Origin of the sequence: Mesorhizobium sp. Root102 (assembly GCF_001425625.1) — a bacterium.
Classification (GTDB): domain Bacteria; phylum Pseudomonadota; class Alphaproteobacteria; order Rhizobiales; family Rhizobiaceae; genus Mesorhizobium.
On the sequence record NZ_LMCP01000044.1, the window covers coordinates 168,002 to 224,657 of the forward strand.

56 protein-coding genes and 1 tRNA gene (2 of these 57 cut by a window edge) are annotated in these 56,656 nt (G+C 62.7%); 20 read left to right on the forward strand and 37 right to left on the reverse strand.

Features of this window, described 5'->3' with window-relative positions:
* The 7 genes from ASD12_RS25460 to gcvA (ASD12_RS25490) form a co-directional block, all read right to left on the reverse strand.
* Positions 1-106: the start of an ABC transporter ATP-binding protein gene (locus tag ASD12_RS25460; protein ID WP_056593433.1), read on the reverse strand. 620 nt of this gene lie to the left of the window's left edge; only the first 106 of its 726 coding nucleotides appear in the window; it begins with the start codon at positions 104-106; its stop codon lies off the left edge, out of view.
* Entirely contained in the window at positions 103-1,065 is a 963-nt protein-coding gene (locus tag ASD12_RS25465; RefSeq protein WP_056592935.1) for a branched-chain amino acid ABC transporter permease, read from the reverse strand. The genes ASD12_RS25460 and ASD12_RS25465 overlap by 4 nt, the downstream gene beginning before the upstream one ends.
* Entirely contained in the window at positions 1,062-1,943 is an 882-nt protein-coding gene (locus ASD12_RS25470) for a branched-chain amino acid ABC transporter permease (protein WP_056592938.1), read from the reverse strand. Before ASD12_RS25470 ends, ASD12_RS25465 begins: the two co-directional genes overlap by 4 nt.
* Positions 1,944-2,104: 161 nt before the next feature.
* Entirely contained in the window at positions 2,105-3,409 is a 1,305-nt protein-coding gene (locus ASD12_RS25475) for an ABC transporter substrate-binding protein (protein WP_056592940.1), read from the reverse strand.
* 152 nt (positions 3,410-3,561) lie between these two features.
* Positions 3,562-5,001 carry a hypothetical protein gene (locus ASD12_RS25480; RefSeq protein ID WP_056592943.1) on the reverse strand — a complete coding sequence of 480 codons (1,440 nt, stop codon included), beginning with the start codon at positions 4,999-5,001 and terminating at the stop codon, positions 3,562-3,564.
* 186 nt (positions 5,002-5,187) lie between these two features.
* The gene (gene pncB / locus ASD12_RS25485; protein ID WP_056592946.1) at positions 5,188-6,492 is read right to left on the reverse strand and encodes a nicotinate phosphoribosyltransferase; all 1,305 of its coding nucleotides are present in this window, start codon (positions 6,490-6,492) and stop codon (positions 5,188-5,190) included.
* A 160-nt stretch (positions 6,493-6,652) separates the two neighbouring features.
* Entirely contained in the window at positions 6,653-7,627 is a 975-nt protein-coding gene (gene gcvA, locus ASD12_RS25490; RefSeq protein WP_056593435.1) for a transcriptional regulator GcvA, read from the reverse strand.
* 264 nt (positions 7,628-7,891) lie between these two features.
* Between gcvA (ASD12_RS25490) and speB the strand changes: the two genes are divergently transcribed.
* From speB to ASD12_RS25515, 5 genes are all read left to right on the forward strand, one after another.
* Positions 7,892-8,953, forward strand: coding sequence for an agmatinase (gene speB / locus ASD12_RS25495; RefSeq protein ID WP_056592949.1), 1,062 nt, complete (start codon positions 7,892-7,894; stop codon positions 8,951-8,953).
* Positions 8,954-9,034: 81 nt separating this feature from the next.
* Positions 9,035-9,841: a transporter substrate-binding domain-containing protein gene (locus tag ASD12_RS25500; protein ID WP_056593437.1), complete on the forward strand. Its 807-nt coding sequence runs from the start codon at positions 9,035-9,037 to the stop codon at positions 9,839-9,841.
* A 6-nt stretch (positions 9,842-9,847) separates the two neighbouring features.
* Positions 9,848-10,504 (forward strand): amino acid ABC transporter permease, encoded by a 657-nt coding sequence (locus ASD12_RS25505; RefSeq protein ID WP_056592952.1) that lies wholly within the window; start codon positions 9,848-9,850, stop codon positions 10,502-10,504.
* Positions 10,501-11,148, forward strand: a complete 648-nt coding sequence (locus ASD12_RS25510; protein ID WP_056592955.1) for an amino acid ABC transporter permease — start codon at positions 10,501-10,503, stop codon at positions 11,146-11,148. The genes ASD12_RS25505 and ASD12_RS25510 overlap by 4 nt, the downstream gene beginning before the upstream one ends.
* 243 nt (positions 11,149-11,391) lie before the next feature.
* The gene (locus ASD12_RS25515) at positions 11,392-11,679 is read left to right on the forward strand and encodes a hypothetical protein (RefSeq protein ID WP_056592957.1); all 288 of its coding nucleotides are present in this window, start codon (positions 11,392-11,394) and stop codon (positions 11,677-11,679) included.
* A 143-nt stretch (positions 11,680-11,822) separates the two neighbouring features.
* Here ASD12_RS25515 and ASD12_RS25520 read toward each other — a convergent pair whose 3' ends face one another.
* Positions 11,823-13,226, reverse strand: a complete 1,404-nt coding sequence (locus tag ASD12_RS25520) for an MATE family efflux transporter (protein WP_056592960.1) — start codon at positions 13,224-13,226, stop codon at positions 11,823-11,825.
* A gap of 273 nt (positions 13,227-13,499) precedes the next feature.
* Between ASD12_RS25520 and ASD12_RS25525 the strand changes: the two genes are divergently transcribed.
* From ASD12_RS25525 to ugpC, 6 genes are all read left to right on the forward strand, one after another.
* Entirely contained in the window at positions 13,500-14,417 is a 918-nt protein-coding gene (locus ASD12_RS25525; protein ID WP_056592963.1) for an AraC family transcriptional regulator, read from the forward strand.
* 283 nt (positions 14,418-14,700) lie between these two features.
* Complete coding sequence (locus ASD12_RS25530) at positions 14,701-15,930, forward strand: sugar ABC transporter substrate-binding protein (RefSeq protein WP_244482970.1); 1,230 nt, start codon at positions 14,701-14,703, stop codon at positions 15,928-15,930.
* A 157-nt stretch (positions 15,931-16,087) separates the two neighbouring features.
* Positions 16,088-16,954 (forward strand): sugar ABC transporter permease, encoded by an 867-nt coding sequence (locus ASD12_RS25535; protein ID WP_027040055.1) that lies wholly within the window; start codon positions 16,088-16,090, stop codon positions 16,952-16,954.
* A gap of 11 nt (positions 16,955-16,965) precedes the next feature.
* The gene (locus ASD12_RS25540) at positions 16,966-17,778 is read left to right on the forward strand and encodes a carbohydrate ABC transporter permease (protein WP_056592969.1); all 813 of its coding nucleotides are present in this window, start codon (positions 16,966-16,968) and stop codon (positions 17,776-17,778) included.
* 15 nt (positions 17,779-17,793) lie between these two features.
* Entirely contained in the window at positions 17,794-18,840 is a 1,047-nt protein-coding gene (locus ASD12_RS25545) for an NAD(P)-dependent alcohol dehydrogenase (RefSeq protein WP_056592972.1), read from the forward strand.
* A 6-nt stretch (positions 18,841-18,846) separates the two neighbouring features.
* The gene (gene ugpC, locus ASD12_RS25550; RefSeq protein ID WP_056592976.1) at positions 18,847-19,935 is read left to right on the forward strand and encodes a sn-glycerol-3-phosphate ABC transporter ATP-binding protein UgpC; all 1,089 of its coding nucleotides are present in this window, start codon (positions 18,847-18,849) and stop codon (positions 19,933-19,935) included.
* A gap of 2 nt (positions 19,936-19,937) precedes the next feature.
* Here ugpC and ASD12_RS25555 read toward each other — a convergent pair whose 3' ends face one another.
* From ASD12_RS25555 to gcvA (ASD12_RS25595), 9 genes are all read right to left on the reverse strand, one after another.
* Positions 19,938-21,524, reverse strand: a complete 1,587-nt coding sequence (locus ASD12_RS25555; protein ID WP_056592980.1) for an FGGY-family carbohydrate kinase — start codon at positions 21,522-21,524, stop codon at positions 19,938-19,940.
* A complete protein-coding gene (locus tag ASD12_RS25560) occupies positions 21,521-22,204 on the reverse strand; it encodes an HAD family hydrolase (RefSeq protein ID WP_056592982.1) in 684 nt (227 codons plus the stop codon). The genes ASD12_RS25555 and ASD12_RS25560 overlap by 4 nt, the downstream gene beginning before the upstream one ends.
* Positions 22,205-22,219: 15 nt before the next feature.
* The gene (locus ASD12_RS25565) at positions 22,220-23,698 is read right to left on the reverse strand and encodes a mannitol dehydrogenase family protein (RefSeq protein WP_056592984.1); all 1,479 of its coding nucleotides are present in this window, start codon (positions 23,696-23,698) and stop codon (positions 22,220-22,222) included.
* Positions 23,699-23,855: 157 nt separating this feature from the next.
* Positions 23,856-24,626: an L-iditol 2-dehydrogenase gene (locus tag ASD12_RS25570; RefSeq protein ID WP_056592986.1), complete on the reverse strand. Its 771-nt coding sequence runs from the start codon at positions 24,624-24,626 to the stop codon at positions 23,856-23,858.
* A 2-nt stretch (positions 24,627-24,628) separates the two neighbouring features.
* Complete coding sequence (locus ASD12_RS25575; RefSeq protein WP_056592988.1) at positions 24,629-25,627, reverse strand: ABC transporter ATP-binding protein; 999 nt, start codon at positions 25,625-25,627, stop codon at positions 24,629-24,631.
* Positions 25,628-25,677: 50 nt separating this feature from the next.
* On the reverse strand, positions 25,678-26,502 hold the full coding sequence (locus tag ASD12_RS25580) for a carbohydrate ABC transporter permease (protein WP_056592990.1): 825 nt from the start codon (positions 26,500-26,502) through the stop codon (positions 25,678-25,680).
* An 11-nt stretch (positions 26,503-26,513) separates the two neighbouring features.
* Positions 26,514-27,386 carry a sugar ABC transporter permease gene (locus tag ASD12_RS25585; protein ID WP_013528414.1) on the reverse strand — a complete coding sequence of 291 codons (873 nt, stop codon included), beginning with the start codon at positions 27,384-27,386 and terminating at the stop codon, positions 26,514-26,516.
* A 124-nt stretch (positions 27,387-27,510) separates the two neighbouring features.
* Positions 27,511-28,821 carry a sugar ABC transporter substrate-binding protein gene (locus ASD12_RS25590; RefSeq protein WP_056592992.1) on the reverse strand — a complete coding sequence of 437 codons (1,311 nt, stop codon included), beginning with the start codon at positions 28,819-28,821 and terminating at the stop codon, positions 27,511-27,513.
* Positions 28,822-29,048: 227 nt separating this feature from the next.
* Positions 29,049-29,954, reverse strand: a complete 906-nt coding sequence (gene gcvA, locus ASD12_RS25595) for a transcriptional regulator GcvA (protein ID WP_056592995.1) — start codon at positions 29,952-29,954, stop codon at positions 29,049-29,051.
* 110 nt (positions 29,955-30,064) lie between these two features.
* Between gcvA (ASD12_RS25595) and ASD12_RS35585 the strand changes: the two genes are divergently transcribed.
* Positions 30,065-30,250, forward strand: a complete 186-nt coding sequence (locus ASD12_RS35585; protein WP_056592997.1) for a hypothetical protein — start codon at positions 30,065-30,067, stop codon at positions 30,248-30,250.
* A 54-nt stretch (positions 30,251-30,304) separates the two neighbouring features.
* Here ASD12_RS35585 and ASD12_RS25605 read toward each other — a convergent pair whose 3' ends face one another.
* Positions 30,305-31,264, reverse strand: coding sequence for a sugar-binding transcriptional regulator (locus ASD12_RS25605; RefSeq protein ID WP_056593000.1), 960 nt, complete (start codon positions 31,262-31,264; stop codon positions 30,305-30,307).
* Between the two features lie 255 nt (positions 31,265-31,519).
* Between ASD12_RS25605 and ASD12_RS25610 the strand changes: the two genes are divergently transcribed.
* Positions 31,520-32,152, forward strand: a complete 633-nt coding sequence (locus tag ASD12_RS25610) for an HAD family phosphatase (protein ID WP_056593005.1) — start codon at positions 31,520-31,522, stop codon at positions 32,150-32,152.
* Between the two features lie 4 nt (positions 32,153-32,156).
* Here the strand turns inward: ASD12_RS25610 and ASD12_RS25615 are convergent, their stop codons facing one another.
* The 9 genes from ASD12_RS25615 to ureC form a co-directional block, all read right to left on the reverse strand.
* Positions 32,157-32,924 (reverse strand): class II aldolase and adducin N-terminal domain-containing protein, encoded by a 768-nt coding sequence (locus ASD12_RS25615; RefSeq protein ID WP_056593008.1) that lies wholly within the window; start codon positions 32,922-32,924, stop codon positions 32,157-32,159.
* An 83-nt stretch (positions 32,925-33,007) separates the two neighbouring features.
* Complete coding sequence (ureG, locus tag ASD12_RS25620) at positions 33,008-33,649, reverse strand: urease accessory protein UreG (protein WP_056593011.1); 642 nt, start codon at positions 33,647-33,649, stop codon at positions 33,008-33,010.
* The gene (locus tag ASD12_RS25625; RefSeq protein ID WP_056593014.1) at positions 33,646-34,086 is read right to left on the reverse strand and encodes a DUF3995 domain-containing protein; all 441 of its coding nucleotides are present in this window, start codon (positions 34,084-34,086) and stop codon (positions 33,646-33,648) included. The genes ureG and ASD12_RS25625 overlap by 4 nt, the downstream gene beginning before the upstream one ends.
* Positions 34,083-34,754 carry an urease accessory protein UreF gene (locus ASD12_RS25630; RefSeq protein WP_056593016.1) on the reverse strand — a complete coding sequence of 224 codons (672 nt, stop codon included), beginning with the start codon at positions 34,752-34,754 and terminating at the stop codon, positions 34,083-34,085. The genes ASD12_RS25625 and ASD12_RS25630 overlap by 4 nt, the downstream gene beginning before the upstream one ends.
* Positions 34,747-35,322, reverse strand: coding sequence for an urease accessory protein UreE (gene ureE / locus ASD12_RS25635; RefSeq protein ID WP_056593019.1), 576 nt, complete (start codon positions 35,320-35,322; stop codon positions 34,747-34,749). The genes ASD12_RS25630 and ureE overlap by 8 nt, the downstream gene beginning before the upstream one ends.
* Complete coding sequence (locus ASD12_RS25640) at positions 35,319-35,924, reverse strand: glutathione S-transferase family protein (RefSeq protein WP_056593022.1); 606 nt, start codon at positions 35,922-35,924, stop codon at positions 35,319-35,321. The genes ureE and ASD12_RS25640 overlap by 4 nt, the downstream gene beginning before the upstream one ends.
* Positions 35,925-35,967: 43 nt before the next feature.
* Entirely contained in the window at positions 35,968-36,561 is a 594-nt protein-coding gene (locus ASD12_RS25645; RefSeq protein WP_056593025.1) for a hypothetical protein, read from the reverse strand.
* A 40-nt stretch (positions 36,562-36,601) separates the two neighbouring features.
* Positions 36,602-37,090: a DUF29 domain-containing protein gene (locus ASD12_RS25650; RefSeq protein ID WP_056593028.1), complete on the reverse strand. Its 489-nt coding sequence runs from the start codon at positions 37,088-37,090 to the stop codon at positions 36,602-36,604.
* Between the two features lie 70 nt (positions 37,091-37,160).
* On the reverse strand, positions 37,161-38,876 hold the full coding sequence (gene ureC / locus ASD12_RS25655; RefSeq protein WP_162252290.1) for an urease subunit alpha: 1,716 nt from the start codon (positions 38,874-38,876) through the stop codon (positions 37,161-37,163).
* 167 nt (positions 38,877-39,043) lie between these two features.
* Here ureC and ASD12_RS25660 point away from each other — a divergent pair, with 167 nt between their 5' ends.
* Positions 39,044-39,439 (forward strand): hypothetical protein, encoded by a 396-nt coding sequence (locus ASD12_RS25660; protein ID WP_082525678.1) that lies wholly within the window; start codon positions 39,044-39,046, stop codon positions 39,437-39,439.
* A 74-nt stretch (positions 39,440-39,513) separates the two neighbouring features.
* Here ASD12_RS25660 and ASD12_RS25665 read toward each other — a convergent pair whose 3' ends face one another.
* The 5 genes from ASD12_RS25665 to ASD12_RS25685 are packed head-to-tail and all read right to left on the reverse strand — an operon-like array spanning position 39,514 to position 41,879.
* Positions 39,514-39,819, reverse strand: coding sequence for an urease subunit beta (locus tag ASD12_RS25665; RefSeq protein ID WP_027040029.1), 306 nt, complete (start codon positions 39,817-39,819; stop codon positions 39,514-39,516).
* Positions 39,820-39,827: 8 nt separating this feature from the next.
* Complete coding sequence (locus ASD12_RS25670; RefSeq protein WP_056593033.1) at positions 39,828-40,415, reverse strand: HupE/UreJ family protein; 588 nt, start codon at positions 40,413-40,415, stop codon at positions 39,828-39,830.
* Positions 40,416-40,449: 34 nt separating this feature from the next.
* Positions 40,450-40,704 (reverse strand): DUF1272 domain-containing protein, encoded by a 255-nt coding sequence (locus ASD12_RS25675; RefSeq protein ID WP_056593036.1) that lies wholly within the window; start codon positions 40,702-40,704, stop codon positions 40,450-40,452.
* Between the two features lie 10 nt (positions 40,705-40,714).
* Positions 40,715-41,017 (reverse strand): urease subunit gamma, encoded by a 303-nt coding sequence (locus ASD12_RS25680; RefSeq protein ID WP_023693076.1) that lies wholly within the window; start codon positions 41,015-41,017, stop codon positions 40,715-40,717.
* Between the two features lie 28 nt (positions 41,018-41,045).
* Complete coding sequence (locus tag ASD12_RS25685; RefSeq protein ID WP_056593039.1) at positions 41,046-41,879, reverse strand: urease accessory protein UreD; 834 nt, start codon at positions 41,877-41,879, stop codon at positions 41,046-41,048.
* Between the two features lie 214 nt (positions 41,880-42,093).
* Between ASD12_RS25685 and ASD12_RS25690 the strand changes: the two genes are divergently transcribed.
* The 3 genes from ASD12_RS25690 (at position 42,094) to ASD12_RS25700 (ending at position 44,448) form a co-directional block, all read left to right on the forward strand.
* Entirely contained in the window at positions 42,094-42,348 is a 255-nt protein-coding gene (locus ASD12_RS25690) for an acyl carrier protein (RefSeq protein WP_013528393.1), read from the forward strand.
* Between the two features lie 5 nt (positions 42,349-42,353).
* Positions 42,354-43,562, forward strand: a complete 1,209-nt coding sequence (locus ASD12_RS25695) for a beta-ketoacyl-[acyl-carrier-protein] synthase family protein (RefSeq protein WP_056593042.1) — start codon at positions 42,354-42,356, stop codon at positions 43,560-43,562.
* 181 nt (positions 43,563-43,743) lie between these two features.
* The gene (locus ASD12_RS25700) at positions 43,744-44,448 is read left to right on the forward strand and encodes a glutathione S-transferase N-terminal domain-containing protein (protein WP_056593045.1); all 705 of its coding nucleotides are present in this window, start codon (positions 43,744-43,746) and stop codon (positions 44,446-44,448) included.
* 28 nt (positions 44,449-44,476) lie between these two features.
* On the opposite strand, the gene ASD12_RS25705 is transcribed toward ASD12_RS25700, so the two are convergent.
* From ASD12_RS25705 to ASD12_RS25715, 3 genes are all read right to left on the reverse strand, one after another.
* Positions 44,477-44,812, reverse strand: coding sequence for a hypothetical protein (locus ASD12_RS25705; protein ID WP_056593048.1), 336 nt, complete (start codon positions 44,810-44,812; stop codon positions 44,477-44,479).
* Positions 44,813-44,897: 85 nt separating this feature from the next.
* Entirely contained in the window at positions 44,898-45,518 is a 621-nt protein-coding gene (locus ASD12_RS25710) for a nucleoside triphosphate hydrolase (RefSeq protein ID WP_056593052.1), read from the reverse strand.
* A gap of 110 nt (positions 45,519-45,628) precedes the next feature.
* Entirely contained in the window at positions 45,629-46,729 is a 1,101-nt protein-coding gene (locus ASD12_RS25715; protein ID WP_056593055.1) for a hypothetical protein, read from the reverse strand.
* A 240-nt stretch (positions 46,730-46,969) separates the two neighbouring features.
* Between ASD12_RS25715 and ASD12_RS25725 the strand changes: the two genes are divergently transcribed.
* The 3 genes from ASD12_RS25725 to ASD12_RS25735 all read left to right on the forward strand — a co-directional run bounded on the left by ASD12_RS25725 (position 46,970) and on the right by ASD12_RS25735 (position 49,586).
* Entirely contained in the window at positions 46,970-47,860 is an 891-nt protein-coding gene (locus ASD12_RS25725) for a D-alanyl-D-alanine carboxypeptidase family protein (protein WP_056593062.1), read from the forward strand.
* A gap of 588 nt (positions 47,861-48,448) precedes the next feature.
* A complete protein-coding gene (locus ASD12_RS25730) occupies positions 48,449-49,375 on the forward strand; it encodes a DUF1003 domain-containing protein (RefSeq protein ID WP_056593065.1) in 927 nt (308 codons plus the stop codon).
* Between the two features lie 134 nt (positions 49,376-49,509).
* Positions 49,510-49,586 (forward strand) — tRNA-Arg (locus ASD12_RS25735).
* A 598-nt stretch (positions 49,587-50,184) separates the two neighbouring features.
* Here ASD12_RS25735 and ASD12_RS25740 read toward each other — a convergent pair.
* Together ASD12_RS25740 and ASD12_RS25745 are read right to left on the reverse strand one after the other, a co-directional pair.
* Positions 50,185-56,313, reverse strand: coding sequence for a DEAD/DEAH box helicase (locus tag ASD12_RS25740; protein ID WP_056593067.1), 6,129 nt, complete (start codon positions 56,311-56,313; stop codon positions 50,185-50,187).
* Position 56,314: 1 nt separating this feature from the next.
* Positions 56,315-56,656: the end of an STY4851/ECs_5259 family protein gene (locus ASD12_RS25745; RefSeq protein ID WP_162252285.1), read on the reverse strand. Its footprint extends 4,989 nt past the window's final position; only the last 342 of its 5,331 coding nucleotides appear in the window; the start codon falls outside the window, past its right edge; the stop codon is at positions 56,315-56,317.

Below are 56,656 nucleotides of genomic sequence, written 5' to 3' on the forward strand. Positions count from 1 at the left end.
TGACGGCGCGAATCTCGCCCGGCATCAGCGCGAAATTGACGTCGTCGACGGCGCGCAGACCGCCAAAGCTGCGCGACAGGCCCTTGGTGGTCAAAAGCGGCATCACGGCAGCCACTCGAGCCAGCGCTGCCTGATGCTGCCCAGAATGCCCTTGGGGAAAAACAGCACCAGAAGGATCAGCGCGATGCCGACAATCAGCAGATAGGCGGAGGTGTAGCCGCTGGTGACGTCGATGACATAGTACATGAACAGCGTGCCGATCAGCGGCCCAAGCGTTGTGGCGGCACCCCCGAGCAGCACCCACAGCAGCGGCAGGATCGAATACTGTACCGAAGCGAAGCTCGATCCGACATAGCCGAACAGCAGCGCATAGGCAGCGCCCGAAGCAGCGCAGATGGTGCCGGAGATCACGACGGCGGCGAGTTTGTTGGAGAAGGTGTCGTAGCCGAGCATTTTCGTCCGCTCCTCGTTCTCGCGGATGGCGACCAGCACGCGGCCATATCTGGAGCGCACGATAGCCAGCGTGACGAGCAACACGATCGAAAATAGCCCCAGCGCTGTCATGTAGCGCACGGTCGGATTGGTGAGCTCAAGCGACGTCGCGCCGAGGCTGAGCACCCGCGCCGGCTGCGGCACGACCATGCCCTGGTCGCCGCCGGTCCATGTCGCGAAATAGAGGATGAGGAGGTAGAATACCTGGGCGAACATCATGGTGACAATCATGAAAGCGACGCCCGTGGTGCGCAGCGCCAGCAGGCCGATCACCATCGCCAGCACAGCGCCGCAGGCAATTCCGCCGAGGAAGGCCAGCGGCACGCTCCAGTCGAACTGGATGATGGCAAGGCCGGCGCCGTAGAGTCCGGCGGCAAAGAACATCGCATGGCCGAGGCTGAGCAGGCCGACATAGCCGAACAGCATGTTGTAGCCCATGGCGAACACCGCCAGCACCATGATGCGGGCGAGCAGGCCATGATAATACTCCGGCAGCAGTAAGCTCAGCACGAAGAGCAGGGCGATGACGCCGAGATGCAGTGCATAGGCCTTTGCCGGCGAAGCTTCGCTCATCGCGATGCCGTCCCGAACAGGCCTTGCGGCCGAAACACCAGCACCATGGCGACGAGCAGCGTGGCGATGATCTTGGCCAAAGTCGGCGAGAAGAACATCGAGATGATGCCATCGGAGAGGCCGATCAGCACGGCGGCGACGACCGTGCCGCGCAGCGAGCCGAGGCCGCCGATGATGACGACGATGAAGGAGAGCAGCAGCGGATCCTGCCCCATCAAATAATGCGCCTGGCTGATCGGCACGATCAGCACCGCGGCAATGGCCGCCAGCATGGCGCCAAGCGCGAAGACGCCGCCATAGACTCGGCCGACGGGGATGCCGAAGGCTTGTGCCGTCTCGCTGTCATACTGCGTGGCACGCATGGTGAGGCCGATCCTGGTGCGCGTCAGCACCAGCCATGTCGCAAGCAGCAGCAGCGCCGAAGCGGCGATAACAGACAATTTGTAGCCGGAGTAACCGAACCACGGCAAAAGGATGCGGTAGCTGAACGGCGGCTCGACGGGCCGTGCCTCCGGACCGTAAAAGGTCAGCGCCAGCTGCTGGATGATGTAGAGCATGCCGATGGTGGCGACGATGGTGGCTTCCGGATTGTAGTTGAGCCGGCGCAGCACCAGCCTTTCGGCGACCAGCGCAATGGCGCCGACGATCAGCGGCGCAATCACCAGCGCCGCCAGGAAGCCGAGCGCCGGATCGCCGCCGATGGCTGTTGTGATCGCCCAGGCGAGCACGGCGCCCAGCATGAAGAACTCGCCATGAGCGACATTGACCACCCGCATGACGCCGAACACCAGCGACAGCCCAAGCGCCGTCAGCGCCAGCACCGCCGAGGTGACGAGGCCTTCGAGGGCAGCGAGGAGGAGGTGGGGTCCGAAGTGCATTCAGGGCGCCCTTACCCTCCCCCTCGTGGGGAGGGTGACCGCGAAGCGGTCGGGTGGGGGGTGGGGCATGGGCCGTCGCGACCCCCACCCCGTCTCATAGGCTTCGCAAAAATGCGAAGCCTATTCGCCGACCCTCCCCACAAGGGGGAGGGTAAGGCGCCTCACAGCGCTTGCGTCGTATAATCTCCTTCGGCCTCGTAAAGCCCGTCCTCGATCTTGGTCTTGTGCACGACCTTCAGCTTGCCGCCTTCGACCTTGGAGATGTTCTGGATGCCAAAACACTGGTGGATCTTGCCGTTGAAGGTTTTCGGTCCCTGCGGATGCTCCGGACCTTCGGCGAATTCGGTCAGCGCCTCGGTCGCCTCGACCAGCTTGGCGCGGTCTTCCGGTCCCTTGTAGCCGGCATCCTCCATCGCCTTCTTGACGACATAGAGCGTCTCCCAGCAGCCGAACATGTGGGCGGCGGTGGAGACGTCCTTGGGGTCGCCGACGGCGGCGCCATTGTCGTCGATGCCGACGGCGGCGCGATAGGCTTTCTGCGCCTCGGAATCATTGGCCTGCGCATAACGCGGCGAGCCTTCCCAGAAATGGCTGCCGTCGAGGAATTCGAGGCCGGGGCTGTTGATGTCGGTGGCCTCGAGCGAATCGATGAAGCCGAACAGTTGCGGCCGGTTGGAGCCGTAGAACTCGCCGAGCTCCTTGACGAAGGTCAGCACGGCCGGGCCGACCATGACGTGGTAGATCACCTCGGTCTCGGCCGGGATCTGCGGGAAATACTTGGTGAAGGACGATTCCGTCGGCGGGATGGCGATCTGCGCGATGACCTCGGCGCCTTGCGCCTTCAATGCCGGCGGCAGGTAGTCGCGATGGTCGTAGCCGAAGGCGAAATCCGGGAAAATCTGCGTCACCTTCTTGCCGGCATTGGCCGCGATCCAAGGCGCCATCGACTGGATCTGGCTCTTCACGTCGGTGATGCCGGGCTGGAAGACATAACGGTTCAGTTTGGTCGAGGCGACGTGGTGGCCTTCGCTGACGACGAAATAGGGCATCTTGTTTTCGCCGGCGGCGGGCGCCGAGCCGATGACGACATGCGAGAACAGCGTGCCGAAGACAATGTCGGTCTTGTGCTGGGTGGCGAACTTGCCGACCACCTCGGCGCCGCGGCCGGGATCGGTGCCGTCATCCTCGATGATCACCTCGACCTGGCGGCCATTGATGCCGCCGGCGGCGTTGATCGCCTTGACCGCGGCAGCGGTGGTCTTCTCGTACCAGCGGCCATAGGCGGCGCCGATGCCGGTGCGGTGCGACTGGAAGCCGATCTTGATCGGCGCCGAACTCTGCGCCTGGGAATAGCGGACGAAGCCGGGGGCAACGGCGAGCCCGGCGCCCGCGGCCAGACCCTTCAGCGCCGTGCGGCGGGTGAGGGTAGTCTTGGAGAGGTCAAAAAATCCGTTCTTGTCAGCCATGTTCGTTCCCCTGTTTTCAGTCTTGACCAACGATAAGGCGGCTTCGGCATCCTCGCTCAGAGGGATGCAAAAATTGCATGTGTACAAACTAAATCACCAAAGCCTTGGTATGGCAAGCGAGCTTCCCCGACGATATCGCGGCCGCCGTTTTCTCATCCGGCGGTCGGCGTGGCAAGCAACCAGAGGCCGAAGACGGTGTAGGCGATCATCAGCAGGGTAAGCGGGAACTGGCTGAGTGCCGCGCGGGAGGGCTGCGGGTGCGGGCGCCAGGCGAAGCCGTGGGCGACGAGGACTGCGAGCACATGGCCAAGGATGATGGCGCCAGCCTGGACATTCCACAGCCACCACGCCGAGTCCGCCCCGGCAACGATGCCGGCCTCGATCTGCATGTCGGCGGTGCCGAACAGGTTCCAGCCCAGCGCGAACGGATCGGAAAGTGCTGCAAGCGCATACTGGCCGTCGATGAGCAGCGCCGTCAGATAATGCGCGACATGATAGGCGAGCGCGATCGGTACGATCGACCACACCAGCAGGCCTGCGGCCTGGCCGAGGGTGTGATCGCTCCTTGCGAGACACTGGCCGAGCCAGACGGCAAGCAGGAACACCGCCGCCAGCAGCACGAATGTCAGCACGAGCCCGAAAGTGCCGCTGCCGACCACCGCGGTGCGACCGGGAAATTCGAGCGGATTGATGCCGAACAGGCCGAGCCAGAAGAAGGTTTTCGACAGACCGTCGAACGAGACCGACGAGAGGGCCAGCAGCAGGAAGGCGATGCCGCTGGTCGGCAGCGGCTCTGCGGCGAACAGTTTGGCGCCCGGCCAGCACAGGCCAAGCCGGCCGTCTTCGTTGCGCTCGACGATGGCGAAACGCGCCACCATTGAGAAGAAGACCGTCAGGAATTCGCCGCTACGGCTCCAGGCGCGATAGCCGAACGCCAGCATGGCAAGAAAGCTGAACAGCCAGTAGAGGCCGGCGGCCAAGGCCAGTCGCGCCGGATCGTCGGGCGCCGGATCGATGAGTTCGAACCAGGCAAAGGCGAAGAACAAGATGACAGCCGGCCAGCAACCGAGCCATTGGGGGAGATGCCATCTTCCTTCATTGTTTCCGCCCCACAGGCGCAAGACGAGACGCCACGGGCCAATCCAGGGGTTCAGCCATGACCAGAGATCGCCGAAGACACCTTGCAGCAGCGTGACGCCGGCCCATAGCAGGGTCCAGATCACCAAAGGCAGTGGGTTGGAAAGTGGGTCGCGGCTGCCGAACAAGCCGGCGATGATGAGGATTGCAAAGCCGGCAAAGGATATCAGGCTGAGGATGGTGCGGAATACGTCGCCAAAAGCGAAGAGCGGCAGGCGCCGGCGCCAGAAACGATCGAGAGACTCCGCCGGCAGCAGCGCCAGGACGAGGAAGCTGACGGCAACGGCAAAGGCGCCGCCGACCAGATAGTAGCCGGTCGGCAGGAGCAGGACGTGGCCGCGATCGGAGGCGTGGGCGAGGGCGGGAGTGGGCAATATGAGCGATGCGGCCGTAAGCAACAAAGCTAACGATAGATGACGGCACTCTACGGCGCCCCCCTCTGTCCTGCCAGACATCTCCCCCACAGGAGGGGAGATTGGCAGTTCGCCAGATCGGCGCTTTTCTTGCAATGTCGAAAATTGGCGAAAGCGGAGATGACATCCAATCTCCCCCCAAGTGGGGGAGATTGCCGGCAGGATAGAGGGGGGCGCGAAGGAACTCATCCTATCCAAGATTGCCATCTTGGCTGGCGTGGCCACCCCTCACACCTTGACCAGTTGCTCCACGCGATCCTTCTCCCCGAAAATCCTGATATACCGCTCGATCTCGTTCTCGTCGCCGGTTGCCTTGGCGGGATTGTCGGAAAGCTTGACCGCCGGCCTTCCATTGGCCTCGGTGACCTTGCAGACCAGCGATATGGCGTCGAGGCTGTTGGTTTCCGTCGGCGCGCAGCCTTCGAAATCATTGGTCAGATTGGTGCCCCAGCCGAACGACATGCGCACCTTGCCCTTGAAGTGGCGGTAGGTTTCCTCGATCGTTTCGACCTCGAGCCCGTCCGAGAAGATCAGCAATTTCTGCTTGGGATCCTTGCCCTTGTCGCGCCACCACGACAGGATTTTTTCGCCGCCTTCGATCGGCGGCGCGCTGTCGGGACGAAAGCCCGTCCAGTCGGCCACCCAGTCCGGCGCGTCGCGCAGGAACGAGGCGGTGCCGAAGGCGTCGGGCAGCACGATAAGCAGATTGCCGCCATAGTAGCGCTGCCAGTCCTGCAGCACCTTGTAGGGCGACTGTTTCAGCTCTTTTTCCGAATTGGCGAGGGCGGCGAACACCATCGGCAGTTCATGCGCGTTGGTGCCGAGCGCTTCGAGGTCGTTGTCCATGGCCAGAAGCACGTTGGAGGTGCCGGTGAACGCCTCGCCGATGCCTTCCTTCAACGCCTCGACGCACCAGCGCTGCCACAGGAAGGAATGGCGCCGGCGCGTGCCGAAGTCCGAGATGCGGATGCCGGGCAATGCCTTCAGCCGCTCGGTCTTGGCCCACATCTTGGCCTTGGCGCGGGCATAGAGCACATCGAGCGCGAAGGGGCCGAAGGCTCGCATGGCCGCGCGGGAGCGCAGCTCATTGATGATCGCCAGCGCCGGGATCTCCCACAGCGTGGTGTACATCCACGGCCCGCTGAAGGTCAGCTCGTACTGGCCGTCGCGCTTCGACAGCTCGTATTCGGGCAGCCTGAAATTCTCCAGCCAGGCGAGGAACTCCGGCTCGAAGATCTGCTTGCGGCCGTAGAAATTGTTACCGCCGAGCCAGATCATCTCCTTCTTGGAGAAGCGCAGGGTACGAGCATGGTCGAGCTGCTCGCGCAGTTCGCCCTCATCGATCTCGTTGGCAAGGCGCACCGAAGTTGTACGGTTGATGAGCGAGAAGGTGGTGTCGACCTTGGGATACATGCCCCAGATCATCTGCAGCATCAAAAGCTTGTAGAAATCCGTATCGAGCAGGCTGCGCACGATCGGATCGAGCTTCCAGGTGTGGTTGTAGACCCGCCGCGCAATATCGGTCTTAGCCATGTTTCAACACCGCCTTCGCTGCCTACGATCCACAACCGCGACAGGCCTCATAGCATCGAATTGGCCAAAGCGCTGCCCGGTTTGAGGCTGGCCCGACAAAAAGAAAACCGTGCATGGGGCCGAAAGACCACTGACGGTCGCCGCGAGCCGCAGGCTGGTGTCAGCTCCCGGTTTTGGCGCCGATGACCCTGAGCGCCGGACGCTTGCGGCGGCTGACGATGCGGCCCGCCACCGGGGCGTCGGCGCGGCCGTCGTCCTGAGCCTTCTCGGCAAACAGCCAGTCGACGAACACCTGCACGATCGGCGTCGCTCTCATCTCGTTGCGGCAGACGACATAGAAATCGTCGACCGCCGGCACCGACAGGCTGAACGGCGCGACCAGCATGCCCCTGGCCAGCAGCGCGCTTGCCGTCACCGAGTCGCCCAGCGCCACGCCATGGCCGTGCACCGCGGCCTCGGTCGCCATGCGCGCATCGCCAAGGTGATGGCGGCGGCCCCGCTCAAGGTCCAGCGCATCGGCGGCCGCCAGCCAGGTGTGCCATTCGCGGCCGTCGTCGCCATGCAGGAAGACATGGTCGGCAAGGTCCCTGACGCTGCGGATCGGGCGGTTGTTGATCAATGTCGGGCTGACCACGGGAAACAGTTCGAGGCCAGACCATTTGCGCATCCAGCAATCGGCCCAGCTGCCGTCGCCATAATGCACGCAGACGTCGATATGCGGCGCCCGCAGATCCTTGGGATCGTTGGAGGGGACAAGCGTCAGCCTGATATCCGGATATTGCGCCATGAAACTGCCGAGCCGTGGTGTCATCCACAGCAACAGTAGTGCCGGCACGCAGGAGACTGAAAGTGTGCCGCTGCTCGCCGGCCTTGTCATGCGCTGTGTGGCGGCGGCGATGCCGTCGAAGGCGGTCGATACCGCCGGCAGCAGCTCGGCGCCGTGCGGTGTCAGTTTGACCCGCTGGCCGACCCGCTCGAACAGCTTGACGCCGAGCGACTGCTCGAGCGCCTTGATCTGGTGGCTGATGGCGCCGTGCGTGACATTCAGTTCGCTCGCCGCCTTGGTCAGCGAGCCATGGCGGGCCGTTGCCTCGAAGGCGCGCAGCGGATTGAGGGGCGGCAGGCGTTTGGCCATGAGCATCCATTGAAGCACGATCCCGAAAAGTGGAGGCCGGTTTTCGGATGAGATCGTGCTCAGAGTTGATTGTGAGATTTTCTCACAGAAAACACCCTAACAATATCAATTGATTTTTCAATGCCGCTGCCAGACACTTTGCCCCGGGAACAGCATCAAGACGTCAGGTCAACAGGCAGCCGTTGCAGCCACGGCAGGGTTCGAAACGATCGAGCCAAGCGTCGCCGAAGACCGGACTGCTCCAGTCAAGCAGGGAGAACCGGCATGGGTTACGATCGCGGCAAGCTCGATGCGTTGCGTCGCAAATATGGTGAAAGCCATGGTGGCGAAATGTTCGACCCGAAGTTCCGCAAGGTCGCCGACAAGATTTTCTCCAAGACCGGCACGCGGCTCGCGCCCTATTCCGGCATCCCGACCTTCCTTGCCGCACCCTACCGCGAAATATCGGCCGACAATCCGGATTTCGGCGATTTGCAGGTGGCGATGATCGGCGTACCGATGGATCTAGGCGTCACCAACCGGCCGGGCTCGCGCTTCGGGCCAAGGGCACTGCGCGCCATCGAGCGCATCGGTCCCTACAATCACGTGCTGGAATGCGCGCCGACGCATGAACTCAGGGTCGCCGACATCGGTGACACGCCGTTCCGCAGCCGCTACCGGCTGGAGATCAGCCATGAGGACATCGAGCGCCGCACCAACCAGATCGTCGATGCCGGCGTCATCCCGCTTTCGATCGGCGGCGACCATTCGATCAGCCATCCGATCCTGAAGGCCGTCGGCAAGAAGGCGCCGGTCGGGCTGATCCACATCGACGCCCATTGCGACACCAGTGGCCTGTTCGACATGACCAAGTTCCACCATGGCGGACCATTCCGCAACGCGGTGCTCGACGGCGTGCTCGATCCGACGCGTACGATCCAGATCGGCATCCGCGGCTCGGCCGAATATCTGTGGGAATTCACCTACGAGTCCGGCATGACCGTGGTGCATGCCGAAGAGGTCACCGGCCTCGGCATTCCTGCCATCATCGAGAAGGCGCGCAAGATTGTCGGCGACGGCCCGACCTATGTCTCTTTCGACATCGACAGCGTCGATCCGGCCTTCGCGCCCGGCACCGGCACGCCGGAAGTCGGCGGGCTGACGACGCGCGAAGTGCTCGAACTGCTGCGTGGCCTGAAGGGCCTCAACATCGTCGGCGGCGACGTCGTCGAGGTGGCGCCGCAATATGACGCCACCACCAACACGGCGCATGCCGCCGCACAGGTGCTGTTCGAGATACTGAGCCTGATGGTGTTCAGCCCGGCGATAACAGGCAAGGGAGCCTGACGTTCAGAAAGCGAAGGCGGCCGCCGCGCTGGAGCCGGCGGCCGTATCAAACAAACAATGCTTCCAGACAGGGGAATGACAATGACAATCCGCAAGACATTTACATCCATGGCTGCCGTGCTGATGCTTGGCACTGCCGGTTTCGGCCTCGCGATCCAGGCCGCCAGCGCTGATGCGCTGGCGGACATCACCAAGGCCGGCGCCATCAATGTCGGCGTCTTCGCCGATTTCCCGCCCTTCTCCTCGGCCAGCGCCGACATGAGCCTGAAGGGCTACGACATGGACGTCGCGCAATACATTGCCGACACGCTCAAGGTAAAGCTCAATCCCGTCGCCGTCACCGGCCAGAACCGCATCCCGTACCTCAACGACCACCGCGTCGATATCCTGATGAGCGTCGGCTATTCGAAGGAACGTGAGCAGGTCATCGACTTCGCTGCCGCCTACGCGCCTTACTACATCGCCGTGATCGGTCCGGCCGCGATGGCGGTCAAGGGCAAGGAAGACCTTGCCGACAAGTCGATCGCCGTTAACCGCGGCACGCTCGAAGACACCTCGCTTACCGAGGCGGCACCCGCGTCGGCCGACATCAAGCGCTTCGACAACTACAATTCGGTGATCCAGGCCTTTATCTCCGGCCAGACCCAGCTGATGGTCGTCGGCAACGATGTCGGCGCCCAGGTGTTGGCCAAGCAGGACGCGCTGAAGCCGGAGCAGAAATTCCAGCTGCTGACCTCGCCCTCGCATATCGGCCTCAACAAGAATGAGGACGCCCTCAAGAAGGCGGTCAACGATGCCGTCGCCAAGATGCTGGCCGACGGCAAGCTCGACGAAAGCTCCAAGGCCTGGCTGAAGACCCCGCTCAACCCCGACAACCTCAAGGATTGAGTTTCCGTGGCCTTTGCCTGGCTTCCAGGTGCCTTGGGCGACATCGCGCGCGGAGCACTCACGACGATCCTGTTGATCGCCGTGACCACGCTCGCGGGAACGTTCCTTAGCATCCTGGGTGCCGCCGGACGCCGAAACGGCCCGGTGCTCCTCAAGCGGGCAATCGCCTGGTATGTCGAAATCATCCGCAATACGCCGTTCCTGGTGCAGCTGTTCTTCATCTTCTTCGGGCTGCCCAGCCTCGGCATCAGGCTCGATCCGATGCTGGCCGCCATGCTGGCGATGACGCTCAACATGGCGGCCTACACCATCGAGATCGTCGGCGCCGGGCTTGATGCCGTGCCCGGCGGACAGACGGAAGCAGCGCTGGCGCTGGGCCTGAGGTCACGCCAGGTCTTCATCAAGATCGTGCTGCCGCAGGCGCTCAAAGTGATCTTTCCGGCGCTGACCAGCCAGATCGTCATCATGATGCTGGAGTCCGCCGTGGTGTCGCAGATCGCGGTGCGTGAGCTGACCTACGAGGCCGACATGCTGCAGGCGCGCACCTTCCGCTCCTTCGAGACCTATTTTGTCGTGACGATGGTCTATCTCGTCCTGTCGATGGCGCTGCGCCGGCTGCTGGTGTCAGGCGGACGTCGCGTCCTGGGGGCTGGCGTGTCATGATCGAATTCACCTTCTGGGACATCGTGCGCAACCTTCTGCTCGCCGCCCGCTGGACGGTGCTTTTGTCGCTGGCCGCCTTCATCGGCGGCGGCATCGTCGGCCTGATCGTGTTGTTCTTCAGGATCGCCAAAAACAAATGGAGCCGGCGCGTCGCCTCCGGCTATATCGCCCTGTTCCAGGGGACGCCGCTGTTGATGCAGCTGTTCCTGATGTTCTTCGGCCTGCCGATGCTCGGCCTGCGCATCGAGCCGTGGACGGCGGCGGCGCTCGGCCTCACCTTCTTCGCCAGCGCCTATCTCGCCGAAATCTGGCGCTCCGGCGTCGCGGCGCTGCCATTGGGCCAATGGGACGCCGGCGCCAGCCTCGGCCTGCACTATCTGCAGGAACTGCGGCTGATCATCCTGCCGCAGGCCTTTTCGATCACCCGCGCGCCGACCGTCGGCTTCCTGGTGCAACTGATCAAGTCGACCGCGCTGACCTCGATCATCGGCTTCGAAGAGTTGGTGCGGACCTCCAACGCCATCAACAACGCGACCTTCGAACCGTTCAAGGTCTATGGGCTGGTGGCGCTGATCTTCTTCGTCATGTGTTTTCCGCTGACGCAATATGCGCGGAGGCTGGAGAAGCGGGCGGCGGTGCGCTGAGGCGAAGGCATGGTGTGTTGCCGAACATCGACGGTGACGGCAAGCCGTCCCTGCGGCTAGCGCTCCCCAAGCCAATTTCCGCCTGCCGAGCGCTCGACGTTATTGCAAAACGTTCAAATTTGAGCTTCCGCGCTCATGCTTTCTCGAGAGTATCTCCTGTAATCGATAAACCGTCTGCGCCGTAAGTTTTAGCCGTTCTGAATCGCCGTCGGCGACGATGAACGACGAAGATAGGAGAACGCAATGACTCGCAATCACGTTGAACGTCTTGGAGAGTTTAGGGAAATCCTGGTCGCGACTCGACGCGAAGGAGTCCGCAACGTGCACCATACTCGCGACGCAATGCGGGCAAGTGGCTTTCAGATCGGGGAAAGCGATGGCTCCAGCTACGGAGCCGAGCTGAAGGCGCTCCAAGAGGAAATTGAGGCAGTCGATCGCGCCATCGAAGACGAGAAGCGGTTGGCCTTGGCGCTCGAGCGCGAGGCCCAATCCCGCCGACCGGCTAAACCGAGAATCGTGAAGGGAACATAGTTCCTCTCGCCCTATTGCGAGACGTTAATTGCCTCTGTGCTAAGCGTCGGCCTACGGCGCTTAGCCAACGTGTCTGCAGGCGCCGCCTAATCAGTCACAATGTTGGGACATAACGGCCGCCGATTTCGGCGGCCGCTTTGCCTTCAATGCCCAAACACATACGGCGGCGCCAATCGATCCCGCCTCAGCCAGCGCGCCAGAAGCAAGGCCGCCACCACGGCCAGCCCCGACGACAGGCCGATCCAGATGCCGACGCCATGCAGGCCGAAATGGAAGGCGAGCAGCACGCCGAGCGGCAGGCCGACGCCCCAATAGCCGATCGCGGCGTAGATCATCGGCACCTTGGTGTCGTGCAGGCCGCGCAGCATGCCGGCGGCCACCGCCTGCGCGCCGTCGAACACCTGGAACAGCGCGGCGAAGGCCAGGAACGACACGGCAAGCGCGATCACCCTGGCATTGGCCGGATTGCTCATGTCGATGAAGGCGCTGATCAGCGGATGCGGCCACAGGATCATCACCAGTCCCATCAGCCCCATGAACGAGACGCCGATGACAAAGGCGGTCCAGCCGGCGCGCGAAACGCCTTGCGGATTGCCTGCACCATGCGCAAGGCCGACGCGTACCGTCACCGACTGGTTGAGGCCGAGCGGCACCATGAAACTGATCGAGGCGATCTGGATGGCGATCGCGTGCGCGGCCAGCGAATCCGCGTCGATCAGGCCCATCAGGAGGGCCGCCGCATTGAAGATCGTGACCTCGAAGGCGAGGAGGCCGGCAATCGGCAGGCCGAGCCGCAACAGGCCCCTGAAGCGCGGCCAGTCGGCGCGCCAGAAGCGCCCGAACAGACGGTAGCGACGGAACTTCTTCTCCAGCATCACCACGACGGCCATGCCGACGAACATCAGTGTGCTGGACAGCGAGGTGGCAAGGCCCGACCCGGCAATGCCCATCGGGGCGACGCCGAGATTGCCGAACATGAACACCCAGTTGAAGAAGACGTTGCAGGCGACGGCGACGAAGACGATGACCAGCGCCCAGCCCGGCCGTTCCAGCGCCGAGATGAACGAGCGCAGCACGATATAGCCGTAGAAGGGCAGCACCGCCCATTCGAGCCAGCGCAGATAGATGCCGGCCTGATGGGCCAGCACCGGATCCTGACCCATGGCCAGCAGAATGGCCTCACCGTGCCAAAGCACGAGCCAGATCGGGATCGAGATCAGGATCGCCAGCCACAGGCCCTGGCGAACGGTGCGGCGCAGGTCGCGCACCGAATAGCGGCGGCGGCCGAGCTCGGTGGCGATCATCGGCGAGGTCGCCAGCATCAGGCCGAGGCCGAAGATCAGCGGCATGAAATAGAGGTTGGCGCCAAGCGCGCCGCTGGCCAGCGTATCGGACCCCAGACGGCCCATCATCATGACGTCGGTGGCTGTCATCGCGGTCTGGCCGAGGTTGGTCAGCACCATCGGCCAGGCGAGCGCCAGTGTCGCCCTGATTTCCTGACGCCAAAGATTTTCCGGCGCGCGAGCGCCGGCTTCGATCGCAGACATTGTTCCGCTCTTTCCAGGTACGGCACGTCGGCAAAGAGCCGGAAGCCGCATGTCAAACGGCAAAACCTTCAGCTTCGCGGCGTTTGCGCCAGCTTTTGTACGAAACGCGACATGAAGGCAAGAGAGGACGGGCGGGAACGGATTGAGCCAGCCGGAACACTCGGACCACCAATACTCGTCGCTGAGGTCCATTTCACATGCGGGCGATGGGCTGCTACGGATTGCATGGACGACGAGGTGCGACGACAGATCCCGGATTCTCCAGGAGGCAGGATGCAGTTCAAGCGCAGGAAGAATCCAGCCGCGATCCCACGGACGGCGCCGTCCTTCGAGCACATCGTCACGGAAGCGAGCGACAGTTTCCTGTGGCGGCTCGACGACTACCCCTGGGAACGCAATGTCTGGAACTTCCATCCGGAATACGAGATCCATTTGCTGCGGAAATCCTCCGGCGTGGTTCTGGTCGGCGATCACATCGGCGAGTTCGGACCGGGCTACCTGACCATCGTCGGTGGCGGGCTGCCGCATGATTGGGTGACCGCGGTGCAGCCGGGAGAGCTGATCGAAGGCCGCGACATTGTCCTGCAGTTCGATGCGCAGCGGCTGCGGGGGTCGGCGGGCCTGTTGCCGGAATTGCGCGAACTGGAACCGTTCCTCGAACGCTCGCTGCGCGGGATGGTCTTTCACGGCCAGACCGCACGGGAAGGCGCCGAGCTGATGGAGCGGATGGGCGAAGTTAGCGGGCTAAGCAGGTTCTGTCTGTTCCTGAACCTCGTCGATCTTCTCGCCAGGACCGACGAATATGAATTGTTGTCGTCCCCGGATTTCTCGCCGGTTCTCGATGCCGCCTCGCTGGACATCATCCAGCGCACGCTGACCTATCTGTTCCAGCATTTCGCCGAGGACCTGAAGCTGCCGGAAGTGGCGGAACTGGCCGGAATGACGGAGAGCACGTTTTCGCGGTTCTTCCAGAAGAACACCGGCAACAGCTTCAGCGACCACCTTGCCAAGCTCAGGCTCTGGCAGGCCTGCAAGCTGCTGGCGGACACCGATATTCCGATCACCGACATCTGTTTCCAGGTCGGCTACATGAACATCTCGAACTTCAACCGAGCGTTCATGCGCAAGCATCGGATGACGCCATCGTCCTATCGACGGCTGTCGCGGCAGCGGCTGACATTGCGCGCATAAGCGTGTCCTAAACCACCGTTTCAAGCGTGATCGATACTCACGTGACAGGCGCTGTATTCGAGTGCCGGCTTTTGCGCTGCACAATGCATAAAAGTACAGGTCTGCTGCAACGGGGCTTCTAGCGTGACCCGCTGCAACACCGCATCTTGGCGATGGGTGGCATGTCACTCGGGCGATGGTGAGGATCGCGCAACCCGAGGACTTCCGCTTTCTGCGAAATGTTCCTGGAGGAGAAAAGATCATGAAACCAGTTCGGCTTGCTGCCTGCCTTGGCGCAGCTTTTATGCTTTCCACTACCGTTTCCACCATCGCTTTGGCGCAGGCGCCGGTCTGCTCGGCGCCGGTCAAGGTGCTGGCGCAGCCACGCGACGGCCTGACGCTTCTGGAGGACTCCAAGGACGAGTTCCAGAAGTTGAGCGGCGCCAGCTTTCAGATCGATTATCTCAATGAGAATGACCGCCGGGCGAAATCGCGCGCCGATGCGTCCACCGTCGGCAACTACAACGTCTACTATGTCGACGAAGCCAACGTGGCGCTGTTTGCATCGTCGAAATGGATCGTGCCGCTCACCGACTACTATCCGGCGGACTACGACTACGCCGACTTCGACCCGGGTCGCCAGAAGGTCGCCACCTATGACGGCAAGGTCTGGTTCGCGCCGCTGACCGGTGGCGGCGACCTGATGGTCTACCGCAAGGATATTCTGGAGGCGGCCGGAATCCAGCCGCCGAAGACGCTGGACGAACTGATCGCCGATGTGCCGAAGCTGACCAATCCGGACAAGGGCATATATGGCATCGCGCTGCGCGGCGCACGCGGTTCGGGCGCCAATGTCTGGCGCTGGATGCCGTTCTTCAAGGCCTATGGCGGCCAGTGGTTCGACGGCGACAAGCCGGCCTTCAACTCGGATGCCGCCGTCAAGGCGACCGAGACCTATCTGAAACTGTTCAAGGATTCGGCGCCCGGCACGCAGACCGGCAGCTGGGACGAATCGACCGGCGCCTTCCTGTCGGGCCAGGTCGCCATCCTCGTTGAATCGACGCCGCTGTCGGGCATGGCGGTCGATCCGAAGACCTCGCAGGTGGTCGGCAAGATCGGCTTCCTGCCGCCGCCGGCGCCGCTCACCGGTGGTGGCTACGGCCATGGCCTCGCCATCGCGGCAAAGGCCAATGCCGACGATGCCTCGAAGAAATGCGCCGGCCTGTTCATCGCCTGGGCGACATCGAAGGAAAACGAGAAGCGCCGGCTCGACGCCCACCAGTTCGGCGAGCTGAACCGCACCAGCATCCTGTCCAGCAAGGAATTTGCCGACATCTACGGCGCCGATCTCGGTCAGGCGCTGGCCGAGACAGGCAAGGTCACGGCGGTCAATTTCTGGCAGGATCCGCGCTGGCCGGATCTTGGCGACCGCTGGGGCATCATCCTCGAGGAACTGGTCACCGGCACCCGCACCGACATCAAGGGCGGCCTCACCGAGCTTGAAGCGTATGCCAACGAGCTGATGAAGAAATAAGCCGTCCTCCGCCTGCGGCGCGCGGTCCGCGGCATTCGGGCGAATGCCGGGGCTTGTACGCCGCAGGCCTCCCTTTCTCACCACCGCTGTTGAGCCAGACATCGCGCAAAAGGCCCAGCCATGTTCAATCGCTCGAGACGCAGCCAGGGATAGACAGATGCCCCGACGCTCATCCTTGCCGGTCACCTTCGTCGTGCCGACGCTTGTCATTCTCTTGATCCTGTCGATGGTGCCGACGCTCTATGCGATCGTCATCGCCCTGCAGAACCGCGAGCTCTCCTCGACTGCCTATTCCTATGTCTGGTTCTCGAATTTCGTCGACCTGTTCTTCGACCGTCGCTTTCTCAATGCCGTCTGGGTGTCGGTGAAGTGGGAGGTCGTCACCGTCGTCGCGACGATGGCCGTGGCGATCGGACTGGGCGTTTTGATGTTCGAAGTCGCGTCGCCGCGCCTGCGCAACATCTACTGCCTGCTGTTCATCATCCCGGTTCTGCTGCCGCGCGTCTCGGCGGCCTTTGTCTGGAAGTTCGCCTACCATCCGCTCTACGGCATCGCCACCTACCCCTATCGGCTGCTGACCGGCGGGCTGATCTTCGACCCGCTGTCCAAGCCGGCGACGGCATTGTTTGCTGTCGCGTCTGTCGACGTCTGGCAATGGGGGCTGTTCTTCGCCGTCATCGTGTTGAAGCTGCTGGAGACCTTGCCGCCGCAGCCGATCGAGGCGGCGCGGCTCGATCACGCCAGGCGCTGGCAGATCCATGCCTACGTCACCTTGCCGATGCTGAAGGCGCCGCTCATCAGCCTGATGTTCGTCAAGATGATCGAGTCGCTGCGCTCCTTCGACCTGATCTATGTGATGACCCGCGGCGGACCGGGCGTGGCGACCGAAACGCTCGACATGTACGCATTCTCGCAAGGCTTCATCGAGTCCGGCAAGGTGTCCTATGCCTCGGCGATGGCCGTGCTGATGATGATCGCCACCGTCATCACCTTCACCATGCTGTGGAAGCGGGTGCAGGCATGAGACCATATCGCATGAGACTGGGCCGCCTGATCGGCAAGACCGTGCTGGCATTTGCCGGCTTCATGGCCGTGTTTCCGCTGCTGTGGACGGCGCTCAATTCGCTGAAGAACAATGTCGACATCATCACCCGCGTTCCGCGTGTGGTGTTCACGCCGACGCTGGCCAACATCAGCTACATCATCGGCCGCGACAGCGTCATGACCGGCCTCTACAACTCGGTGATCGCCTGTGGCGTCGCGGTGCTGATCGGCGTGGTTCTTGGCCTGCCTGCCGCTTATGCGGTGGCGCGCTATCCCAACCGCTGGGCCGGCGACATCCAGTTCTTCGTGCTCTCGCTGCGCTTCCTGCCGCCGGTGGCGGTGGCCATCCCGCTGATGGTGATCTGGCTGCAGCTCGGGCTCTATGACACGCTCACCGCGCTGATCGTCACCTATTCGCTGCTCACCATCTCGGTGATCATGTGGCTGGCCATACCCGCCTTCCAGGCCGTGCCGAAGGAGGTTGAGGAAGCCGCCTTCGTCGATGGCTATGGCGCCTATTCGGTGTTCTGGCGGATCGCACTGCCGGTCGCCGCTCGCTCGCTGATCGGTGCGGTCGCCTTCAGTTTCGTGCTGGTCTGGAACGAGTTCCTGATCGCGCTGATGCTGTCCAGCTCCAACGCCAAGACCTTGCCGATCGTCGCCTCGGAACTGTCCCAGCAAGGCATGAACGTGCCGTGGGGCATCCTGAACGCCTCGGTCGTGCTTTTGTCGCTGCCACCCCTTTTGTTTCTCGGCGTGCTCAGCGGTTTCCTGAATTCCGTTTTCCGGCAGAAAAAGACTTGAGGTGAGGACGACACGATGCGGGCTTTGGTTCTTGAGAAAAAGGGCGAGCTGGCCCTGCGCGAGATTGCGTTGCCGCTCGACGTCGGGCCGGACGACGTCAGGATCGCCATCCACACGGTCGGTGTCTGCGGCAGCGACGTGCACTATTACACCCATGGCGCCATCGGCAGTTACGTCGTGCGCGCGCCGATGGTGCTTGGCCACGAAGCGTCCGGAACGATCGTCGAAATTGGCGCCAATGTCAGGACGCTGAAGGTCGGGGATCGCGTCTGCATGGAGCCGGGCGTGCCGAACCTGTCGTCGCGGGCAACAAAACTCGGCATCTACAATGTCGACCCCGACGTGAGCTTCTGGGCGACGCCGCCGGTTCATGGCATTCTTGCGCCGCAAGCCGTGCATCCGGCGGCGTTCACCTACCGGCTGCCGGACAACGTCTCCTTTGCCGAAGGGGCGATGGTCGAACCGTTTGCCATCGGCATGCAGGCGGCGGCCCGCGCACGCATCGTTCCGGGCGACGTGGCGGTCGTCGTCGGCTGCGGCCCGATCGGCATCATGATCGCGCTGGCAGCCCTTGCCGGCGGCTGTTCGAAGGTGCTGATCTCCGATTTCTCCGCGCCGAAGCTCGAAATTGCGGCGCGCTATCCGGGCATCGTCCCGGTCAACATCGGCGAGCAGTCGCTGGTCGATGCGGTGGCGGAGGCGACCGACAATTGGGGGGCCGATATCGTCTTCGAGGCCAGCGGCAGCCCGAAGGCATTCGCCAACCTGTTCGATGTCGTACGCCCCGGCGGTGCGGTGGTCCTCGTTGGCTTGCCGGTCGAACCGGTGGCGCTCAACGTGCCGGCGGCCATATCGAAGGAAGTGCGCATCGAGACGGTGTTCCGCTACGCCAACATCTTCGACCGCGCACTGCAACTGATCGCGTCAGGCAAGGTTGACCTCAATCCGCTGATCACCGGCACCTATCCCTTCAACGACAGCATCAAGGCGTTTGAGCGGGCGGCCTCGGGCAAGCCGGAAGATGTCAAGCTGCAGATCCTGATTTCGAGCGAGAAGGGCTGACTGATCATGTCCGCGATTACCTGCTCCAATGTCGAAAAATCGTATGGCGCCACGACCGTCATCCGCGACCTGAACCTCGCCATCGAGGAACATGAATTCGTCGTCTTTCTCGGTCCTTCCGGGTGCGGCAAGTCGACCTTGTTGCGCATGCTGGCGGGGCTGGAAGACATCAGCGGCGGTGAGGTCTCGATCGGTGGCAAGGTCGTGAATGACCTCGATCCGGGCGACCGCGGCATTGCCATGGTGTTCCAGAACTACGCGCTCTACCCGCATATGACGATCTTCGACAACATTGCCTTCGGCCTGAAGCGGCAGAAGGTGGCGAAGGCCGAGATACAAAAACGCGTCGAGGCGGTTTCGAAGACGCTGGGGCTCGATCCCTATCTCGGCCGCAAGCCGGCGGAACTGTCCGGCGGCCAGCAGCAGCGCGTGGCTATTGCCCGCGCCATGATCAAGACGCCGAAGGTGTTCCTGTTCGACGAGCCGCTGTCCAATCTGGATGCCAAGCTGCGCAATCACATGCGTATCGAGATCGCCCGGCTGCACCAGTCGTTGAAGACCACCACCGTCTATGTCACCCACGATCAGTTGGAGGCGATGACGCTTGCCGATCGCATAGTGCTGCTGCGCGACGGCAGGATCGAGCAGATCGGCTCACCGGCGGAAATCTACGAGCGGCCGGGCAATCTGTTCGTCGCCGGGTTCATCGGGACGCCGAACATGAATTTCATCGACGTGGCCGTCGGGCGCAAGGAAAGCCGCTGGACCCTGACGAGCGCCGGCGCGGTCTTTTCGATCGACGGCTCGCGCTTTAATCTTCAACACGTCGATCGGGCGGTGCTTGGCATCAGGCCTCCGGATCTGAAGACCGCTGGCACCGATGCTGGCCAGAGCGTTCTGGAGGGCACGGCCGATCTCATCGAGTTTCATGGCAACGATGCGCTGGTGATCTTCGGTTCCGGCGGCAAGGAGATCAGCGCGCTGGTGCCAACGCGCGAATGCCCCGCCGTCAACACCCATGTCCGCTATGCGGTCGACGAACAAAGCCTTCATCTGTTCGATGCCAAGTCGGGCGTATCCTTGCTGAGGCAGTAGCTCTACTTTATCGCGTCCAGCATCTGTCGCTGGCGGTGCATCTCGAGGAAGATCTTGTAATCGCGGTCGAAACGCCCTGTCGACTTCGGGTTCGACGCGCGCGTCCTGCCGCCTTGCTGCATGGCAAGGCAGGCTGCATTGAGGTCGGGAAACAGCCCGGCCGCGGTGGCGGCAATCATGCCGGTGCCGAGCAGCACCGCCTCGTCGGCCAGCGGCTCGATCACCGTGCAGCCGGTGGCGTCGGCGTAGAGCTCCATCAACAGCGGGTTCTTGGTGTGGCCGCCGGTGACATGCAGCGTGTCGATCAGGTAGCCATTCTCGTTCAGCGCCTCCAGCACATGGCGCACGCCGAGGGCGATGCCGACGGCGGTGCGCCAATAGAGCTTGCACAGGCTGTCGAAGGAGGAGTCCAGCGTCAGCCCGCTGACGACGCCGACGGCATGCGGATCGGCGAGCGGCGAACGGTTGCCGTGGAAATCCGGCAGCACATGCAGCCTTGCGGCAAGATTCTCACCCTCGATAGCGCGCAGTTCGGCGACACGCCTGGCGATCTTCGCATGCATGGCGGCATCCGGCTCGCCGCCGGCGCCGTGCCAGCGGATGATGTGGTCGAGCAGGGCGCCGGTTGCCGACTGGCCGCCTTCCGACAGCCATAGCTTCGGCAGCGCCGCGCCGTAATAAGGGCCCCAGACGCCCGCGAAAGGCTGCGGATCGGGCGACATCGCCATGACGCAGCTCGACGTGCCGGCGATCAGCGCCAGGTGGCGGCCGATATCCTTCTCGTCGCCGGCAAAGCCGCCGAGAACGCCAAGCGCGCCGGCATAGGCATCGATAACGCCGGCGCCGACGCGGCATTTTTCGCTCAGCCCAAGCTCGATCGCCGCTTGCGCTGTCAGGCGGCCGATATCGGCGCCAACCGGGCTGGCCCTTTCGGGGAGATTGCCATGCGCGAAAAGATCGTCGAGGCCGACGAGATCGAAGAAGTCACGCCGCCAGCCGGTTTCTTCATGCGCCAGATAGGTCCATTTGGCGGTCAGCGTGCATTGCGAACGAGCCAGCGAGCCTGTCGCTTGCCAGGTCAGGAAATCGGTCAGGTCAAATAGATAGCCGGCTTCATTCCAGATCTTGGGCAGGTTGCGCTTCAACCACATGAGCTTCGGCGTGACCATTTCCGGCGACATGACGCCGCCGATGTAATTCAGCACGGCGTGGCCGCTTGCCGTGCATTCATCAGCCTCGGTAATGGCGCGATGGTCGAGCCAGACGATGGTGTCCCAGCGCCTGTCGCCGGTGACCGAGATGCTGAGCTGGCCGCCTTGCCGGTCGCGCACCACCAGCGAACAGGTGGCGTCGAAGGAGATGCCGACGACATCCTCGGCGGCGACGCCGGCCTTTTCGCGGGCAGTGCGCACGGCGGCGCAGACAGCCGACCAGATATCGCGCGAATCATGCTCGGCGTGATCGGGCTTCGGCTGGTGCATGACGATCGGCCGCTCGGCGCGACCGAGCAAGGTGCCACTGGTGTCGAGAATGCCCGCGCGAGCGCTCCCGGTGCCGACATCGACCGCGCAAACGAACTGTTTCGTCAAGATGCTCTAACTCTCGCTCCCAGGCTTGCAATCAGATCGGGCAATTGCAGCATGTCGGCGAATATAAAGTCCGGTTCACTCGACGCAAGCCGCGCTTTCAAGGTCGGGTTGCCGGCATGCGAGCCGCCGGTGAAGGCTAGCACGCGCATGCCCGCGGCTCGCGCAGCCGTGATGCCGGCCGGGCTGTCCTCGACGACGAGGCATTTGCGCGGATGGGCTCGCATGCTGGCGGCGGCATGCAGGAACAGATCGGGCGCCGGCTTGCCGCGCGGCACCATGGCGGCGCTGAACAGATGCGGCTCCATCAGCCCAAGCAATCCGGTGACATCGAGCGCATAACGGATGCGGTCGAGCGTGCCCGAGGACGCGACGCAGAACGGCAGCCCAAGCCTTGGCAGCATCTCCTTGACGCCTGGGATTGGCTTCAGCTCTTCGCGAAACCTGCGCATCAGCTCGACCCGCATGTCGGTCAGATGGCTGTCGGTGATATCAAGCCCGAAGTCGCGGCCGAGGATCTCGCGCACGCTTTTCATGCTCTTGCCGAGGAAGTGCTCGTAGGCGGCGTCCTCACTGACGCTGCCGCCGGCCAGCATGATCATGCCGAGCAGCGCCGAGACGGAGATTGCCTCGCTGTCGACCAGCACGCCATCGCAGTCGAAGATGACCAGTTCAGGCGTCATGGCGGCGAATGGCTCTCAGAGCTTGCCGGCGAGGTAGCGCGTCAGCGTGGCGCGCGTGCCGTTCGCCCACAGCACGTCGAGCGTATGGGCGAAGGCCTCGACGAACGCCGTCGCTCGGCCGACATCGCCATAGATGTCCTCCATGGCAAGCCAGGCGGCCGGCGCATCCTTTGCCGCTTCTGCCGTTACCTGCAACCGGTCCCAGCTCGGGTCGTTGGGCTCGATGACGGCGCCGCTGTCCGTCGTGCCGAAGCAGTAGCGGCACCAGAGTGCCGATTCCAGCGCCAGGCCGGCGACGCCCTTTCCGGCTTTCAGGCGATCGGCGATGGTCGGAATGATGAACTTCGGCTGGCGGTTGGAACCGTCGAGGCAGAGCCGGCGCACCGTGTCGCCGATCTTAGGATTGGAAAAGCGGCTCTCGATGAGCTGGTAATAGTCTTCCAGAACCGTGTCCGGCACCGGCGGCACAGTCGGAATGATCTCGTCTTGTTCGAGCTTGGCCAGAAAGCCGCTCACCAACGGCTCCTGCATCGCCTCGTGGACGAAATGGATGTCCATCAGGCCGGCCGGATAGGCGATTGCTGCATGGCCGCCATTGAGGATACGGATCTTCATCAGTTCGTAGGGGGCAACGTCCTTGACGAACTGCACCCCGACCTTTTCCAGTGGCGGACGGCCATCGGTGAAATGGTCTTCCAGCACCCATTGCCGGAACGGCTCGCAGAACACCGGCCAATTGTCCTCGAGGCCAAAATCCTTGGCCAGGATGCCGCGTTCGCGGTCGGTGGTGGCCGGCGTGATGCGGTCGACCATGCCGTTCGGAAAGGCGACATGCTCGCTGACCCAGTTTGCCAGATCCTCGTCGATCAGACGCGCCAGCCCAATGACGCCGTCGGAGGTGACATGGCCATTGTGAGGAATGTTGTCGCACGACATCACCGTGAACGGCACGGTGCCCTCGTCACGACGGCGCACGAGCCCGGCAAGGATGATGCCGAACACGGTCTTCGGTGTGGCGCCCGGTTGGGCGTCGGCGACGATGTCGGGATGGGTCGGATTGAACACGCCGGAGGCCGGGTCGATGAAATAACCGCCTTCGGTGATGGTCAACGAAACGATCTTGATCGCCGGGTCGGCAAGCCGTTCGATGATGCCGGCCGCGTCGCCCGGCATCAGGAAGTCAATCATGGCGCCGGTCACGCGGGCGCTCATATGGCCGCTGTCCTGCTCGACCACGGTGGTCAGCCAGTCCTGCTCTTCCAGCTTGGCGCGGCCGATCTTCTCACCCTCGAACACGCCGGCGCCCACCAGCGCCCAGTCGTGGCCGATGCCCGCATTGAACAAATCGTCGAGATAGACGGCCTGGTGCGAGCGATGGAAATTGCCGACTCCGAAATGCACGATCCCGGCCTTGAGCGTCGAGCGGTCATACTTCGGACCTGCGACCTCAGTGGGTAGCCTGGAGAGGTTTGAGGACGAGAGTTTCACGGTCATCTGTTTTACCCTTTGGCCGGGCTTCGGCCTTCGTTGCGCCCTCTCCCCGTCTTTGCGCGGAGAGGCTAAGGGGTGGCACTTCTTGAGGTCGATAAGGCCTCTGATGTCGACCTCTGCTCCCCGCGGAGGGACGAGGAGCAGAGGCCGTTCCCCGCCCTCAACTCATCCACTGGCCGCCATCGACATTGTAGGTCTGGGCGACGATGTATTCGGCGTCGCTGCTGGCGAGAAAAACCGCCATGCCGGCGAGATCCTCCGGCTTGCCCATACGGCCATAGGGCACCGCCTCGCCAACCAGTCGCTTCTTCTCGCCCTTCGGTCGGTTCTCATATTTGGCGAACAGCGCGTCGACTTGATCCCACATGTCGCTGTCGACGACTCCGGGCGCGATACCGTTGACGTTGATGCGATGCTTGATCAGATCGAGCCCCGCCGACTGGGTCAGCGAGATGACGGCGGCCTTGGTGGCGCAATAGACACCAACCAGTGGCTCGCCGCGCCGACCGGCCTGGCTCGCCATGTTGATGATCCTGCCGCCCTTGCCGCGCGCGATCATTGAGCGGGCCGCCGCCTGCAGCATGAACAGCGTGCCGGCGACATTGACGGAAAACAATTTGTCGTAGCTTGCCTTGGTGATCTCGACGATCGGTGCCAGATCGAACAGAGCGGCGTTGTTGATCAGGATATCGAGGCCACCGGTCTTCGTCTCCACCGCTTTCACCGCCGCCTCGATCGAGGCGAGGTCGGTGACGTCGAGCTTGACCGCATAGGCCTTGCCACCGATCTCGGCGGCCGTCTTCTGCGCCGCCTCGAGATTGATGTCGGCGATGGCGACGGTGGCGCCTTCTCCGGCATAAGCCTCGGCGAAAGCTCTGCCGATGCCTCGGGCCGAACCCGTGATCAGCGCGGATTTGCCAGCCAGTCGCATGCTCAGATTGCCTTTCCGTCGGCACCGAAGCGATGCAGCTTGGCCTTGTCGGGCGTCAGATAGATGGTGTCGCCATGATGGACGGCGAGTTCGCCGTCAGCGCGCACCGTCAACGGACCGACGCCATCGGCCTGGACATGCAGGAAGGTGTCGGAGCCGAGGTGTTCGGCGACGCCGACGGTGGCTTTCCATTCGCCCGCCGTGGTCGAGATTTCGAGATGCTCGGGGCGGATGCCGATCGTCTTGGCGCTGTATTTGGCAGCCGGCGCGCCTTCGATCAGGTTCATCTTCGGCGAGCCGATGAAGCCGGCGACGAACAGGTTCTTCGGCGTCTTGTAGAGTTCCATCGGCGAGCCGACCTGCTCGATGTTGCCGGCGTTCAGCACGACGATCTTGTCGGCCATGGTCATGGCTTCGACCTGATCGTGGGTGACATAGATCATGGTCGTCTTGAGCTGATGATGCAGCTCGCTGATCTCCAGCCTCATCGTGCCGCGAAGTGCTGCGTCGAGGTTGGACAGCGGTTCATCGAACAGGAAGGCGGTCGGCTGGCGCACAATGGCACGGCCGATGGCAACGCGCTGGCGCTGGCCGCCGGAAAGCTGGCCGGGCCGGCGTTCGAGATAGTTGGTCAGGTTGAGCACGCGCGCTGCGTCTCCCACCTTCCTGTCGATGGTCGCCTTGTCTTCGCCGGCCATCTTCAGCGGGAAGCCGATGTTCTTGGCCACCGTCATATGCGGATAGAGCGCGTAGGACTGGAACACCATGGCCAGCTTGCGCTTGGCCGGTGCCTCGCCGGTGACGTCGCGGCCGTCGATGTTGATGGAACCGCCGCTGGTGTCCTCGAGGCCGGCGATCAGCCGCAGCAGCGTTGACTTGCCGCAACCCGACGGCCCGACGAAGACGACGAACTCGCCATTCTCGATCACCAGGTCGAGACCGGGGATGATGGACGTCGCTCCGAAGGATTTGGAGACGTTCTTGAGCGTGATGTTTCCCATGGTTTCCTCCCCGAGGGGTTCTTTTCGCCGATTGCTTCGGGCAAATTCCGTTACTTCACCGCACCGAATGTCAGGCCACGCACCAGCTGCTTCTGGCTGAACCAGCCCATGATCAGGATCGGCGCGATGGCCAGTGTCGAGGCAGCCGAAAGCTTGGCCCAGAACAGGCCTTGCGGGCTGGAGAACGAGCTGATGAAGGCGGTCAAGGGTGCTGCTTCCGTGGTCGTCAGCCGGATCGTCCAGAACGCCTCGTTCCAGGCCAGGATGATGTTGAGCAGCATCGTCGAGGCGATGCCCGGCACCGCCATCGGCGTCAGCACATAGACGATCTCGTTCCACAGCGATGCGCCGTCCATGCGCGCCGCTTCCAGGATCTCGCCCGGGATTTCGCGGAAGTAGGTGTAGAGCATCCACACCACGATCGGCAGGTTGATCAGCATCAGCATGATCATCAGGCCGATGCGGCTGTCGAGCAGTCCTGTGTCGCGGAAGATCAGGTAGATGGGGAACAGCACGGCGACCGCCGGCATCATCTTGGTGGACAGCATCCACATCAATATGTCCTTGGTTCGCTTGGTCGGCGAGAAGGCCATCGACCATGCCGCCGGTATGGCGACGAGCAGGGCCAGGATGGTCGAGCCGACCGAGAGCAGCACCGAGTTGAAGAAGAACTTGAAGTAGCCGCTCTGCGCCTGGACCTCGGAATAGCTCTCGAACGTCCCCGACGGGATGATGCTGAAACCCTGGATGGCTTCCTGCTCCGACTTGAACGAGGTGATGATCGTATAGAGGATCGGGAAGAAGATCAGCAGGGCGACGATCCAGGCGGCAACTGTCGCGATCGTCTTGTGCCGGGTGGTGACTGAGCGTGCCATCGTATCCTCCCTTACTTGTCTAGGTTCTTGCCGACGGCGCGCATGGCGAAGAAGGCAACGATGTTGGCGAGAATGACGGCGATCACACCGCCAGCGGATGCCTGGCCGATTTTGAACTCCAGCAACGCCTTCTGGTAGACGAGGAAGGGCAGGTTGGTGGAGGCGTATCCCGGGCCGCCATTGGTGGTGACGAGGATCTCGGCATAGACCGACAAAAGGAAGATCGTCTGGATCAGGATGACGACCGTGATGGCGCGCGACATGTGCGGCAGCGTCAGATAGATGAAGCGGCTGATGAAGCCGGCGCCGTCCATTTCGGCGGCTTCCTTCTGCTCGCCGTCGAGTGACTGCAACGCGGTCAAAAGGATCAGTGTGGCGAAGGGCAGCCATTGCCAGGCGACGATGATGATGATCGCCAGCATCGGATGCTGCCCGAACCAGTCGATCGGCTGGGCCCCGAAGAAGCGCGCTATATCGGCGAACACTCCATATTGCGGGTGCATGATCATGTTCTTCCAGACCAATGCGGCCACCGGCGGCATGACGAAGAACGGCGAAATGACGAGGATGCGGACTATGCCTTGTCCCCACATCGGCTGGTCGATCAGAAGCGCCAGAAGAATGCCGCCGATCACCGTGATCAGAAGCACGCTGACCACCAGGGTGAGCGTGTTGAGGATCGATTGCAGGAAGGCCGGGTTGGAATAGAACAGCGCGTAATTCGAGAAGCCGACGAAGCCGTCGCGGATCGGATTGAGCGGATTGTACTGCTGGAAGGAGAACCAGATGGTGATGACCAGCGGTACAATCATCCAGACGAACAGCAGCACCACGGATGGCGCCATCATGAAACGGGCAAGCGAACGGGTCTGCTGAGTAGCCATGACGGTCACCCTTCACTGGTCAGACTGAATTTTCAAAAGGCGTTAAAGGCGGCCGCCCGAACTGGGAACTCGGGCGGCCGTTGCCGGTCAAGGAGGCGACCGGCATTCGGCGCCGGGAGGAGCCTTACTTGATGTATCCGCCTTCGGTCATTGCCGCGGTGGCAGCGTCCTGGGCCTGCTTCAGGGCATCGTCGACGCTCGACTGGCCGGCAAGTGCCGCCGAGAAGAGCTGGCCGACGGTGGTGCCAAGGCCCTGGAACTCAGGGATGGCGACAAACTGGACGCCGACATAGGGCACCGGCTTGACGGTCGGATGCGTCGGGTCGGCTGCATTGATGGAGTCCAGCGTCATCTTGGCGAACGGAGCCGCCTTCTGGTACTCGGGATTGGCATAGAGCGAAGTGCGCGTGCCCGGAGGAACGTTGGCCCAGCCTTCCTTCGATGCGACGAGTTCGGCATAGTGCTTGCTGGTCGCCCAGGCGACGAACTTCTCGGCGGCATCAGCCTTCAGCGTGCCGGCGGGAATGGCCAGTGACCATGCCCACAGCCAGTTGCCGCGCTTGCCAAGGCCATTGTCGGGCGCCAAGGCATAGCCGACCTTGTCGGCGACGGTCGAGTTCTTCGGATCCGAAACGAAGGACGCGGCGACGGTGGCGTCGATCCACATGCCGCATTTCCCCTGCTGGAACAGCGCCAGGTTTTCGTTGAAACCGTTGGAGGACGCGCCCTCGGGGCCGTCGGCCTTCATCAGGTCGACATAGAACTGCAGCGTGTTCTTCCATTCCGGCTGATCGAACTGCGGCTTCCAGTTCTCGTCGAACCAGCGAGCGCCGAAGGAGTTCGACATGGCGGTCAGGAAGGCCATGTTCTCGCCCCAGCCGGCCTTGCCGCGCAGGCACACACCGTTCACGCCATTGGCGCGGTCGGTCATCTTGTCGGCGGCCTGCTTGATGAAGTCCCAGGTCGGCGCATCGGGCATCTTCAGCCCGGCCTTGTCCATCAGGTCCTTGCGGTACATGACGAAGGAGCTTTCGCCGTAGAAGGGCGCGGCATAGAGCTTGCCATCGACCGAAAGGCCGCCGGCGATGGCCGGGATGATGTCCTTGGCATCGTAGTCGTCGCCGAGCTTGTCGAGCGGCAGGAGCCAGCTCTGTTTGGCCCAGATCGGAACTTCATAGGTGCCGATGGTCATCACGTCGTACTGGCCACCCTTGGTGGCGATGTCGGTGGTAACGCGTTCGCGCAGCACGTTCTCTTCAAGCGTGACCCAGTTGAGCTGGATGTCGGGGTTCGCCTTGGTGAAGTCTTCCGTCAGCTTTTGCATGCGGACCATATCGCCATTGTTGACGGTGGCGATGGTGATGGATTCGGCGTGTGCGGCGAACGCAAGAGCGCTGGCCGACAACAGACCCAGGGTGAGCGTGCGAAGTTTCATCAAATTCCTCCCTTGAACCAAGATGAGCATTTGCCTTGGCTTTGGGCAATTACTCACTTGGCGTGAATTATGTCAAGCCGGATTCGATGCTGCAGCGCAGCACTCGGTGACGCCTCGGACCGGGAACGTGTGGAAATTGCCAGCGTGAGCCTCGCCAGTCGCCGGGACATCGGGTGACGATAGCGGAAGGGTTTGCGGGACTTGGTGCGGTGCCGGACGGCTTGCCGTCAGCAGGCGATCTCGGCCAGCAGCCAGTCGCGGAAGGCGCGGATCTTCGGCACGTTGCGGCGCGCCTGGGGATAGACCAGCCAATAGGCGTGGCCGTCATCGCCGACCAGATCGAAAGGTTGGATCAGACGGCCGTCGGCGAGTTCCGCCTTGAACAGGGCCCTGGTCAGGATCGCGACGCCGTGACCGGCGATTGCCGCATTGGCCTCATAGGCCTGGGCGCCCATGCTGCTGCCGGGTCGTTTGGCAAGATCGTGCGAATGCACTCCGGCAGCCGAGAACCATTCCGTCCACCAGATGTCGCCAGGATCGAGGATCGGCAGCCGCAAGAGGTCGGCCGGCTCGTTGACGCCGCCGATGCTTGCCGCGAGCTTCGGGCTCAGCATCGGCGTGAAATCGGCATCGAGCAGCTTGTGCGCTTCCAGGCCCGGCCATTTGCCGCCGCCCGAGCGGATGGCGATATCGGTATCCTCCCGGGCAAAGTCTGTCAGACGGCTGGACGTCTCGAGCCGGACGGCAAGTGCGGGATGAGCGATCTGGAACGATCCCAGCCGGTGCGCCAGCCAGTTCGATGCAAAGGTCAGCACGGTGGTGACGCACAGCAAGCCGTCGGCCCCGGCGCGCGCCGCGGCATAGGCCTGGCCGAGAATGGCGAAAGCTTCGCCGACAGCGGGCGCCAGGCGCTGCCCGGCCTCGGTCAACACGATCTGCCGCGGTCGGCGCAGGAACAGCGGCGCGCCGACGCGTTCCTCCAGCACCTTGATCTGATAGCTGACCGCCGCCTGCGTCATGGCGAGTTCGCTGGCGGCCTTGGTGAAGGAAAGGTGCCGCGCCACCGCGTCGAACACCCTGATCGCCTGCAGCGGCGGGAGTTGCGAAACCTGTCGCGAGCTGAGGTCCGGCATAAGGCCTCCTTATGGGTCATGATCGAGGTTCGATTGGCAAAGGCGGCCGGCAACACCGACATTCCCGATCAACCCGTCATTCGGGTTCAGGATAGCGGAGGTTGACGATCATGACCATGGCGCACCAAAAATGCACTCCAACCCCGGATCATCGCTGGATTTCGTGGCTCACGGACGGATTTGGCTGGTTCGCGATAAAAAAGAAGGCACCTCTCGACATCAGGGACCTGTCGCCACATTTGCAGCGCGACCTCGGTTTCCTCGATGGCAACGACCCTTTCGGGCGGCACAGATAGCCCGGCTGGTTTTATCAGCCTGGTTGAGCTTATCGCAAATCCACGAGTTCCAGATCAGATGCTGGCCAGCAGGGCGGCGGCGGTCCGCTCATCGGTGATGAGGCCATTGATCAGCCGCCGGTTGGCGGCCGCCAGTATGCCCGGCAGCTTTCGCTCGCCCATCGCCAATGCGATGACCAGCGATTTTTCGCGCGACGGCAGCGACGCCGACGACACCCGGTCGTTGGTGATGCCCTCGATCATGCGGCCTTCGCGGTCGAACACCCAGCCGACGATCTCGGCGATGCCGCCGGCCTTCTGAAGCGCCTTCAACTCGCTTTCCGAAATGAAGCCGTCCTCGTAGAGCGGCGCCTTGGGGCCGAGATCGCCGATGCCGATGAAGGTGACGTCGGCCTCCGCGGCAAGCGCCAGCGTCGGCTGGATCATCGGTTGGCTGAGCAGCATCTCGCGCTCCTCCGGCGAAGAGGCGATGACCGGCAGCGGCATCGGGAAGGACCGCGCCTTCACCCTGTCGGCCATGGTGAAGATGACGTTGTAGAAGGCGGCCGAGCCGTCCGGCGAGATGTTGCCGGTCAACGACACGACCTTGTGTTGCGGACATTCCATCGGCGGCAATTGCTCGATCGCCGCCTTCAGCGTGCGCCCGGTGCCGATCGCCATGACGATAGGGGTCGGTGACCGCAGCCGCCGCTCGATCTCGGTGGCAGCCGCCTCGGCGATGCCGATGGTTGTGGAGGATGAAGTCGGATCGCTCGGTACCACTTCGACCAGATCGAGCGCGAAGCGCGATTTCAGCCGCGCCGCCAGATCAAGACAATTGGCGATCGGATGGTCGACGCGAACCTTGATCAGACCCTCGGACACGGCCAGCGACACCAGCCGCTGCGCCGTCTGCCGCGAGATGCCGAGCGTGGCGGCAATCTGGTCCTGTGTGTTGCCGGCAACATAATAAAGCCAGCCGGCGCGCGCCGCGTCGTCCAGCCTGTTGCTGCCACCATCCTGCCGGGTACTCACGTCTTGCCTCCCGAGACCGCCGGTCATGAGAGCGGCCCACGCCCACTTTCGCAGGGAACGGCCCGCTGCGCAATTGTCAATCTCCAGGGCAATTGCTTGCATCCGCCGACGCAAGCGGGCCAAATTTCCTTCTTCCACGATGTCGGTGTCAGGTAAAGAAGCGCGGTTGCAGTCCCGACAGGCGGCAGGTTCTTCGGTCCCGAAGGTTTATCTGCCGGCGCAAACCCTTTAAGGGATCGCAAAAAGGAGCGCTGCATGACACCGAAAGCGGTTTTCTGGGATATGGACGGCACGCTGGTCGACAGCGAACCGCTGCACGAGGCAGCCCTGGTGGCCGCGATGCGCAATGTCGGCCTCGTACCGCCTGATGATCTGCATGAGCGCGTGCTGGGCGTTGCCGCCTGGCCGGTCTACGAGATGATGCGCGACGAGTTCGGACTGGATCTGCCTTTCGACGACTGGATCGTGCGCAAATACGAGCACTATCTGCCGCTGGTCGAGAGTTTGAAGCCGCGCCCTGGCGCGATCGAGATCTTCAACGAATTACGGGAGAGGGGTGTGGCGCAGGCCGTGGTCTCGAATTCGGATCGGATGATCGTCGACGCCAACCTGCGCATGGTCGGGCTGACCTATCCCGGCATGAAGACGATCAGCCGTAACGACGTGCGCGAAGGCAAGCCGCATCCCGAACCGTTCCTGCGTGCCGCCTATCTGGCCGACGTCGAGCCCGCGCACGCCGTTGCCGTCGACGACAGTTGGCCCGGCGCCATGGCTGGGCTGGCGGCGGGAATGAAGACGATCTTCTGGCCGGAAAGGCCGATGGAAGGACCGCCCGGCGCTGTCGTCATCAACAGTGCCGATGAGCTTCGGGCAGAACTGGACCTGTAGGCAATCAATTCCGATAGACCGGTTCCTGCTCGTCGAGGATCGCCTTCAATTCGCTGAGATGGCGTTCGGCCTGGCCGGGATAGTCGTCCATCTCGCTTGCCGCCTTCTCGGCGATCACGTCGGAGAGCGTGCGCAGCGGGCGGCCGGTCCACAGCGCCTTGATGTAGGTTTCGGCGGCGCGCTCGAAATAGAACATGCGGTTGAAGGCGTCGGCGACCGTATCGCCGATGACCAGCACGCCGTGATTGCCCATCACCATCACCTTGACCTTGGGATCGACGAGAAGCTGCGAGCAGCGCTCCCCCTCCTCCTCGAAGGCCAGCCCGCCATAATGCGCGTCGACGACATGGCGGTTGAAGAACATCGCCGAATTCTGGTCGATCGGCGGCAGGCGAGAGTCGGCGAGCGACGCCAGCACCGTGGCGTGGATCGAATGGACATGCATGACGCAGCGCGCGTGGCGGACATTGCGATGGATGGCGCCGTGCAGCCCCCACGCCGTCGGATCGGGCGCGTCCGGACCGGAGAGCGTATCCGGATCATTGGCGTCGATCATCAAGAGGTCGCTCGCCTTGATGCGCGAGAAATGCACCTGGTTGGGATTCATCAGGAACTGCGTGCCGTCGTCGTTGACGGCCAGCGAGAAATGATTGGCCACCGCCTCGTGCATGTTGAGCCGCGCCGTCCAGCGAAAGGCACAAGCGAGATCGACGCGCTCCTCATAGAAGGGCAGGTTGGTCAGCGTTTCCTTTTGCAGGCGGGCGACGCTCATCCTAAAATCCTCCGGTTTCGGCAAGAATGCCGTGGCCAGCCCATGCCCGCAACCGGTTTTGGTTGGTGCAGGGGATGGCTATCTCACGCTGCCGTGCTCGCGGCGACGCTGGTTCGCAGCCCGCCATGCTCGATAATGAAATCGATCACCTCCTGCAGCCCCTTGCCGCGCGATAGGTCGGTGAAGCCGAACGGCCGCTTGCCGCGCATGCGGCCGGCGTCGCTCTCCATGACATCGAGGTTGACGTTCACATAGGGCGCCAAATCGCTCTTGTTGATCACCAGGAAATCGGAGCGGGTGATCGCCGGCCCGCCCTTGCGCGGGATTTCTTCGCCCTGGCAAACCGAGATGACATAGAGCGTCAGGTCGGCGAGATCGGGCGAGAAGGTGGCGGCGAGGTTGTCGCCGCCGGATTCGATGAAGACGATGTCGAGATCAGGGAATTTCCTGTTCATCTCGGCGATCGCCTGCAAATTGATCGACGCATCCTCGCGAATGGCGGTGTGCGGGCAACCGCCAGTCTCGACACCCATGATGCGATCCTCCGGCAGCGCCTGCAGCCGGGCCAGCATCATGGCGTCTTCCTTGGTGTAGATGTCGTTGGTGACGACGGCGATCGAGAATTCGTCGCGCAGCGCCTTGCACAGCTTTTCGGTCAGCGTCGTCTTGCCGGAGCCGACCGGGCCGCCAACGCCGACGCGCAGCGGGCCATTTGTCTGTGTCATGTCGGAAACTCCGTGATGGCGAGGATGGCAAAGCCGAGCCCGATCAACAGGCACAGCGGCGAATAGTAGCGCAGGTCGAGCCGCGCGAAAGGCTGTTCCGGCGCCAACCGCCGCCACCATGGCGTGAAACCGGCTATGCCGCGTCCAAGGAACACCAGCCCGATGAGCAGCGAGGTAGCGGCGAGGCCTTCCTTTGGGAAGGGCGAGGCAAAGACGCCTATGAGCGCCAGCGGCCACAGCGTCGCCAGGCACAGGCACGCGGCAACGGCGAAACTGGCGAACGGCGTGGGCATCTCGTCGACGCCGCGAAAGCCGACGACGGCGTGTGCACAGGAGGCCGCATCCTTGCCCGGCCAGATGCCGCCAAGGCCCCAATAGACATGCAGCGCGGTGATCAGCAGCAGAACGGTCGAAAGCGAGAAGGCGAGAAGGATCATGAGCGGAACAATCGCGAATACTGGGTTTCGTGCTTCATCGCCATGACATCGGAAACGAAGGCGCAGCCGCCGAGATCATCCAATGTCGAACGCGCGGCACGGGTTGCGGTCGCCAGGGCCAACGGCTCGAAGCCGGCTAACAGAGCTATGGCTTTGCTCTGACCGACAATGCCAAGCCGGATCGCCGCCTGGACGAGGTTGGAGAAAAAGGTTTGCAGGAAGGCGGACAGCGCATCCTGAAGTGCAATTGCATTGCCACCGGCAATAGCGCCGACGGCGACGCAATAGGGGCATTCGGCCGGCAAGCGCTCCAGCGCAGGGTTGGGCCAGGCCGCCGCCGCCTTCAGGAAGGCAGCACCTTGCAGCATGGTCTCGGTGTGGCGTTCGCGCGAGCCGGCCAGCGCCTCGGCGAGTGCGGCTATGTCATCGAGATCACCGGTGCCGCGGGCCCGGCGCCAGCTTTCTGCGAACAGCACGGCATCGTTCCAGCCCGAGCCCATCTCGACCAGCGTTTCCAGCCAGCCGGCGAGGCTCTCGGCATCGGCAATCAGCCCGTCATGCACCGCGCGCTCGAGACCGTGGCTGTAGGAAAAGCCGCCGACCGGAAAGGCCGGCGACAACCACGCCATCAGCCGCAGCAGAGCGATGTTCGAGGGCTGGTCAGTCATGGTCGTGGTGGTGGCCAGAATGACTGTGCGAATGCGATTCGCTATGCGCGTGCGAGTGCGCCTCGGCGTGGCCATGGGCATGCGCATGGCCATGATCGTGTCCGCCGGAATAAGCGCCGCGCACCGGCTTGAATGGCTCGGAAACGTCGGTCACCGTGGCGCCGAGCCCCTGCAGCATCGCCTTGATGACATGGTCGCGCAGGATGAGGATGCGCCCGGCTTCGATGCTTGCGGCGAGATGACGGTTGCCGATGTGCCAGGCGAGTTCGGCCAGATGCACACCGTCGCGGGCGCGGATGTCATAGACATCTTCGGGCGCCGCGATGATCTCGATATGGCCGCCATCCTCCAGCACCAGCCGGTCGCCGTCGTTCAAGGCGACGGGCTCGGGCAGGTCGACCAGCACCTTGCTGCCGTCGGCAAGTTCGATGGCCCGGCGGCGCAGATGCCGCTCGTCATGGGCGAGAATGGCACGACCGGATGGCAGGGTGAATCCGGCATTGCCAGCGGTCAGCACCGAGATGGCGCGCGGGAATTTGGTGAAGTCGGTGTTGAGGTTGAGCTTCATTTCATGGATCCTCCGTTAGCCTGCGCCCGTGCACGGGCGGGCCGCGCCAGCACACGGTCGAAATAGGCGTTGACGCGCTCGGACTCGATCGGGAATTTTCCGGCGCGGGCCCAGTTGCCCATGTCGCCCAACAGCACGTCGACTGCCGAAAATCGCTCGCCCAGCGCAAACGGCTTGTCGCCAAGCCGGCTGTCCAGCGCCTTAAGCTCAGAGACGAAGTCATAGGTCGCCGCAGGACCGACATCGACCCGCACGTCCTTCGGCAGCAGGAAGCGGTGGCGCAGCTTGTTCCACAGCGGCGCCTCAAACTCGCTCTGCGCAAAATGCATCCAGGAATCCATCTCGGCACGGCCGGCAAGGCCCGGATTGGCGCCCATGCCTTTGTCCGCGTGCTTGTCGGCGAGATAGACGCAGATCGCCGCCGAATCCGTTACCGTCAGGTCGCCGTCGATCAGGATCGGCACCTTGCCCGACGGGTTGAGTGCGTAGGCTTCGGGCGAACGCAGCTTGACCTCGACGAATTCATAGGGCTGCCCGAGTTCCTCGAGCATCCAGAGAACGCGACTGACCCGGGATCCACGCGATCCAACGGCTTTGTACATGCAAAACCTGCCTTTCCCTGACAAGCTAGACCATCGCGTTCGCTCAGACGATGGTGTCGAAGAGCCGCAGGATGAACGATATCTGATAGATGAGCGCAGCCGCCACAAAGGCAATGTGGAAGCGGCGGTCGCGCACCAGGATCGCGGCAATGCAGAGCGCGACGAAGACCGGCGTGCGGAACAGATACTCGTTGCCGAAGCGGGCGAAATGCTCCGGCCCTTTCAACAGCGTGTCGAGCACATCGAGCAGGTAGGTCGCCGCCAGCAGGCCGAAGAACCAGGCGCGACGCGAATAGAAGAAATCCTCGTAGCTGGTGTAGTCCAGCATCGAATCGGGAAACAAAAGCGCGCAAAGCAGGAACAATGTGATCGCGTAGAAGATGATGAACAGGTACTTGCCGAAGGTCCAGGTCTCGATGGCGTAGAGGCCGAACTCCCACCACCAGAAATGCACCAGCATCAGGAGCACCGAGACAACCCAGGCCAGATGCACGGTATAGATCTTGTACTGGCCGGGATGCTGGACGATGCGCGCCACCCCCGACAGCAGGCGGGCGACACCAAGCCCGATCACCATGCCCATGACGATGCGGATATGCGGGAAGATGTCGTGGGCGGAGGCGATTTCGGTGGCCATATCTCGGCTTTAACTCGGAACGCTATAAACGAATAAGTGGCTAATCCCGCAAGAAGTCATCCATTGAGAGCGGACCGCCTGGCCAAAATCGACCATCGAGCACCTGCTTGACTGTGAAGGGAGGTTCGTCCGGGAAATGGGCTTTCCTCAAGCCCGTTTCCCTTACCGCTGTCGGCAAAGCGTGTCCGTATGCCTCGTCGAAAATCTGCGCGGGGTAACGGCGGAGGCTCGGGCTGTCCTTGATGATATTTCCGATCCAAACGCGCTGTTCGGAGATTGACGCCTGCCAGCTGTGGCATCTGTGGCCCGGCTGGAATTCCCATTTCAGGAGATGTGCAATCAACACCTCCATCCGGCTGCGGATCTCCCGCCTGTCGCTCCTCCCCAAGCTTTCGATCTCCTCGGCTACGTTCTCCCGATCAAGCTCGGAAAGGCGCCCGTCGCGCAACAGCGCTGCCTGTTCGGCGCTCCACTGCGCAAAGTCCGTTTCATAGGGCGTAAGAGCCCTGAGGCGATCGATCCTGTTCATGAGATGTATATTGCCCCAAACCGCGTCGCGTTCAAACGGCTTCGTGCGATGCGCTTTAGGATTGCAAAGGTCAAAACAGAAAATACCGCTGCGCCATCGGCAGCACGGTTGCCGGCTCGCAGGTCAAAAGTTCTCCATCGGCGCGCACCTCGTAGGTCTCGGGATCGACCTCGACATGCGGTGTGGCGTCGTTGAGCACCATCGAGTGCTTGCCGATGCCGCCGCGGGTGTTTTCGACGGCGACGAACTGCTTGTCGACACCGAGCCTGCCGTGCAGGCCGGATTCGAGCGCGGCTTTCGAAACAAAGGTCACCGATGAGTTGGTCCTGGCCTTGCCATAGGCGCCGAACATCGGCCGGTAGTGCATTGGCTGCGGCGTCGGGATCGAGGCGTTGGGGTCGCCCATCGGGGCGGCGGCAATCATGCCGCCGATCAGCACCATGTCCGGCTTGACGCCGAAGAATCCCGGATTCCACAACACCAGGTCGGCGCGTTTGCCGACCGCGATCGAGCCGATATCCTTCGACAGGCCATGCGCAATGGCCGGGTTGATCGTGTATTTGGCGATGTAGCGGCGGACGCGGAAATTGTCGTTGTTGCCGGTTTCCTGCGGCAGCGAGCCGCGCTGGCGTTTCATCTTGTCGGCGGTCTGCCAAGTGCGGATCGCGACTTCGCCGACACGGCCCATGGCCTGGCTGTCCGACGAGATGATCGAGAAGGCCCCGATATCGTGCAGGATGTCTTCCGCCGCGATGGTCTCCTTGCGGATGCGGCTTTCGGCAAAGGCGATGTCTTCGGGGATCGACGGCGACAGATGATGGCAGACCATCAGCATGTCGAGATGCTCGGCCAGCGTGTTGACCGTGTAGGGCCGCGTCGGATTGGTCGATGACGGGATGACGTTGGGCAGCCCGCAGACCTTGATGATGTCGGGCGCATGGCCGCCGCCGGCGCCTTCGGTGTGGAAGGCGTGGATGGTGCGGCCCTTGATGGCTGCGACCGTGTTTTCGACGAAGCCGGATTCGTTCAGCGTGTCGGTGTGGATCATCACCTGCACGTCGTAGTCGTCGGCGACCGACAGGCAGCAGTCGATGGCCGCCGGCGTCGTGCCCCAGTCCTCGTGCAGCTTCAGCGAACAGGCGCCGCCAAGCACCATTTCCTCAAGTGCCGCGGGCAGCGACGCATTGCCCTTGCCTGAAAGGCCGATGTTCATCGGGAAAGCGTCGAAGGACTGGATCATGCGGGCCATGTGCCATGGCCCCGGCGTGCAGGTGGTCGCCAGCGTGCCATGCGCCGGGCCGGTCCCGCCGCCGAGCATGGTGGTGATGCCGCTCATCAGCGCTTCCTCGATCTGCTGCGGGCAGATGAAATGGATATGCGCATCGAAGCCGCCGGCGGTCAGGATCTTGCCTTCGCCGGCGATGATCTCGGTGCCCGGACCGATGATGATGGTGACGCCGTCCTGCGTGTCCGGATTGCCGGCCTTGCCTATTGCCGCGATGCGGCCGTCCCTGAGGCCTATATCGGCCTTGAAGATGCCTGCGCTGGCGTCGACCACCAGCGCGTTGGTGATGACGGTGTCGACGGCGCCTTGCGCCCGGGAAACCTGGCTCTGGCCCATGCCGTCGCGGATCACCTTGCCGCCGCCGAATTTCACCTCTTCGCCATGGATGGTAAGATCCTTCTCAACCTCGATGAACAGCTCGGTGTCGGCCAGCCGCACTCTGTCGCCGACCGTCGGGCCATACATCTGCGCATAGGCGGCGCGGGTAATTCTGGCCATCAGCGATTGCTCCCGAAATGCGGCTTGGTCGAAGAAACCGGGTTCCACACTGCCGCCATCCAATGGTCACGCAATGACCCGCTGGGCGACACCTTCTGATCCGATTTGGCGGTTGAGGTTAGGAGGTCACCCCAAAACGACCGTTTGCCAAATCGATGGAAGGAAAATCCATGCGCAAAACGATATTCATTGCCGCCGCTGCCACGCTCATGCTGGCGGGCGCCGCCAGTGCCCAGCAGCAATCCGCGCAACAGCCCGCTCCGGCGCCGGCCGCGCCTACCCCGGGCGCAACCGCCCCCGCCCCTGGGGCTCAGCCGGCCGTGCCGACGATCCAGAGCGTCAGCATCGTCGACATCACCGAGCTGCCAAAGGAAACCCAGACGCAGGTCAACCAGGTGATCGCCCAGCGTGGCGATGACGGTTTGAAGAAACTGCGCAGCTCGATCGACGCCACGCCGAAGGTGAAGTCGGCACTGGAGGCCAAGGGGCTCAGTTCGGCGCAAGTCGTCGCCGCCAGCATGGAGCCCAATGGCGCGCTGACACTGATCACCAAGAAGGCGAGCTGACAATTGAATGCGGCGGGCCGGCATCCGGTCAGCCTGCCGCATCAAAGGGCTGAGAGCGCTCGACGCCGTCGATCTCACAGCTTGCCCATCACCTTCTGCTGAAATCCGTAGACCTCGCGCTTGCCCCCGAGCGGCACCAGCGTGACGTCGCGCTCTTGCCCAGGCTCGAAGCGCATGGCTGTGCCGGCGGCAATGTCGAGGCGCATGCCTCTGGCACGCTCGCGGTCGAATTTCAGCCCCTCATTGGTCTCGAAGAAATGGTAGTGGCTGCCGACCTGGATCGGCCGGTCGCCGCTGTTGGCCACTTTCAGGGTGACAGTCGGCAGGCCCTTGTTCAGCTCGATGTCGCCGCCCACCGTGATGATTTCACCGGGGATCATCGTCACCCTCACAGAACGCCGGAGACGAGGCCGACACCGACCGCCGCGCAAGCCGCACCCGCGGCGCGGGCCAGGCCACGGAACCGGATGCCAAGACCGAGCCCGGCGGCGATGCCGGTGGCATGCAGCAGCGCGGTGGCGATGGCAAAGCCGGCCATGTATTCAAGCCCACCGGCATTCTCCGGCACCTCGGTGCCATGGGCATGGCCGTGGAACAGCGCGAACAGGCCGATGATGGCGATGCCGGCCGAGACCGGCAGATCGACCGCCAATGCCACCAGCAGCCCGAGCGCCACGACCGATGCCAGTATGCCCGGTTCGACGAAGGGCAGCGGCATATGCAGCATGCCGAGCACACCGCCGACCAGCATGACGCCGACAAAGGCCGCCGGCCAGGCAAGAATCGCCTTGCCGCCCTTGAGCGCCGACCACAGCCCGACCGCGATCATCACCGTCATGTGATCGAGGCCGGAGAACTGGTGCATGAAGCCGGCCGTGAAGGAGGAGGTCGTACCGATGCCGACATGGGCATAGGCCGGTATGGAAGCGGCCAGCAGGAGCATCGCCGACAGGCATAGGCGTTTGGCAAGGATCATTCTTTTTGCCTTTCGTTTGGTTCGGTCCTGGTATTCACGCAGCCTTGCGCGGGCCGCAGCCCTCGGCCTTGAGAACGCGCCTGGTCGAAGCCGGATATTTCTTCAGCATCGCCGCCGGGCGGATCGGCCGCGCCGAAAAATTGCCGCCGCAATTGGGGCAGACGCCGCCCAACAGCTGTTCCACGCAGTTAGCGCAAAAGGTGCACTCGAAGGTGCAGATCAACGCATCCATCGCCTCCGGCGGCAGGTCCTTGTCGCAGCATTCGCAGTTGGGGCGCAGTTCAAGCATTTTTCTCTCCTCACCGGATGGGTTCGTGCACGGTCACCAGCTTGGTGCCGTCGGGAAATGTCGCCTCGACCTGCACGTCGTGGATCATCTCGGCGATGCCTTCCATCACTTGCGCGCGGGTGACGACATGGGCGCCGGCCTCCATCAGTTCGGCGACCGGGCGGCCGTCGCGGGCACCCTCGACGACGAAGTCGGTGATCAGCGCGATCGCTTCCGGATGATTGAGCTTGACGCCGCGTTCGAGCCGCTTGCGCGCCACGATTGCCGCCATGGCGATCAGCAGCTTGTCCTTTTCCCTCGGCGTCAGGTTCATGCGTTTTCCCAAGCTGGTAGAGACAGCCCTACAGTGACCATAATTTAGGCAACCCCGCCCTTCCGTTGAGCAATTCGACGAGTGGAACCAGCCGCTGGCGCAGCCGGTAGCCGTCCCCGGCGTAGAGCCTCGCAAGAAGCTTGCCAGATTTCTTCACGCTCCAGGCGCTGGCGCTGCCGTGGTCGCCGACGATCCCCAGGACCGGATCGAGCAGGGCCTCGGCCCGCGGCGACACCAGCAGCAGCGTCGCCATCGCGATCGCGCCACCGGCAGCCGCTGCGCGGTCGAGCGAGGCGGCGAGATCGGGTCCGATGTGGAAATCCTCGGCATGAATGAGGGAGCCATCCTGGCGGACACGCCAGCGGTCGTGGAAATGCCCCTGCGTGGCACGCTCGCCCATCGCCAGGCGGCCGAAGACGGCGGCTTCCAGCACCAGCGCCTCGGCGCCGGCGGCAAGCTCGACGTCGAGCGTGCGGGCAAAGGCCGCCCGGTCGAAGACGATGGTTTCCTGCGGCAGCCAGGCAATGCGGCCGTTTTCACCGACCGACAGATTAACCCGCACTTCGGCACGGTCGGATGCCGCCCGGTAGATCTTCTCGCAGGCCTGGGTCGTTATCGACGCCGAAGCAGCCGCGCCGACATCCACGTCCCAGGCGATACGGTCGCCGCCGGTCATCCCGCCGGCGGTGTTGATCAGCACCGCTTCGAGCGGATCGGCCGAGACTGTCGGCATCCTTATCTTGGCGGCACCATCTTGATAGAGGCGCCGCAGGCGTGTGCGCCCGTCGCTGAGAGCGCAGGAAAGCCGCGCCACGCCCGCAACGCGCTGCGTCGAAATCCCGCCATGTTCGACCGTATCCATGCTTGCACGTTAAGCACTCTGGCGGCTTTGTCGACACAGAGTTCGATATAGCTTGTTGCTTGACAACGGTTCGGTTTCTATAGAGGGAACCACCTTGGTACGGTCATGCAGCGCTTGGCGGGGGTATAAGACGACGACGGCGGCTTGATACCGGGAGAAAAAGGGCGCTGCTCAGTTGGCGTCGGGAAACGCGACATAGTGGGGAAGAAACCGAATGGCCGACCAGCTGGCAACGGATATCATCGCGAAGATCAAGGCTCATGCCGAGCCGGGCGGCGAAGAAATCACCACCACCACCGAATTGACCTCGCTTGGCATCCATTCGCTCGAGCTGACGGAGATCATCTTCGATCTTGAGGAAGAGTATGGCATCGAGATCGAGATGAACACGGTCGACGCCTGGAGCAATCTGAAGAATGTCGGCGATATGGTCGAAGCTGTCCGCGCGCTGATCGCGAAAAAAGCCTGACCTGAATGCGGCAGCGCGTCGTCATCACCGGCATGGGCGGCATTTGCGGGCTCGGCACCAGCGCACCAGCGATCTGGAACGAGATGCGCGCCGGCCGCTCGGCCATCGGCCAGATCACAAGCCCGCAGCTGCATGACCTGAAGATCAAGGTCGGCTGCGAAATCAAGACGCTTCCCGATCACGGCATCGACCGTAAGCAGACCGTGTCGATGGACCGCTTCAGCCTGTTGGCGACGATCGCAGCCAGGGAAGCCATGCAGCAGTCCGGCCTGGTTTCGAACGAGGCCACCACCTATCGGATGGGCACTGTCGTCGGTGTCGGCGTCTGCGGCTGGGAGGCGATCGAAGAAAACTATCGGGCTATCCTCATCGAGGGCAAGAATCGCGCCGGCATCTTCACCGTGCCAAAGGTGATGCCAAGCGCGGCCTCCGGTCACGTCAGCATGAATCTCGGCCTGCGCGGCCCGGTCTTCGGCGTCACCTCGGCATGTTCCTCGTCCAACCACGCCCTCACCTCGGCCGTCGACCAGATCAGGCTCGGCCGTGCCGATGTCATGGTCGCCGGCGGCACCGATGCGCCATTGGTCTGGGGTATCCTGAAGGGCTGGGAAGCCTTGCGGGTGCTGGCACCCGACACCTGCAGGCCATTTTCGGCCGATCGCCAGGGCCTGTCGCTCGGCGAGGGCGCCGGCATGGCGGTTCTGGAAAGCTACGAGCACGCCATGGCGCGCGGCGCCACCATACTTGCCGAAATTGCCGGCGCCGGCCTCTCCGCCGACGCGTCCGACATCGTCGCGCCGACCATCGACGGACCAACGGCCGCCATGCGCGCCTGCCTGGCAGACGCCGGGTTCAATCCCGAGGATGTCGACTATCTCAATGCCCACGGCACCGGCACCAGGGCCAACGACCAGATCGAGACGGCGGCGATCAAGCGCGTCTTCGGCGATCATGCCTACAAGCTTTCCGTGTCGTCGACCAAGTCGATGCATGCCCATTGCCTCGGCGCATCGGGTGCACTGGAGATGATCGCCTGCGTGATGGCGATCCGCGAAGGCATCGTGCCGCCGACGGCCAATTTTCGCGAGGCCGATCCCGATTGCGACCTCGACGTCACGCCGAATGTGGCGCGCGAGCGCAAGGTGCGCGCCGCAATCAGCAACGGCTTCGCGTTCGGCGGCACCAATGCGGTGCTGGCCTTCAAGGCCGTCTGATTCCGGACCTGCCCGGGCGGTCACACCTGCCCCGGGCGATCCTGATCGTCCCGCGCCATGACTTGTCCGTGCATGGCGAAACCGTCGCTGCCATATTGATCAGGATTGGCCGCGCGCCTAATCCTTGATGGACCCGCCAAGACCGCGCCGCTCGGCGCGAATCCCCGTTCAGGAGTTTTCCATGGCTGACCTGTCCGCCTTTCCGATCGCAACACGCTGGCCGGCCAAACATCCGGACCAGATCCAGCTCTATTCGGCGACAACGCCGAACGGCGTGAAGATATCGATTGCCCTCGAGGAACTCGGCCTGCCCTACGAGCCGCATCTGGTCAACATCAGCAAGAACGAAAGCTGGACGCCGGAATTCCTGTCGCTCAATCCCAACGGCAAGATACCGGCGATCATCGACCCGAATGGTCCCGACGGCAAGCCGATCGGCCTGTTCGAATCCGGCGCCATCCTGCTCTACCTCGCCGAAAAGACCGGCCTGCTCATGCCCGTGGACGCCGCGCGCCGCTACGAGACCATCCAGTGGGTGTTCTTCCAGATGGCCTCGGTCGGGCCGATGTTCGGCCAGGTAGGCTTCTTCCACAAATTCGCCGGCCGCGAGATTGCCGACAAGCGCCCGCTGGAGCGCTATCGCGATGAATCCAAGCGGCTGCTCGGCGTGCTTGACGACCGGCTGAAGGGCCGCAAGTGGATCATGGGCAATGACTACACCATCGCCGACATCTCGCTGCTCGGCTGGGTGCGCAACCTGATCGGCTTCTACGAAGCGCGCGAGCTCGTCGGCTTCGACGATTTCACCAATGTGGGAACATGGCTGGAACGCGGTCTAGCGCGGCCGGCGGTGCAGAAAGGCCTGACCATACCGGCTAGGGCCTGAAGCAAACCAGCGGGACCCTGTGAGAAGGTTACTTTGCCTTCGCCTTGGCTTTCGAACCGCCTTTTCCCATGACGGAGGCGGCCAAGGAGGCAGCGCCTCTGGCCGCGACCATCACGGCGCCGGCAGCGACATTAGCCGTGGCCTTGGCCGTGCGCATGGCACTGCCGCTCAGCGAATCGCTCGGATTCGCAGGCTTTTTCGGCTTTGCGGCTTTTGCCGCTGTAGGCACCACTTTCTTCGGCGCCGCCTTGCCGAAGGCCGGCTTGGCGTCCTTCGAACGTGCAGCGATCGCCGGGCCGGCGCCTGCCTTGGATTGGGTTGCCTTGCCCTTGGCGGGCGCGGGCTTTCTTGCCTTGGTTGCCATCGGACGGAATCCCTGTTTGGCAGAATTGCCTTCTCGGCGATAACGGCCCGAATGTCTTAAGGTTCCCCTTGCGCAATGCGTAGAATCAAGCGGGATCGCCGATCACCAGATCGGCGGCCCGGCGACGGTCGAGCACCCGGTCGATGTTGGGCATGTCGTTGGAGGCGATCCAGGCGCGGGCATCCGCATCGGAGCGGCCGTGCTCGTGCCAGCGCTCCAGCAGGCGGCGCTCGAGCTCATTGCGCGGCACGTCGACGAAGATGGAGAAATCGAACAGCGGCGCCAGCCGCGACCACGGCTCCTCGTCGAGCAGCAGATAGTTACCCTCGACCAGGATGAATTTGGTTTCGGTGGCGACGATCGAGGCGGCGGCGCGCGACAGTTCCATGCTGCGGTCGAAGACCGGGATGGCAATGTCGGGTTCGCCGGCCCGGATACGCTTCAGCAGGGCCTCAAAACCGGCAAAGTCGAAGGTTTCCGGCGCCCCCTTGCGCGCGCGCAGGCCGCGCCGCTCAAGCACGGCGTCGTCATAGTGGAAGCCGTCCATCGGCACGACTTCCGAAGCACCTTCGGGCAGCAGGTCATGCAGCCGTGCCGACAGTGTCGACTTGCCGGCGCCTGGTGGTCCGGCAATGGCGACGATGAAGCGGTTTGCCTTGCCGGCACGCTTGAAGATGGTGGCGGCGAGATGGGCGATTTCGGACATGAGAGCCTCTCTGGCAGGAGCTTCAATCCACCATGTTCCGCATGATGATTTCGGCCACATCTTGGCGGCAGTTCGTGGAAATTTCAAACCCTACGGTCGCGCAATCCTGCCTATGAGGCTGCTGGCTGGCCGATGCGCAGGAAATCGCTGTCGAAGGGAACCTCCCAGGACGAGCCACCGGCTGCCAGCCGCATGCGGCCATCCGCCGTCGTGACCTCATGCGGCGGCTCGCCGCCGGACAGCGGCATGGCGCCGATGACATGGCGAAAGGAAACGCTTTGGCCTTCGCCAAGCGCAAAGGCGGTCGCCACCCCTTCGCGCTTCAGCCAGTTGTCGCCGATCGAGGCGGCATGGCCAACGGCGGTGCGGCCGTCCTCGATGCCGAGCACGCCAAGGTGGCGGCCGCTCCACGGCGCGTAGTCGCGCCCACCATTGCTGAGCCACAGCATGGTGATCGGCAGCTCGGCGGGGTTCTTCAGCACCAGCACCAGGTCCTCTTCGGCCTGCCGTGCCAGGGCGGTCCAGCCCGGCCCGCCATGATCGGTCTCGACCAGGGTGATGAAATCCTCGCGGCGGTCGTCCATACGGTATTCCGTGAGATCAAGCGTGCCGCCGCCGGCGGCGGGAAAATGGCCGAGATCGGCGGACCGCGCCGGATAGGCCAGCATGAAGCGGCCACGTGCGGGATCCGGCTCCAGCGGATCGTCCAGCGTCGCGGCAAACCGCTTTGGCGAAAAGGCCAGCCTGCCGCCGCCGGTCATCGCCGTCATCGGGTGATGGGCGACCGAGATGGCGCCATGGCCGCCGGAAAACACATGCTCCTGGTAGAGGAAGGGATGGTCGTCGCGCAGCGTCAGGATCTTGTCGACGCTCGCGCCCATCACCTTGTGCCGCAGGCGGAAGAGCGCGCGCCAGCCGTCCTCTGTCGCAGCGCTCTCGACGACATCCCAGGCGCTGTTGGCCGGCCAGCCATGCAGCGGCGCCTCCTCGACATCGCTGCGCGAAAACGGCGCGCAGAGAAAATCGCCCGACAGCCGAACCGTGCCTTCCGGCAAATTGTCCGGCAGCGTCTCGTTCGCATCGACCCAGGGCGCGCGATGCAGCGGCTTCAGCTGCCGCCCGTCACGACTGACGACCATGTCGGCGATGTGGCCGACCGTGAGGTCGAGCGAAACCGAAATGCCCCTGGCCTTGATCGTGCTGACAGTCATTGCGCTCTCACCGATTCTGATCCGCAAACAGAACCCGTTCGGCGGCGGTTGCGCAAGCACCGCAATCGGCATTTTGCCCAGGCCTGGCTTCTTCGCCCCGCCAGAAGGCGGGGGAGAGGAACCCGAGCTCCGGGCCTCGACAATCCTGGGACTAACCGGCATTAACCAAATGGACGCAGCTGGCGCGTTACGTTAGCTTCGCCGCATCTCAGCAACAGCTTGACCCGAACAGACTTGCCCTTGTCCAACCTGCGTCCCCTTCCGCTCATCCAGAGAGTTTTTGCGGCACTCGCCCTGCTGGTGCTGCTTGCCGGCTGCACCACCGCGACGCCGCCCGACAGCGTGCTGGCCGTGCCGGCGCCGGCGCGGAAATATGCCGCGATCGTCGTCGACGCCAGGACCGGCAAGCAGCTGTTCGAGGTCAGTTCGACGGCGCAGCGCTACCCGGCCTCGCTGACCAAGATGATGACGCTCTATCTGCTGTTCGAGGCGCTGGAGACCGGCCGCGTCACCAAGGAGACGCAGATCCCGGTGTCGGACCACGCCGCCTCGCAGCCGCCGACCAAGCTGCGCTTCCGGCGCGGCGAGAGCATCGACGTCGATTCGGCGATCCGCGCCATCGTCGTCAAATCGGCCAATGACGTGGCGGTGGCGGTCGGCGAATATCTCGGCGGCTCGGAGGAGCAGTTCGCTGCCATGATGACATCCAAGGCGCGCCAGCTCGGCATGACCAGCACCGTGTTCCGCAACGCCTCGGGCCTGCCCGACGACGACCAGCACACCACGGCGCGCGACATGGCGGTGCTCGGCATGGCGCTGCGTCAGCGCTTTCCCCAGCAGTTCCACTATTTCTCCGAAAGCGACTTCATGTTCCGCGGCAGGCTGGTGCGCGGCCACAACGACATGCTCGGCCGCGTGCGCGGCGTCGACGGCATCAAGACCGGCTACATCAGGGCGTCGGGCTTCAACATCGTCACCTCCTACAATGCCGACGGCCGCAACCTGATCGTCGTGGTGATGGGCGCCGACAGCGCCCGCCAGCGCAATGACCATGTCGAAGCGCTGATCCAGCGCAGTCTGTCGCTGTCCGTGGACGGCGCCAAGACCAGGCTGATGTTCGCGGAACAGTAGTGGCCGCCGCGCGATTTGCGTCTTGGTGCCCGGTGACGGATTGCCCGGTGAGGGCAATTGTGCTAGTGTTTTGGGCATGGTGCTGATTTGCGCCAATTGAAGCACTGTGACCCGCCGCAAGGCGGGTTTTTTGTTCCCGCCGCCCCCCGCAGCACTGTACGGCCTGGTTCGCAATGCTGGAGCGCCCATCACTTCGTCATCCACGGGCGAAGCAAGGAGCGTAGCGACGCGGCGCAGACCCCTGGAGCTGCTCCGCAGCCCAAGGGATCCATGCCGCGACTTCAAAGCGCCTGCAGCGGTGCTGAATTCTGCTCCGCTGCACCCTCTACAAACGTCACGGCATGGATCCTCGGGTCTACGCGTCCGCTTCGCCCGTGGATGACGAAGTTGGGGAGGCTTCGGCCAATCTCGGATGGTCCACCGCCCTGAGCCTGCGAAGGCCAGCCGCCGCCAGCAAGCATCGAGCTACATCGCTCCTCGGGTTGATCAAAACCACTTGTCCGGCCCGCGAAATCCGTGCCCGGCGCTGGCTATGCGCCGCCACCTCTGCTTATCGTCCTTTGCAGCCCGACAGCAGGAGCCCGCACCATGAGCACTGTCCCGAAAGCGCCGCCTGAGCAGGCGGCAGACAATCAGCACGACAGCGGCGGCGAATATTTCGAGGCGCCGATCATTGGCGAGCACGAGGCCGACCAGACCTCGGACGAGCACTTTGAGACGCCCGACGTGCCGGACTCCGAGCCATCCGCTCCGGGCGCATCGCGTGGCAAGCCGAAGAAAAAACCGTCGGCGATATCGGGCCGGAAATTCCGCAAGCGCGATCTCGTCCGCATCGACACGCTGCGCCCGAGCCTCGCCGACCGCATCCGGTCGGACCATCCCGACCTGCCGGCCGGCGCCCGCATCAGCCGCGCCGAGCTCGGCCGCTACCGCATGCGTTACATGGAGGAGCTGCTGCAGCAGGAACACGGCGAATTTTCCGAGCTCGACCGCCAGGTGGTCGAATCGATCGCCAGGCAAGACACGATTTCCGAAAACTCAGAGGAGGAGTTCGAGGAGCACCGGACCTTTGCCGACCGCGTTTCCGACAATATGGCGGCCTTCGGCGGCAGCTGGTGGTTCCTGATCTCGTTTGGCAGCGTGCTGCTGGTGTGGATCGGCATCAACCTGATCGCTGGCATGAGCGCTGCCTTCGATCCCTACCCCTTCATCCTGCTCAACCTGCTGCTCTCCTGCATCGCCGCCATCCAGGCGCCGATCATCATGATGAGCCAGAGGCGGCAGGAGTCCAAGGACCGCCTGCGCTCCTTCAACGACTACCGCGTCAACCTCAAGGCCGAACTCGAAGTGCGCCATCTGCACGAAAAGCTCGACTACCTCATCTCGCGCCAATGGACGCGCCTGGCCGAAATGCAGCAGATGCAGCTGGACGCGATGCACGAACTGACGGGTGCGAAGAAGCCGAAACGCGCGGTGCGCGGGCGGCGGGCGGTGAAGGCGAGGGCGGAAACCTGAGAGGCCGCAGCCTGGACGCACCGAGCCAAGTCGCTGCGCCAATCGCCAATTGCCCGTTGAAGCCCGCGCCAGCTTCCGCTAAGAAGCCGTGACTTGCCGGTTCACCGGCTGGTTCGTTTTCCGGATTCCGGAAAGCACCCGTAGCTCAGCTGGATAGAGCGCTGCCCTCCGAAGGCAGAGGTCACAGGTTCGAATCCTGTCGGGTGCGCCAGCTTCTTTACCAAGCCTCTCATTTCACTACAAAAAATCATTGTGGCTAGGAATCATCCTCCAATTCGTCCCCCCATTTTTGTCGAATGAACCTAGAATTCTTCGGACATTCAAGGACGCCAAACCGTCAATTCAGCGGTCACTCTAAGTAGCCAAGTTGCATCAGATCGCAGGGCGAAGATCAGTGCGATCAACCAAAGAACGGCCGATCAGCACCGCACAACTCAAGGCAAGATGACGACGACGCGATCCGATCGTCCTGCGACTTATTGCGAGATTATCGAGCCATGGAACGAACTCAGCGATTTGGAACAGTCAACTGATCACCCATTGTCCCGCCGAACTGCCGCCGCGCATCGAGGGGTTTTTTTGTGCGTGCCGATACTGGTTCCATCCCGGCCCGATTTCCGGCCCGATCTGGCAGCTTTATCGCCGTACTGACGAGGAAGCCATAGAAGGATTCGTACCACCTTGAGCGGCGGCCGCCAGGGCAGCAAAGCCGGAGTGATGCTTAGACCAGAAGCAGCCCTCGACCTGAATCTAACAAGCTTCTTACCGCAGCTTCGCACAATAGAACCTGGAAGGATCCAATGGTCCCCTTACTTGATGGAAACCGTTTTGCCTCGGTTGCAAACAAGGTACGTTTTCCCAACACCGCGTCGCGCAAGAACATAACTGCCATGAAGCATCTGCTCCGCCTGCGCTGGGGCTGGCGCCGTGAAATCATGGCGCACACGAATTCCATGTGCGATTGCCCAGGCACCAAATCCTTGATCAAAGATAACTTTCGCCTCAAGTCCTGACGAAAAGCAGATCGTCATGAAACGGCCGTGCGGAACGTTCTTATGGGCGATATCGACCTTGACGTTCCTCAGAGACCCGTAGGCCAATATGGTTGCGGTTTGAATGCCCGGATCAGGCCAATCTTGGGCTAGTTGGAAGGGGAATTTCCCTGCGTCATACGGCTTTGGGGCACGTGTTTCTATAGAAAGGCGCAGGCTACCGTCCGAACCGAGACCAAGTTCGGCCACAGTGTCGATCAGTAGGCGCGTAACTAAAGGTGACAAAACAAACGGATCTTCATAGCAGATGCGCTCGATCGGCTCGTCCCGCCATGCGCCGCAATTTCTCAGCTTGGCGCGCAGCATTGCTGCGGCAGTTTTCCCGAACTCTGCGGCCGTAACGTCGAGTTCACTGTCGATCTCGACGAACTCTGCACCTTGAGTTGGAAGGAACAGCCGATCATCAAGTTCGGACTTATCCAGCGTTAAATTGTAGGCGGCTCGCGCGATCGGATGATCCAGCGGGTCACCCCAGCCGCGTCCGAGGCGAGCTGCGGTCCGGTCTCTGCTGACCCACAGATGGGTAGGCGCGAGGCTGGCCTCAATTGCGGCGATCGGGGCAGCTCCGTTCGGGAAGCGGGGTGGATCGACCTCCATCAAGCTAATCCCGTGCCTGACCGCAAAGTCTCGCAATACAAGGCGCGACGCGTCATCCATGCTCGCGACCGCGTTCCTGGGGAGGCCAATCGAGATCTTTCTTCCGCTCGACGTCCATTTCGAGAGTTGGTTCGCGCCTTGCCAGTCCACAAGATCTGCGGGGTCGAAAGCTCCGTGCAGAAAGAGAGTCAGCTGAGTCGCGGTAGTTGCCCGCAGTGTGCTGTCGATCTCATCGTAGATTCCGGTGCTGATGATTGCACCTGGTACGAAGAGGTCGTCCGAAATCAAGAGCTCCGGAATCCGCAAGAAAGTCTTCAGGAAGATGTATGCGCCGGTGCGGTCCAGCGCGTCGACGCCGTCCGGCGCGTCACCAGTCAAAACACACGACGAGCAAGCATGAATGCAGCCGGGCGTTGCGCAATCGAGGATGTCTTCCGCGCCGCGCAACACCGCTGCGAGATGTTGTTCCAGCGCGACTGAGAATCCGGCACCACCCGACGCTCTGTCGAAAAGCAGAAGGGAGACCGATTTTCCCGAAGCAGCATTGGTCGATTCTGTAGCCGCGAATCCCATCTCGTCAGCTTCGACGCCAAGCTCGTGCGCCAGTGCTTCTCGAATGGCTATGATCAACGCTGTTGCAACGGCTCGTGTGCAGTTCTGGGCAAGCTGAATCTCCACGACATCTGTCGTGATTTCATGGCCCAAAGCAAAATGCCGTTGGATTTTCCACGTCAGGTCATTTCCTGCGCATATATCGGACAGGTCACCCTTTCTCCTCCGCAGAGGCAGATGACCTGCCATTTGGCCCGGGAGCGGTGAATTTGGCTCCGGCGCCGTTTCTGCTTCCGCACGCCCGCAATGCAGGCAGATCGCATAACCGTGGCCGGTTGGTCCCTTGTTAGAATAGAAGACCAGGCCGTCGCGGCTAGAGCGATAGCGGCCCGAGGATGGATCCGGCAGTCCTCGCCATGGAGCGTTGCGCGCCGACACCACCGGTTCCTGTGGTTTCACATAGTCAACGATGTCGGTCTCCGCATGGGCGACCGTCCGGCTATCCACCGTAAAGCCGGCGGGCCTTATGTATTTGCTGCGCTCGATGGAGCGCGAACCGCAATCAGCGCAGCTGTCGGATTTGCGCCCCGAGCGGGTTTCCGCCGTTCCACAGTCCAAGCAGCGCCAGTGTTGCCGAAGGCTTTGAACCTCGACCAAGTTGTCTTCGTTCGCAGGCCGCTTCCAGTTCAGGGTTACGCCAGCTGATTTATGAACAAGTCCATCGATAACGACCTCGGATCCGGGCGCATAATCCCGGATCGCCAGATCGAGAGAGCGCTGCGGCCCGAGACTTCGAAACTGTCGCCGTCCGTCGCGCGTCGAATGATCGGATTCTTTGCCTGATTGACGAGCGGGGATGAAGGTCACCACATCGGATGGAAATCCATGGCCAGGAAGAAAACCGCGATCGGCCAGACCGCTAAGGAGAAATTCGTCGCAGTGTCGCTGCAACTCGATCCCCATGCGCGTCCGGCCAGCTTCCTGAATTCCTTCCTCCCGCGCCATCAGCCGAAGGCCTTCCCATTCCTCAAGGAATCGCTTCTCAACCGTGTCGAGCGCCACCAGCGCTTCATCGACGAGGGTGACATCTCCGTCGAGCACCGACCGCCGTGTGATGGTATTGATGCTTTCCATCGTCAGCTGGCGGGTCGATGGCTTGTCTAGCCATCCAGCAAACAGGGCGGATGAACGCTCCGCCTTCAAAGTCCGATTCATCGACGGATCAGCGGGACAACCGAAGAATGCGCCGATGGTCATCCGAAGCGCGTCACCGCGAAGCGAATGAATGAAGGCTGACAGCAGAAAGGCATTTACGTGGCGCTGAACGATCGGCCGGCTATTCAGAGCAACCTTGGGCGCTGCCATTGCACGTTGAAGGAATTTCTCAGGCTCCCGAAACGCCTCCCGATCAAGCGGGCGATCCTTGCAGAATGTGAATGCAAGAGATGTAGCCTGATTGCGCCGCCCCGCGCGTCCCACCCGCTGGCGGTAGGAAGCGATGGACGGCGGAACATTGGTCATCATCACTGAGGAGACAGATCCGATGTCGACGCCCATTTCCATCGTGGTGGAACAGTTCAGGATATTGATCCGGCCGTCCTTGAACTCTCCTTCGTAGCGCCGGAGCCTTTTGCTCGGCTGTTGCGCGGAATGTTCCGCCGCGCGCGCATAGTCAGCAAAGAACGCGATGCGGTCTGATAAGTTGTTCCAGTAAGCGAGCTCTCTCAGCCCGACGATCGTCTTGTCGGCGTTAAGCCATTCGTCGATTTTCGCACGCGCCTCCTCGCGTCCAATCGGGTCTTCTCCCAGCAGAGGATGCCGCGGCATCTGGACTGCAGTCGCCCTTTTTAGCCCCGCATCAAGCTGATCCAGCCCATATGGCGTGAGGCCGAACGGCGCGGCGTCGAGTACGCGCCGCGTCACCGGGCACAGAAAGCCGTCCGTGACTGGTGCGACGAAGGCCTTGCGGAACGAAAGTCCCCGCGGATCATCGGCCAGGCAGGGCTGGATATCGCGCCATGCGCGGTCGAGGCATTCCTCGAGATCATCGCGATGCGTAGGGTCGGCCAGATTCAGCGATAATCCCTCGACCAAGAGAGAGACCGGTCGCGGACGGCGACCCTTTCCGGCAGCCTGCGGCCAGCCAAGGCTATTTCTTTCGGCGGATACGTCCACCCCCGGACCCTTAAGCGTCTTCACTGGCGCCTTTGGCAAGAGCCAGAACTGGGTCTGGCGCTTGACCGCAATCGCGCTGTTCGCACGCACGAAGAATGTTAATACGGCTGACAGATAGGACTGCCAATCGGCCGCAGTCTTGTTTCGATCGCGAAAAGGCCTGGGCAAATCGCCTTCCCCGCGGCTGTCGATATAGGGGAAGCGAAGCCTCGCGAGTCCAAGTGTCTCTATGGAGTTTGCCGCCCGCGGTCGCCGCGCGAATTCCCGCAGCAAAAGGAATTCTGCTAGGTTCCGCGAGTCGGCGAAGAGGGTTGGGTCAATGTCGCGGCCCTGCCAGACATCCTTAATCCACTCATCGACCTCGATGCTCCGGCTGAGGTTATCGACCAGGTCGCCCCATTCGATACCGTCAGTTCCGCCACCGATCAGCTTTTCCAGCGCGGCGCGTTTCTGTTTGATAATCGGCTCGATTATCAAGCGGGATTGGTCATTCAATATGCTCTCGAGGCTTGCAATTTCAAAGCGAACGCTTTCCGCCTCGACTGTCGCGCCCGTACCCGCATGCATGGATTTCTGGACGGCATGATAAACGAAGGAGCGAACGAAGTTTCGTTCCGACTCGATCTGCAGTTTGGCCGCCATGCGTGCCGTGCCCTGCCTGCTGTCGGTGAACGAAAGCAGGCGTCTGCCGCCTGAAGGCCTCCGGTCGCCAGTGTGGGAAAGCGGCGTCGCCTCTACGCCTTGGAGAAGCAAGGGTGCCGCGTTTCCGATCATGAATGGCGCGCCGAACCGAAGCGGGCGTAGCACGCGGGGGATCTCTCGCGTCGGCCCCTTGCCGCAGCAAGGACAGGCACCGCCACGCTTCTCGTCACTCACGACCGTCAACGTTGCTTCAGTTGCCTGATCACATACGGTCCAGTCTTTCCGATTAAGATAGAATGGCCTCGCTGATGGGCTCGGCCTCGCCGCAAACAACCGATCAAGACCTAAATCGCCATCGTCGGGCTGGGCATCGTCGGGATCAGTATCATCGTCGGCCACTGGGTATGCGTCGCTGTCGAACTCAAACTCGTCGCGAGGCGGGGTCCGCACTGGCGTGGTCAGGCGACCGTCCCTTTCTAATCCTTCGAGAAAGGGTTCGCCGCAGGACGTACAGTTGATGATTTCAAGGACTGGCGCAGAACAGTGCGGACACTGGTCGGCGCGCTGGGCCAATATCCCTCCATAGGGCCATTCCAGGGTGGCTTGCTGACATTGGGGATTGATGCAGCCCCAGATTCCCGGAACGGCTCTTTCAAAGGCGTGGATCCGGATAGGCGCAAGACGTTCGCCCTCAGGCGTTCTTGGGTCCGTGCGTGTCGCGCGCGACAGCGCCAGTGCCAGTTCTTCGGCAGTCAGCTCCTGAGCTTTGGCGGCAGCTTCGAAGTCATCAAGGGAAACGGCGCCTTTGTATAAGCGTTCGACCAAGCGCCAGATATCGTCGCGCGAGGCCAGCGCGCCGTAGAGTTCATTTGCATCGGCTGAAGCGATATTCTTTGGCATTGGAGTGGCGGAACCGCTGGGGCGCAGCGGCATGCGACGGGCGCCCTCGATGACATGAACCTGAGCGTCGGGAATGCCTCCGACATCGGCGAGAAACCGCTTCAGCTGACTGCGAACATTTTCGCCGCCACCGATCGTGGCTGACGTTGCTACGAAATGAACCTCGGCGGGCTTCACTTCGAAAGCCATAAGGACGCGCCGGAGCAGCAGCGCGATTTCCGCAGCCGCTGCACCGATAAGCGAATGAGCCTCGTCGAGAACGATCCACTTCAGCTTTCCCTTCGACTTTTCGACAATCGGACGATCATCGTCGCGGGCGAGCATGTACTCAAGCATGGTGATGTTGGTAACGAGGATAGGCGGTGGGCTGCGCCGCAGGTCAACACGATCGGGGACCTCTTCAGGTCTGAGCTTATGTTCGGAGGCTGGGGTGTTCTGTTCGAGATCACCATTGTACAGGCAGTATCTAATTTTGCCCCGGAATGGCTTTGTCCAAGCGGACAAACGCATTCTCTGGCTCTCGATGAGGGCGTTCAGCGGATAGAGCATTATCGCCTGAACGCCTTCGAGCCTCGCATTATTGGGTTCAATCTGGCGGGCGAGATCGCTGAGGATTGGAAACAGGAAACACTCAGTTTTCCCGGAGCCAGTGCCGGAGGAAACGAGTACGGATTGCGGCTCTCCCGGCTTGAGGAGCTGGTTCCACGCCTCCAGTTGGTGACGAAATGGCTTCCGTTCGCGCGGAAAACGGTATTCGGCATCATCGGTCCGGTCGAGCGCCTGGACAAAATCAGAGTGGAGAAGGCTTCCCGTCAACTCGGCCATTGTTTGGTCGCAGGAAAGGAACGGATGCGCGCCTTCGATTACCGGGCGTTGCAGTAGCGCGCCCTCGCCAGCGTCCGCGGAATCGAACAGTTCGCGCAATCTACTGCGCAGGCCCGCATGCGAGAGGCCTGACTGCGCGATCACCGCCTCGCTGGCCCGTCGCCTGATCTGCCGGAGTGTTTCAAAAGGCCCCACGTCAAATCACCTCATACTTCTTTAGGAAATGCGGATAGGCGCCGGAAACATATGCAGGGCTCTCGCGTATCATTCGGCGAGCGATGAGCAGGCACTGCGCATCGATCGCCATGCGCCCATTCGCGCATGCCGCGATAAGCACAGGCACAAGCAGCCCTTCGAAGGACTGCAAGTCGAAGCGCGGGTGCAGTTCCTCGGGAAGTGTTACCTTAGAAATCACGAGATTTTCCGCAATCACAGCGCTGCCTTGTGTGCGCCGAGCAGGTCCATCAGCGTCCCGTAGCCGTTGATCGCGAATATAGTCTTGAGCTAAATCGCGGACGCTTCGCGCCGCAACCTGGGC

Coding starts and splice junctions, on each gene's coding strand:
- ASD12_RS25480 (WP_056592943.1), bottom strand. CDS start 5,001: ATGTCTGGCAGGACAGAGGGGGGCGCCGTAGAGTGCCGTCATCTATCG.
- ASD12_RS25610 (WP_056593005.1), top strand. CDS start 31,520: ATGACACCGAAAGCGGTTTTCTGGGATATGGACGGCACGCTGGTCGAC.
- ASD12_RS25700 (WP_056593045.1), top strand. CDS start 43,744: ATGGCTGACCTGTCCGCCTTTCCGATCGCAACACGCTGGCCGGCCAAA.
- ASD12_RS25695 (WP_056593042.1), top strand. CDS start 42,354: ATGCGGCAGCGCGTCGTCATCACCGGCATGGGCGGCATTTGCGGGCTC.
- ASD12_RS25625 (WP_056593014.1), bottom strand. CDS start 34,086: ATGATCCTTCTCGCCTTCTCGCTTTCGACCGTTCTGCTGCTGATCACC.
- ASD12_RS25630 (WP_056593016.1), bottom strand. CDS start 34,754: ATGACTGACCAGCCCTCGAACATCGCTCTGCTGCGGCTGATGGCGTGG.
- ureE (WP_056593019.1), bottom strand. CDS start 35,322: ATGAAGCTCAACCTCAACACCGACTTCACCAAATTCCCGCGCGCCATC.
- ASD12_RS25465 (WP_056592935.1), bottom strand. CDS start 1,065: ATGAGCGAAGCTTCGCCGGCAAAGGCCTATGCACTGCATCTCGGCGTC.
- ASD12_RS25680 (WP_023693076.1), bottom strand. CDS start 41,017: ATGAACCTGACGCCGAGGGAAAAGGACAAGCTGCTGATCGCCATGGCG.
- gcvA (WP_056592995.1), bottom strand. CDS start 29,954: ATGCCGGACCTCAGCTCGCGACAGGTTTCGCAACTCCCGCCGCTGCAG.
- ASD12_RS25705 (WP_056593048.1), bottom strand. CDS start 44,812: ATGGCAACCAAGGCAAGAAAGCCCGCGCCCGCCAAGGGCAAGGCAACC.
- ASD12_RS25500 (WP_056593437.1), top strand. CDS start 9,035: ATGACAATCCGCAAGACATTTACATCCATGGCTGCCGTGCTGATGCTT.
- ASD12_RS25650 (WP_056593028.1), bottom strand. CDS start 37,090: ATGAACAGGATCGATCGCCTCAGGGCTCTTACGCCCTATGAAACGGAC.
- ASD12_RS25565 (WP_056592984.1), bottom strand. CDS start 23,698: ATGACCGTGAAACTCTCGTCCTCAAACCTCTCCAGGCTACCCACTGAG.
- ASD12_RS35585 (WP_056592997.1), top strand. CDS start 30,065: ATGACCATGGCGCACCAAAAATGCACTCCAACCCCGGATCATCGCTGG.
- ASD12_RS25510 (WP_056592955.1), top strand. CDS start 10,501: ATGATCGAATTCACCTTCTGGGACATCGTGCGCAACCTTCTGCTCGCC.
- ASD12_RS25580 (WP_056592990.1), bottom strand. CDS start 26,502: ATGGCACGCTCAGTCACCACCCGGCACAAGACGATCGCGACAGTTGCC.
- pncB (WP_056592946.1), bottom strand. CDS start 6,492: ATGGCTAAGACCGATATTGCGCGGCGGGTCTACAACCACACCTGGAAG.
- ASD12_RS25640 (WP_056593022.1), bottom strand. CDS start 35,924: ATGTACAAAGCCGTTGGATCGCGTGGATCCCGGGTCAGTCGCGTTCTC.
- speB (WP_056592949.1), top strand. CDS start 7,892: ATGGGTTACGATCGCGGCAAGCTCGATGCGTTGCGTCGCAAATATGGT.
- ASD12_RS25615 (WP_056593008.1), bottom strand. CDS start 32,924: ATGAGCGTCGCCCGCCTGCAAAAGGAAACGCTGACCAACCTGCCCTTC.
- ASD12_RS25590 (WP_056592992.1), bottom strand. CDS start 28,821: ATGAAACTTCGCACGCTCACCCTGGGTCTGTTGTCGGCCAGCGCTCTT.
- ASD12_RS25520 (WP_056592960.1), bottom strand. CDS start 13,226: ATGTCTGCGATCGAAGCCGGCGCTCGCGCGCCGGAAAATCTTTGGCGT.
- ureG (WP_056593011.1), bottom strand. CDS start 33,649: ATGACACAGACAAATGGCCCGCTGCGCGTCGGCGTTGGCGGCCCGGTC.
- ASD12_RS25690 (WP_013528393.1), top strand. CDS start 42,094: ATGGCCGACCAGCTGGCAACGGATATCATCGCGAAGATCAAGGCTCAT.
- ASD12_RS25575 (WP_056592988.1), bottom strand. CDS start 25,627: ATGGGAAACATCACGCTCAAGAACGTCTCCAAATCCTTCGGAGCGACG.
- ASD12_RS25525 (WP_056592963.1), top strand. CDS start 13,500: ATGCAGTTCAAGCGCAGGAAGAATCCAGCCGCGATCCCACGGACGGCG.
- ASD12_RS25560 (WP_056592982.1), bottom strand. CDS start 22,204: ATGACGCCTGAACTGGTCATCTTCGACTGCGATGGCGTGCTGGTCGAC.
- ASD12_RS25710 (WP_056593052.1), bottom strand. CDS start 45,518: ATGTCCGAAATCGCCCATCTCGCCGCCACCATCTTCAAGCGTGCCGGC.
- ASD12_RS25665 (WP_027040029.1), bottom strand. CDS start 39,819: ATGATCCCCGGTGAAATCATCACGGTGGGCGGCGACATCGAGCTGAAC.
- ASD12_RS25585 (WP_013528414.1), bottom strand. CDS start 27,386: ATGGCTACTCAGCAGACCCGTTCGCTTGCCCGTTTCATGATGGCGCCA.
- ugpC (WP_056592976.1), top strand. CDS start 18,847: ATGTCCGCGATTACCTGCTCCAATGTCGAAAAATCGTATGGCGCCACG.
- ASD12_RS25545 (WP_056592972.1), top strand. CDS start 17,794: ATGCGGGCTTTGGTTCTTGAGAAAAAGGGCGAGCTGGCCCTGCGCGAG.
- ASD12_RS25475 (WP_056592940.1), bottom strand. CDS start 3,409: ATGGCTGACAAGAACGGATTTTTTGACCTCTCCAAGACTACCCTCACC.
- ASD12_RS25660 (WP_082525678.1), top strand. CDS start 39,044: ATGCGCAAAACGATATTCATTGCCGCCGCTGCCACGCTCATGCTGGCG.
- ASD12_RS25535 (WP_027040055.1), top strand. CDS start 16,088: ATGCCCCGACGCTCATCCTTGCCGGTCACCTTCGTCGTGCCGACGCTT.
- ASD12_RS25675 (WP_056593036.1), bottom strand. CDS start 40,704: ATGCTTGAACTGCGCCCCAACTGCGAATGCTGCGACAAGGACCTGCCG.
- ASD12_RS25670 (WP_056593033.1), bottom strand. CDS start 40,415: ATGATCCTTGCCAAACGCCTATGCCTGTCGGCGATGCTCCTGCTGGCC.
- ASD12_RS25715 (WP_056593055.1), bottom strand. CDS start 46,729: ATGACTGTCAGCACGATCAAGGCCAGGGGCATTTCGGTTTCGCTCGAC.
- gcvA (WP_056593435.1), bottom strand. CDS start 7,627: ATGGCCAAACGCCTGCCGCCCCTCAATCCGCTGCGCGCCTTCGAGGCA.
- ASD12_RS25685 (WP_056593039.1), bottom strand. CDS start 41,879: ATGGATACGGTCGAACATGGCGGGATTTCGACGCAGCGCGTTGCGGGC.
- ASD12_RS25570 (WP_056592986.1), bottom strand. CDS start 24,626: ATGCGACTGGCTGGCAAATCCGCGCTGATCACGGGTTCGGCCCGAGGC.
- ASD12_RS25470 (WP_056592938.1), bottom strand. CDS start 1,943: ATGCACTTCGGACCCCACCTCCTCCTCGCTGCCCTCGAAGGCCTCGTC.
- ASD12_RS25645 (WP_056593025.1), bottom strand. CDS start 36,561: ATGGCCACCGAAATCGCCTCCGCCCACGACATCTTCCCGCATATCCGC.
- ASD12_RS25540 (WP_056592969.1), top strand. CDS start 16,966: ATGAGACTGGGCCGCCTGATCGGCAAGACCGTGCTGGCATTTGCCGGC.
- ASD12_RS25730 (WP_056593065.1), top strand. CDS start 48,449: ATGAGCACTGTCCCGAAAGCGCCGCCTGAGCAGGCGGCAGACAATCAG.
- ASD12_RS25530 (WP_244482970.1), top strand. CDS start 14,701: ATGCTTTCCACTACCGTTTCCACCATCGCTTTGGCGCAGGCGCCGGTC.
- ASD12_RS25515 (WP_056592957.1), top strand. CDS start 11,392: ATGACTCGCAATCACGTTGAACGTCTTGGAGAGTTTAGGGAAATCCTG.